The sequence below is a fragment of the Pseudomonas spelaei genome (assembly GCF_009724245.1).
Classification (GTDB): domain Bacteria; phylum Pseudomonadota; class Gammaproteobacteria; order Pseudomonadales; family Pseudomonadaceae; genus Aquipseudomonas; species Aquipseudomonas spelaei.
In genome coordinates this window covers 1-55,899 of the sequence record NZ_WNNK01000020.1, presented here as the reverse complement: position 1 = coordinate 55,899, position 55,899 = coordinate 1, and the positions used below count along the sequence as shown (strand labels likewise).

61 protein-coding genes and 4 tRNA genes (1 of these 65 only partly in view) are annotated in these 55,899 nt (G+C 57.1%); 11 read left to right on the top strand and 54 right to left on the bottom strand.

What is annotated here, in order from left to right; all coding sequences use genetic code 11:
- From GNF76_RS21470 to GNF76_RS21450, 5 genes are all read left to right on the top strand, one after another.
- Window positions 1-318 carry the 3' portion of a DUF2796 domain-containing protein gene (locus GNF76_RS21470; RefSeq protein ID WP_155585092.1) on the top strand. Its footprint begins 294 nt before the window's first position, so the window shows 318 of its 612 coding nt (coding positions 295-612); its start codon lies beyond the left edge, outside the window; the stop codon is at window positions 316-318.
- A gap of 147 nt (window positions 319-465) precedes the next feature.
- Window positions 466-1,176, top strand: coding sequence for an ABC transporter ATP-binding protein (locus GNF76_RS21465; RefSeq protein WP_155585091.1), 711 nt, complete (start codon window positions 466-468; stop codon window positions 1,174-1,176).
- 1 nt (window position 1,177) lies between these two features.
- Window positions 1,178-2,443: an ABC transporter permease gene (locus GNF76_RS21460; protein WP_155585090.1), complete on the top strand. Its 1,266-nt coding sequence runs from the start codon at window positions 1,178-1,180 to the stop codon at window positions 2,441-2,443.
- Window positions 2,444-2,454: 11 nt separating this feature from the next.
- Complete coding sequence (locus GNF76_RS21455) at window positions 2,455-2,976, top strand: DUF3299 domain-containing protein (RefSeq protein ID WP_155585089.1); 522 nt, start codon at window positions 2,455-2,457, stop codon at window positions 2,974-2,976.
- A 96-nt stretch (window positions 2,977-3,072) separates the two neighbouring features.
- Window positions 3,073-3,771 (top strand): OmpW/AlkL family protein, encoded by a 699-nt coding sequence (locus tag GNF76_RS21450; RefSeq protein ID WP_155585088.1) that lies wholly within the window; start codon window positions 3,073-3,075, stop codon window positions 3,769-3,771.
- A gap of 168 nt (window positions 3,772-3,939) precedes the next feature.
- On the opposite strand, the gene GNF76_RS21445 is transcribed toward GNF76_RS21450, so the two are convergent.
- Window positions 3,940-4,824, bottom strand: a complete 885-nt coding sequence (locus GNF76_RS21445; protein WP_155585087.1) for a sugar nucleotide-binding protein — start codon at window positions 4,822-4,824, stop codon at window positions 3,940-3,942.
- A gap of 167 nt (window positions 4,825-4,991) precedes the next feature.
- Between GNF76_RS21445 and GNF76_RS21440 the strand changes: the two genes are divergently transcribed.
- Together GNF76_RS21440 and GNF76_RS21435 are read left to right on the top strand one after the other, a co-directional pair.
- Window positions 4,992-9,272 (top strand): DEAD/DEAH box helicase, encoded by a 4,281-nt coding sequence (locus GNF76_RS21440; RefSeq protein ID WP_155585086.1) that lies wholly within the window; start codon window positions 4,992-4,994, stop codon window positions 9,270-9,272.
- Window positions 9,273-9,679: 407 nt separating this feature from the next.
- Entirely contained in the window at window positions 9,680-10,882 is a 1,203-nt protein-coding gene (locus GNF76_RS21435) for an MFS transporter (RefSeq protein ID WP_155585085.1), read from the top strand.
- A gap of 17 nt (window positions 10,883-10,899) precedes the next feature.
- Here GNF76_RS21435 and GNF76_RS21430 read toward each other — a convergent pair whose 3' ends face one another.
- Entirely contained in the window at window positions 10,900-11,892 is a 993-nt protein-coding gene (locus tag GNF76_RS21430; RefSeq protein ID WP_155585084.1) for a GlxA family transcriptional regulator, read from the bottom strand.
- Between the two features lie 96 nt (window positions 11,893-11,988).
- On the opposite strand from GNF76_RS21430, the gene GNF76_RS21425 reads away from it, so the two are divergent.
- The gene (locus tag GNF76_RS21425; RefSeq protein WP_155585083.1) at window positions 11,989-12,549 is read left to right on the top strand and encodes a cysteine hydrolase family protein; all 561 of its coding nucleotides are present in this window, start codon (window positions 11,989-11,991) and stop codon (window positions 12,547-12,549) included.
- 22 nt (window positions 12,550-12,571) lie between these two features.
- Here the strand turns inward: GNF76_RS21425 and tam are convergent, their stop codons facing one another.
- Window positions 12,572-13,336, bottom strand: coding sequence for a trans-aconitate 2-methyltransferase (gene tam / locus GNF76_RS21420; protein WP_155585082.1), 765 nt, complete (start codon window positions 13,334-13,336; stop codon window positions 12,572-12,574).
- 104 nt (window positions 13,337-13,440) lie between these two features.
- Between tam and GNF76_RS21415 the strand changes: the two genes are divergently transcribed.
- Window positions 13,441-14,349, top strand: coding sequence for a LysR family transcriptional regulator (locus GNF76_RS21415; RefSeq protein WP_155585081.1), 909 nt, complete (start codon window positions 13,441-13,443; stop codon window positions 14,347-14,349).
- 167 nt (window positions 14,350-14,516) lie between these two features.
- Complete coding sequence (locus GNF76_RS21410) at window positions 14,517-15,341, top strand: alpha/beta fold hydrolase (protein WP_155585080.1); 825 nt, start codon at window positions 14,517-14,519, stop codon at window positions 15,339-15,341.
- An 86-nt stretch (window positions 15,342-15,427) separates the two neighbouring features.
- Here GNF76_RS21410 and GNF76_RS21405 read toward each other — a convergent pair whose 3' ends face one another.
- Together GNF76_RS21405 and GNF76_RS21400 are read right to left on the bottom strand one after the other, a co-directional pair.
- Window positions 15,428-15,943, bottom strand: a complete 516-nt coding sequence (locus GNF76_RS21405) for a single-stranded DNA-binding protein (protein WP_017849542.1) — start codon at window positions 15,941-15,943, stop codon at window positions 15,428-15,430.
- 9 nt (window positions 15,944-15,952) lie between these two features.
- On the bottom strand, window positions 15,953-17,347 hold the full coding sequence (locus GNF76_RS21400; protein ID WP_155585079.1) for an MFS transporter: 1,395 nt from the start codon (window positions 17,345-17,347) through the stop codon (window positions 15,953-15,955).
- Window positions 17,348-17,525: 178 nt separating this feature from the next.
- On the opposite strand from GNF76_RS21400, the gene uvrA reads away from it, so the two are divergent.
- The gene (gene uvrA, locus GNF76_RS21395; RefSeq protein WP_155585078.1) at window positions 17,526-20,360 is read left to right on the top strand and encodes an excinuclease ABC subunit UvrA; all 2,835 of its coding nucleotides are present in this window, start codon (window positions 17,526-17,528) and stop codon (window positions 20,358-20,360) included.
- 67 nt (window positions 20,361-20,427) lie between these two features.
- Here uvrA and bfr read toward each other — a convergent pair whose 3' ends face one another.
- The 49 genes from bfr to birA form a co-directional block, all read right to left on the bottom strand.
- Window positions 20,428-20,892, bottom strand: a complete 465-nt coding sequence (gene bfr, locus GNF76_RS21390) for a bacterioferritin (RefSeq protein WP_071485373.1) — start codon at window positions 20,890-20,892, stop codon at window positions 20,428-20,430.
- Between the two features lie 155 nt (window positions 20,893-21,047).
- The gene (locus GNF76_RS21385; RefSeq protein ID WP_155585077.1) at window positions 21,048-22,496 is read right to left on the bottom strand and encodes a catalase; all 1,449 of its coding nucleotides are present in this window, start codon (window positions 22,494-22,496) and stop codon (window positions 21,048-21,050) included.
- 217 nt (window positions 22,497-22,713) lie between these two features.
- Window positions 22,714-23,100, bottom strand: a complete 387-nt coding sequence (rplQ, locus tag GNF76_RS21380; RefSeq protein ID WP_003176402.1) for a 50S ribosomal protein L17 — start codon at window positions 23,098-23,100, stop codon at window positions 22,714-22,716.
- Between the two features lie 41 nt (window positions 23,101-23,141).
- The gene (locus GNF76_RS21375; protein WP_003176403.1) at window positions 23,142-24,143 is read right to left on the bottom strand and encodes a DNA-directed RNA polymerase subunit alpha; all 1,002 of its coding nucleotides are present in this window, start codon (window positions 24,141-24,143) and stop codon (window positions 23,142-23,144) included.
- 22 nt (window positions 24,144-24,165) lie between these two features.
- Window positions 24,166-24,786, bottom strand: a complete 621-nt coding sequence (gene rpsD / locus GNF76_RS21370; RefSeq protein ID WP_003210056.1) for a 30S ribosomal protein S4 — start codon at window positions 24,784-24,786, stop codon at window positions 24,166-24,168.
- Window positions 24,787-24,804: 18 nt separating this feature from the next.
- Window positions 24,805-25,194 (bottom strand): 30S ribosomal protein S11, encoded by a 390-nt coding sequence (rpsK, locus tag GNF76_RS21365; RefSeq protein WP_002555466.1) that lies wholly within the window; start codon window positions 25,192-25,194, stop codon window positions 24,805-24,807.
- 30 nt (window positions 25,195-25,224) lie between these two features.
- Window positions 25,225-25,581 carry a 30S ribosomal protein S13 gene (gene rpsM, locus GNF76_RS21360; protein WP_155585076.1) on the bottom strand — a complete coding sequence of 119 codons (357 nt, stop codon included), beginning with the start codon at window positions 25,579-25,581 and terminating at the stop codon, window positions 25,225-25,227.
- Between the two features lie 129 nt (window positions 25,582-25,710).
- The gene (rpmJ, locus tag GNF76_RS21355; protein ID WP_002555468.1) at window positions 25,711-25,827 is read right to left on the bottom strand and encodes a 50S ribosomal protein L36; all 117 of its coding nucleotides are present in this window, start codon (window positions 25,825-25,827) and stop codon (window positions 25,711-25,713) included.
- A gap of 27 nt (window positions 25,828-25,854) precedes the next feature.
- Complete coding sequence (gene secY, locus GNF76_RS21350) at window positions 25,855-27,183, bottom strand: preprotein translocase subunit SecY (protein WP_003210064.1); 1,329 nt, start codon at window positions 27,181-27,183, stop codon at window positions 25,855-25,857.
- Window positions 27,184-27,621, bottom strand: a complete 438-nt coding sequence (gene rplO / locus GNF76_RS21345) for a 50S ribosomal protein L15 (RefSeq protein WP_003210066.1) — start codon at window positions 27,619-27,621, stop codon at window positions 27,184-27,186.
- Between the two features lie 3 nt (window positions 27,622-27,624).
- The gene (gene rpmD, locus GNF76_RS21340; RefSeq protein WP_003186033.1) at window positions 27,625-27,801 is read right to left on the bottom strand and encodes a 50S ribosomal protein L30; all 177 of its coding nucleotides are present in this window, start codon (window positions 27,799-27,801) and stop codon (window positions 27,625-27,627) included.
- 2 nt (window positions 27,802-27,803) lie between these two features.
- A complete protein-coding gene (gene rpsE / locus GNF76_RS21335; RefSeq protein ID WP_003186035.1) occupies window positions 27,804-28,304 on the bottom strand; it encodes a 30S ribosomal protein S5 in 501 nt (166 codons plus the stop codon).
- 3 nt (window positions 28,305-28,307) lie between these two features.
- The gene (rplR, locus tag GNF76_RS21330) at window positions 28,308-28,658 is read right to left on the bottom strand and encodes a 50S ribosomal protein L18 (protein WP_003186037.1); all 351 of its coding nucleotides are present in this window, start codon (window positions 28,656-28,658) and stop codon (window positions 28,308-28,310) included.
- 10 nt (window positions 28,659-28,668) lie between these two features.
- Window positions 28,669-29,202, bottom strand: coding sequence for a 50S ribosomal protein L6 (gene rplF, locus GNF76_RS21325; protein ID WP_155585075.1), 534 nt, complete (start codon window positions 29,200-29,202; stop codon window positions 28,669-28,671).
- Window positions 29,203-29,214: 12 nt separating this feature from the next.
- Window positions 29,215-29,607, bottom strand: a complete 393-nt coding sequence (gene rpsH / locus GNF76_RS21320; RefSeq protein WP_003186040.1) for a 30S ribosomal protein S8 — start codon at window positions 29,605-29,607, stop codon at window positions 29,215-29,217.
- A 208-nt stretch (window positions 29,608-29,815) separates the two neighbouring features.
- The gene (gene rpsN, locus GNF76_RS21315; protein WP_003176414.1) at window positions 29,816-30,121 is read right to left on the bottom strand and encodes a 30S ribosomal protein S14; all 306 of its coding nucleotides are present in this window, start codon (window positions 30,119-30,121) and stop codon (window positions 29,816-29,818) included.
- A 13-nt stretch (window positions 30,122-30,134) separates the two neighbouring features.
- Window positions 30,135-30,674, bottom strand: a complete 540-nt coding sequence (rplE, locus tag GNF76_RS21310) for a 50S ribosomal protein L5 (RefSeq protein ID WP_003176415.1) — start codon at window positions 30,672-30,674, stop codon at window positions 30,135-30,137.
- A 20-nt stretch (window positions 30,675-30,694) separates the two neighbouring features.
- Window positions 30,695-31,009 (bottom strand): 50S ribosomal protein L24, encoded by a 315-nt coding sequence (rplX, locus tag GNF76_RS21305; protein WP_003176416.1) that lies wholly within the window; start codon window positions 31,007-31,009, stop codon window positions 30,695-30,697.
- An 11-nt stretch (window positions 31,010-31,020) separates the two neighbouring features.
- A complete protein-coding gene (rplN, locus tag GNF76_RS21300; protein ID WP_002555479.1) occupies window positions 31,021-31,389 on the bottom strand; it encodes a 50S ribosomal protein L14 in 369 nt (122 codons plus the stop codon).
- Between the two features lie 23 nt (window positions 31,390-31,412).
- Window positions 31,413-31,679: a 30S ribosomal protein S17 gene (rpsQ, locus tag GNF76_RS21295; RefSeq protein WP_003176419.1), complete on the bottom strand. Its 267-nt coding sequence runs from the start codon at window positions 31,677-31,679 to the stop codon at window positions 31,413-31,415.
- Window positions 31,680-31,681: 2 nt separating this feature from the next.
- On the bottom strand, window positions 31,682-31,873 hold the full coding sequence (gene rpmC, locus GNF76_RS21290; RefSeq protein ID WP_002555481.1) for a 50S ribosomal protein L29: 192 nt from the start codon (window positions 31,871-31,873) through the stop codon (window positions 31,682-31,684).
- The gene (gene rplP / locus GNF76_RS21285; RefSeq protein ID WP_003232424.1) at window positions 31,873-32,286 is read right to left on the bottom strand and encodes a 50S ribosomal protein L16; all 414 of its coding nucleotides are present in this window, start codon (window positions 32,284-32,286) and stop codon (window positions 31,873-31,875) included. The genes rpmC and rplP overlap by 1 nt, the downstream gene beginning before the upstream one ends.
- 12 nt (window positions 32,287-32,298) lie before the next feature.
- Entirely contained in the window at window positions 32,299-32,985 is a 687-nt protein-coding gene (gene rpsC / locus GNF76_RS21280; protein WP_003176422.1) for a 30S ribosomal protein S3, read from the bottom strand.
- A 13-nt stretch (window positions 32,986-32,998) separates the two neighbouring features.
- Window positions 32,999-33,331: a 50S ribosomal protein L22 gene (rplV, locus tag GNF76_RS21275; protein WP_003103908.1), complete on the bottom strand. Its 333-nt coding sequence runs from the start codon at window positions 33,329-33,331 to the stop codon at window positions 32,999-33,001.
- Between the two features lie 11 nt (window positions 33,332-33,342).
- Window positions 33,343-33,618 (bottom strand): 30S ribosomal protein S19, encoded by a 276-nt coding sequence (gene rpsS, locus GNF76_RS21270; protein ID WP_003232420.1) that lies wholly within the window; start codon window positions 33,616-33,618, stop codon window positions 33,343-33,345.
- Window positions 33,619-33,634: 16 nt separating this feature from the next.
- Window positions 33,635-34,459 (bottom strand): 50S ribosomal protein L2, encoded by an 825-nt coding sequence (rplB, locus tag GNF76_RS21265; RefSeq protein WP_003210080.1) that lies wholly within the window; start codon window positions 34,457-34,459, stop codon window positions 33,635-33,637.
- 14 nt (window positions 34,460-34,473) lie between these two features.
- Entirely contained in the window at window positions 34,474-34,773 is a 300-nt protein-coding gene (rplW, locus tag GNF76_RS21260) for a 50S ribosomal protein L23 (RefSeq protein WP_002555488.1), read from the bottom strand.
- A complete protein-coding gene (gene rplD / locus GNF76_RS21255; protein WP_057438746.1) occupies window positions 34,770-35,372 on the bottom strand; it encodes a 50S ribosomal protein L4 in 603 nt (200 codons plus the stop codon). Before rplD ends, rplW begins: the two co-directional genes overlap by 4 nt.
- Window positions 35,373-35,384: 12 nt before the next feature.
- A complete protein-coding gene (rplC, locus tag GNF76_RS21250; RefSeq protein WP_003186059.1) occupies window positions 35,385-36,020 on the bottom strand; it encodes a 50S ribosomal protein L3 in 636 nt (211 codons plus the stop codon).
- Between the two features lie 81 nt (window positions 36,021-36,101).
- Complete coding sequence (gene rpsJ / locus GNF76_RS21245; protein ID WP_003186070.1) at window positions 36,102-36,413, bottom strand: 30S ribosomal protein S10; 312 nt, start codon at window positions 36,411-36,413, stop codon at window positions 36,102-36,104.
- 141 nt (window positions 36,414-36,554) lie between these two features.
- On the bottom strand, window positions 36,555-37,748 hold the full coding sequence (gene tuf, locus GNF76_RS21240) for an elongation factor Tu (RefSeq protein WP_178122344.1): 1,194 nt from the start codon (window positions 37,746-37,748) through the stop codon (window positions 36,555-36,557).
- A 30-nt stretch (window positions 37,749-37,778) separates the two neighbouring features.
- Window positions 37,779-39,884 carry an elongation factor G gene (gene fusA, locus GNF76_RS21235; RefSeq protein ID WP_057724826.1) on the bottom strand — a complete coding sequence of 702 codons (2,106 nt, stop codon included), beginning with the start codon at window positions 39,882-39,884 and terminating at the stop codon, window positions 37,779-37,781.
- Window positions 39,885-39,914: 30 nt separating this feature from the next.
- Complete coding sequence (gene rpsG / locus GNF76_RS21230) at window positions 39,915-40,385, bottom strand: 30S ribosomal protein S7 (RefSeq protein ID WP_002555493.1); 471 nt, start codon at window positions 40,383-40,385, stop codon at window positions 39,915-39,917.
- Window positions 40,386-40,503: 118 nt separating this feature from the next.
- Window positions 40,504-40,875 (bottom strand): 30S ribosomal protein S12, encoded by a 372-nt coding sequence (gene rpsL / locus GNF76_RS21225; RefSeq protein ID WP_002555494.1) that lies wholly within the window; start codon window positions 40,873-40,875, stop codon window positions 40,504-40,506.
- 215 nt (window positions 40,876-41,090) lie between these two features.
- Entirely contained in the window at window positions 41,091-45,290 is a 4,200-nt protein-coding gene (gene rpoC / locus GNF76_RS21220; RefSeq protein ID WP_155585074.1) for a DNA-directed RNA polymerase subunit beta', read from the bottom strand.
- Window positions 45,291-45,354: 64 nt separating this feature from the next.
- Window positions 45,355-49,428, bottom strand: coding sequence for a DNA-directed RNA polymerase subunit beta (gene rpoB, locus GNF76_RS21215; RefSeq protein ID WP_155585073.1), 4,074 nt, complete (start codon window positions 49,426-49,428; stop codon window positions 45,355-45,357).
- 220 nt (window positions 49,429-49,648) lie between these two features.
- Window positions 49,649-50,014, bottom strand: a complete 366-nt coding sequence (gene rplL / locus GNF76_RS21210; protein WP_155585072.1) for a 50S ribosomal protein L7/L12 — start codon at window positions 50,012-50,014, stop codon at window positions 49,649-49,651.
- Window positions 50,015-50,092: 78 nt separating this feature from the next.
- Window positions 50,093-50,593: a 50S ribosomal protein L10 gene (gene rplJ, locus GNF76_RS21205; RefSeq protein ID WP_084379721.1), complete on the bottom strand. Its 501-nt coding sequence runs from the start codon at window positions 50,591-50,593 to the stop codon at window positions 50,093-50,095.
- 198 nt (window positions 50,594-50,791) lie between these two features.
- Window positions 50,792-51,487: a 50S ribosomal protein L1 gene (gene rplA, locus GNF76_RS21200; protein ID WP_003176434.1), complete on the bottom strand. Its 696-nt coding sequence runs from the start codon at window positions 51,485-51,487 to the stop codon at window positions 50,792-50,794.
- A complete protein-coding gene (gene rplK, locus GNF76_RS21195) occupies window positions 51,487-51,918 on the bottom strand; it encodes a 50S ribosomal protein L11 (RefSeq protein ID WP_003210097.1) in 432 nt (143 codons plus the stop codon). Before rplK ends, rplA begins: the two co-directional genes overlap by 1 nt.
- Before the next feature lie 117 nt (window positions 51,919-52,035).
- The gene (gene nusG, locus GNF76_RS21190; RefSeq protein WP_003176436.1) at window positions 52,036-52,569 is read right to left on the bottom strand and encodes a transcription termination/antitermination protein NusG; all 534 of its coding nucleotides are present in this window, start codon (window positions 52,567-52,569) and stop codon (window positions 52,036-52,038) included.
- 9 nt (window positions 52,570-52,578) lie between these two features.
- The gene (gene secE, locus GNF76_RS21185; protein ID WP_155585071.1) at window positions 52,579-52,947 is read right to left on the bottom strand and encodes a preprotein translocase subunit SecE; all 369 of its coding nucleotides are present in this window, start codon (window positions 52,945-52,947) and stop codon (window positions 52,579-52,581) included.
- 45 nt (window positions 52,948-52,992) lie between these two features.
- A tRNA-Trp gene (locus tag GNF76_RS21180) sits at window positions 52,993-53,068 on the bottom strand.
- A 164-nt stretch (window positions 53,069-53,232) separates the two neighbouring features.
- A tRNA-Thr gene (locus GNF76_RS21175) sits at window positions 53,233-53,308 on the bottom strand.
- 26 nt (window positions 53,309-53,334) lie between these two features.
- Window positions 53,335-53,408 (bottom strand) — tRNA-Gly (locus GNF76_RS21170).
- Window positions 53,409-53,431: 23 nt separating this feature from the next.
- Window positions 53,432-53,516 (bottom strand) — tRNA-Tyr (locus tag GNF76_RS21165).
- A gap of 142 nt (window positions 53,517-53,658) precedes the next feature.
- Window positions 53,659-54,105, bottom strand: a complete 447-nt coding sequence (locus GNF76_RS21160; protein WP_155585070.1) for a hypothetical protein — start codon at window positions 54,103-54,105, stop codon at window positions 53,659-53,661.
- A 7-nt stretch (window positions 54,106-54,112) separates the two neighbouring features.
- Complete coding sequence (locus GNF76_RS21155) at window positions 54,113-54,862, bottom strand: pantothenate kinase (protein WP_155585069.1); 750 nt, start codon at window positions 54,860-54,862, stop codon at window positions 54,113-54,115.
- A complete protein-coding gene (birA, locus tag GNF76_RS21150) occupies window positions 54,852-55,811 on the bottom strand; it encodes a bifunctional biotin--[acetyl-CoA-carboxylase] ligase/biotin operon repressor BirA (protein ID WP_155585068.1) in 960 nt (319 codons plus the stop codon). The genes GNF76_RS21155 and birA overlap by 11 nt, the downstream gene beginning before the upstream one ends.
- Window positions 55,812-55,899: the final 88 nt, after the last annotated feature.

The window sequence follows — 55,899 nt, the reverse complement described above, 5'->3', positions numbered from 1 at the left end:
GCCGGCTGTGTGGTTAGCACCCAGGAACTGAACAGCCCGTTGTTCGGCGACAAGCCTGAAGCCGATCATGACGACGACGATGCCGACCACGCCACCGATGGCAAAGGCGCCGCCGCCCACGAGCATCATCATGACCACAGCGAAATCCACGCCCACTACCAATTCACCTGCGCCACCCCGACCGCGCTGAGCAACCTCGACCTGACTCAAGTGTTCAAGACATTCCCCGCCACTCAGAAAATTCAGGTACAACTCATTGGCCCGAGCGGCCAGCAGGGTGTGGAAGCGACAGCCGCAGCCGCCACCCTCAAGTTCTGAGGCTTGCGCAATCTGTAGCCGCTGCCGAAGGCTGCGATAAGGCCCGAAGGGCCTTCACGGTTTTCAATACCCTGCGACCGGTTCCCGGTCGATCGCAGCCTGGCGGCAGCGGCTACAACGCACCACTTTTTTGTGAATTGGCCTGACATGACCCAAGCACTTATCGAACTGTCCGACCTGGGCTTCAACTGGCCCGGTCACCCTCAACTGCTGGACATCCCGGCGTTTCGCCTGGAGCCAGGCGAAACCCTGTTTCTCAAAGGCCCCAGTGGCAGTGGCAAGACCACCTTGCTGGGCCTGCTGGGTGGCGTGCAGAAGCCCAGTCGCGGCAGTATTCGCCTGCTGGGCCAGGAGCTGACCGAGCTTTCGGCCGGCGCCCGTGACCGTTTTCGCGTCGACCACACCGGCTACATCTTCCAGCAGTTCAACCTGCTGCCGTTTCTCTCGGTGCGCGAGAATGTCGAACTGCCCTGCCACTTCTCCAAGCTGCGAGCCCAACGGGCAATCCAGCGTCACGGCAGCGTCGATCAGGCCGCCGCAACCTTGCTCGCCCACCTGGGCCTGAAGGACCAGAACCTGTTGGAACGCCGAGCCGATTCCCTCTCCATTGGCCAGCAACAACGTGTAGCCGCCGCGCGGGCACTGATCGGCCAGCCGGAACTGGTGATCGCCGACGAGCCCACTTCAGCGTTGGACTACGATGCTCGGGAAGCCTTCATTCAGCTGTTGTTCGCCGAATGCCGCGAAGCCGGCGCGAGCCTGTTGTTTGTCAGTCATGACCAAAGCCTGGCGCCGCTGTTCGACCGCAACCTGTCGCTGGCCGAACTCAATCGTGCCGCCACGCCCGTAGAGGTTTGAGATGTATTTGTTTCGTCTAGCCATGGCCAGCCTGGCTAACCGCCGCTTCACTGCGATCCTCACCGCCTTCGCCATCGCCCTTTCGGTGTGCCTGCTGCTGGCAGTGGAACGGGTGCGTACCGAAGCCCGCGCCAGCTTCGCCAGCACCATCAGTGGCACCGACCTGATCGTGGGCGCGCGCTCCGGTTCGGTCAATCTGCTGCTGTATTCAGTGTTCCGCATCGGCAACGCCACCAACAATATTCGTTGGGACAGCTACGAGCACTTCGCCGCCAGCCCGCAGGTGAAATGGGCGATCCCGATTTCCCTCGGCGACTCCCACCGCGGCTACCGGGTGATGGGCACCAATGAGTCCTACTTCGAGCATTACCAATACGGCCGCAAACAGAACCTGGAACTGGCCAGCGGCCGCGCCTTCGCCACCGACCCTTTCGAGGTGGTGCTCGGCGCCGAAGTGGCCGATGCACTGCACTACAAACTCGGCGACAAGCTGGTATTGGCCCATGGCGTGGCGGTGGTCAGCCTGGTCAAACACGATGACAAACCGTTCACCGTGGTTGGCATCCTCAAGCGCACCGGCACACCGGTGGACCGCACACTGCATATCAGCCTTGGCGGCATGGAAGCGATTCACATCGACTGGCACAACGGCGTGCCGGCGCAAGGCAAGGGACGGATCAGTGCTGATCAGGCGCGCAACATGGACCTCACGCCGCAAGCCATCACCGCGTTCATGCTGGGCCTGAACAACAAGATCTCGACCTTTGCCCTGCAACGGGAGATCAATGAATTCCGTGGTGAGCCGATGCTGGCGATTCTGCCGGGCGTGGCGCTGCAGGAGCTGTGGAGCATGATGGGCACCGCCGAAAAAGCGCTGTTCGTGATCTCATTGTTTGTGGTGCTGACCGGTTTGATTGGCATGCTCACGGCGATTCTCACCAGCCTCAACGAACGTCGTCGGGAAATGGCAATCCTGCGTTCAGTGGGTGCACGCCCCTGGCATATTGCGACCCTGCTGATTTTTGAAGCCTTCGCTCTGGCATTCTCTGGTGTGGTTGCGGGCGTCGGATTGTTGTACGTCTGCATCGCGGCATCGCGCGGTTATCTACAGGCCAACTACGGCCTGGATTTACCGCTGTCCTGGCCGAGCGAATATGAATGGACGCTGTTGGCCGGTATCCTCGTTGCCGCCCTGTTGATGGGCAGCGTGCCGGCCTGGCGCGCCTACCGACAATCACTGGCCGACGGCCTGTCCATACGTTTATGAGGAAGGCTTCGATGCGTCGTGCCCTGCTTGCGCTGTTACTGCTGGTGGCCCTGCCCGCCTGGGCTGCCGAGCAGCCCAGGGACCTGTCGTGGCAGGAGATGATTCCGCCGGATGCGCCGCCGGAAATCCCCAATATGAAACCGCTGCATAACTTGTCGGGCATGGCCGACGCGCTGTCCGTGGAGGCCGCACCGGCAGCCAAGCAGGACCTGCCCAACGCGCCGGTGGTGCAGAGCTTGAACGGCAAGCACATCCGCCTGCCGGGCTATATCGTTCCCCTGGAAGTCAGCGAAGAAGGCCGCACCACGGAGTTTCTGCTGGTGCCGTATTTCGGCGCCTGTATCCACGTGCCGCCACCGCCGTCGAACCAGATCGTGCATGTCAAAAGCGAAGTGGGCGTGAAGCTCGACGAGCTCTATCAACCGTATTGGATTGAAGGCCAGATGCAGGTAAAACCGTCCACGAGCGAGCTGGCGGACGCCGGGTATCAGATGGATGCCGAGAAGATTTACGTGTACGAACTGCAGGAATAGCGCGTGATCGCCGTTTCATTGAGCTGAGTCAAAGGCTCGAACGGAACGATCTTTACCATTGGACGTATCCCTTTTAATACGTCCTTTGGAGCTCCCATGAACAAGTCCCTGCTCAGTGCGTCTCTCGTCGCACTTGCCCTCGTCGCCCCTGTTGCCCACGCCCACGAAGCCGGGGACATCCTGATCCGTGCCGGTGCAATCACCGTCAACCCGAAGGCCGACAGCGGCAGCGTAAAGGTTGATCAGGGCCCATTGGCGGGCACCAACCTGGGCGGCAAGGCGACCATGAGCAGCGACACTCAACTGGGCCTCAACTTTGCCTACATGTTCACCAGCCACTGGGGTATCGAACTGCTGGCGGCCACACCGTTCGAGCATGACGTGAAACTCAAGAACACCGCGCTGGGCGCCGCCAACGGTAAGCTCGGTACACTCAAACACCTGCCGCCGACCCTGAGCGTCGTGTACTACCCGCTGGACAGCAAGTCGGCGTTCCAACCGTATGTGGGCGCGGGTATCAACTACACCTGGATCTACGACGAACACGTCGGCAGCCGCGCCGAGCAAGCCGGCTTCAGCAACTTCAAGGCCGAGAACTCCTGGGGCTGGGCCGCACAGATCGGTGCCGACTACATGATCACCGACAAGTGGATGATCAACGGTCAGATTCGCTACATCGACATCAGCACCAAAGCCACCGTCGACAACAACGCCCTGGCCGCCGGTACTCGGGCCAAGGTCAATGTGGATGTTGATCCGATGGTTTACATGGTTGGTATTGGCTACAAGTTCTAAGCACGACTTAAGTAACACCGCCTAACGAAATGTGGGAGCGAGGCTTGTGTGGGAGCTGGCTTGCCTGCGATGCAAACACCTCGGTGTACCTGTTACACCGAGGAGATGCTATCGCAGGCAAGCCAGCTCCCACACAGGCCAGCTCCCACATTTCGTTTTGGGTTGTATTCAACCGTGTCGGTAGAACCGATCCAGCAACGCAGGCAATCCCGCCCGCCACGCCCGAGGCTTGATGCCGAAGGTGTGCAGAATTTTCTTGCAGGCCAGTACCGCATGCTGCGGTTCTTCAGCGGCGTCGGGCCGCGCGGCGTGCGCCTGGGCGGTCGGTGATTCAATCGCCAGCACATGGAAGTTGCGTGCTTCAGTCAGAATCGCCTGGCCCAGGGCTAGTGGCGTGGTCGCCTCGTGGCCGGCGTAGTGGTAGGTCCCCCACAACGGCGCGGCGCAATCGAGTTGCTTGAGCACGGATATGATGACCCGAGCGGCATCGTCCACCGGCGTCGGATTGCCACGGCGGTCGTCGGCCATCAGTAATTCGTCGGGTTTCTCGGCACGGGCCAGGAAGCGCCCGAGAGTGCCGTCGACGCTGTCATCCAGCAGCCAGCCAAAGCGCAGCAGCACATGCTGCGGGCAGGTGGCGCGCACGCTCTGCTCGATGCGCCACAACGCCTGACCGCGCAGGCCCAAGGGCACGGGTTCGTCTTTTTCGCTGTAGGCGGTGGCGCGGGAGCCATCGAACACCCGGTAGCTGGACGGTTGCACCAGGGTGATGTTGTGGTGTTGGCAGAGTTCGGCCAGACGCTCGATCGCGAACTCCTGCCCAGCCAGCCGCGCTTCGCTGACCGTCTCCGCCTGAAACCAGTCGAAGTAATAGGCGAGGTTGATCAAGGCATCGGGACGGGTGTCGTCGAGCAATTGGGTGAGGCTTGCGGCATCCCAGCCGTCTTGGGGCGGTTTAGGTGCGAGGAATCCGATGTCTTCCTCCGCACCGAGGCGAATCAGCGCCTGCCCGAGGGCATTCCCGCCGCCCAGTAACATAAGGCGCATTCGCATAGATTGAGCAGGCCCGGTCTGTTTGGAACGATGGTTATTATCGACAGGCGTGTGAGCCGTGCCGTTGGCATTTGCCAGAATCGTTGCATTTTGCGGGTTTGTAGCGCAACCGTCACTTAGAAAGTGCGGGGTTGCAACTTGCCCCGGCCGGACGCATAAATTGTCCCATGAACCTTCCTGAATCCACGGACACGGTATTGAAGGGCTTCCACCCCGCCGTCAGTGCCTGGTTCCGTAGCACATTCCCCTCGGTGACCCGCGCCCAGGCCCAGGCGTGGCCATTAATTCGCCAGCGTTGCTCGACCCTGATCGCCGCGCCCACCGGTTCGGGCAAGACCCTGACGGCCTTCCTCGCCGTGTTGGACGATCTGGTGCATCAAGGCCTGGCCAATGGAGGCCAGTTGCCAGAGCAGACCCAAGTGGTCTACGTCTCGCCCCTCAAGGCGCTGTCCAACGATATCCAGATCAACCTGCAAAACCCGCTGGCCGGCATCACCGAGCACCTGCAACGCCTGGGCCTGCCGCCACTGGAGATCCGCACCGCCGTGCGCACCGGCGATACCCCGCAAAAAGACCGCGCGCTGATGCGCAAAAAGTCGCCGCATATCCTGGTGACCACTCCGGAATCGCTCTACGTGCTGCTGGGTTCGGACTCGGGCCGCCAGATGCTCGCCAGCACCCGCACGGTCATCGTCGATGAAATCCACGCTATCGCTGCCAGCAAGCGCGGCAGTCATCTGGCCCTCAGCCTGGAGCGTTTGCAGGGACTGTGCGGCGAGCCGCTGACCCGCATCGGTCTGTCGGCTACACAAAAGCCCATCGAAGCCGTGTCGCGTTTTCTGGTGGGCACCGACCGCCCCTGCGAAATAGTCGACATCGGCCACGCCCGACCTCGAGATTTGGACATCGAAGTACCGCCCGTGCCGCTGTCGGCGGTGATGGCCAATGATGTATGGGATTTGGTCTACGACCGCCTCGCCGAACTGGCCCGCGCCCACCGCACCACGCTGATTTTCGTCAACACCCGGCGCCTGGCCGAACGCCTGGCCCGGCACCTGAGCGAACGCCTGGGCAAGGAGGCCGTGGCCGCCCACCACGGCAGCCTGGCCAAGGAGTTACGCCTGGACGCCGAACAACGGCTTAAAAGCGGCGCGCTGCAAGTGCTGATCGCCACCGCGTCGCTGGAACTGGGGATTGATATCGGTGAAGTCGACCTGGTATGCCAGATCGGTTCGCCCGGCTCCATCAATGGTTTTTTGCAACGGGTCGGTCGCTCCGGGCACCAGGTCGGCGGCACACCCAAGGGCCGCTTGTTCGCCACTACCCGCGATGATCTGATCGAATGCACCGCCCTGCTCGACTGCGTACGCCGAGGTGAACTGGACACCTTGCTGATCCCCGTCGCCCCCTTGGACGTGCTGGCCCAGCAGATCATCGCCGAAGTCAGCTGCCAGGAATGGCAGGAGCAAGCGCTGCTCGCTTTGATCCAGCGCGCTGCGCCCTATGCCGAGTTGGACGATGGTCATTACCAGGCGCTGCTGCGCATGCTCGCCGAAGGCTACAACGGACGCCAAGGCATCCGCAGCGCCTACTTGCATCGCGACGCCCTGACCCGCACCCTGCGCGGTCGCCGGGGCGCCAAGCTGACGGCCGTGACCAGCGGCGGCACCATCCCCGACAACGCCGACTACAGCGTGCTGCTGGAACCGCAAAGCCTGAACATCGGCAGCGTGCATGAAGACTTCGCCGTGGAGAGCATCGCCGGGGATATCTTCCAACTGGGCAATACCTCGTATCGCATCCTGCGGGTGGAAACCGGCAAGGTACGGGTCGAGGACGCCCACGGACAGCCGCCGACCATTCCGTTCTGGCTCGGTGAAGCACCGGGGCGCAGCACCGAGTTGTCGTTTGCCGTGGCGCGGCTGCATGGGCAACTGGATGAGCTGCTGGCCGCCACACCCGGTGATCTGCAACCGGCCCTCGACTGGCTGACGGACACCCTAGGGCTGAACCTGGCCAGCGCCGAACAACTGGTGGACTACCTGGCGCGAGCGCGGCTGGCGTTGAGTGCCTTGCCGTCCCAGGACACGCTGATCATGGAGCGGTTTTTCGACGAGTCCGGCGGCACCCAACTGATCATCCACACGCCGTTCGGCAGCCGCATCAACCGCGCCTGGGGCCTGGCTCTGCGCAAGCGCTTTTGCCGCACGTTCAACTTCGAGTTGCAAGCCGCCGCCAGCGAGGACGCTATCGTGCTGTCGCTGTCTACCAGCCACAGCTTTGAACTGGATGATGTGTGGCGCTACCTGCACAGCAACAGCGCCGAACACATCCTGATTCAGGCCTTGCTGGAGGCGCCATTGTTTGGCGTGCGCTGGCGCTGGAATGCCGGAGTGGCCCTGGCGTTGCCGCGTTACAGCGGCGGGCGCAAGGTAGCGCCGCAGATCCAGCGGATGAAAAGTGAAGACCTGATCGCCAGCGTTTTCCCCGACCAGATTGCCTGCCTGGAGAACCTCGCCGGCGAGCGGGAAATACCCGATCACCCACTGGTAGAGCAAACCCTCGATGACTGCCTGCACGAAGCCATGGACAGCAAAGGCTGGCTGGCCCTGCTGCGCCGTATGGAGCGTGGCGAGATTCGTCTGATCAGCCGAGACCTGCCGGCCCCCTCGCCGCTGGCGGCGGAAATTCTCAGCGCTCGCCCCTACACCTTTCTCGATGATGCTCCACTTGAAGAGCGCCGCACCCAGGCCGTGCTCAATCGGCGCTGGAGCGACCCACACAGCACTGATGACCTCGGCGCGCTGGATGCCGACGCCATCGCCGGGGTACGCGAAGAAGCCTGGCCGGCGCCCAATGGTTTGGATGAGATGCATGAGGCCTTGATGAGCCTGGCGTGCATCGCCGACGCCGAGGTCACCCCACAATGGAGCGAATGGCTGCAGTACCTGGCCGACAGCGGACGCGCCAGTCGTTTGCAGATCCGCGCCGGGCAAGCGGTGTGGGTCGCGTTGGAGCGTTTGAGTTGTTTACAGGCGATCTACCCGAACGATCTGCCGTTGTTACCCGGTTTCGATGAGCCCTGGGCCTTTGACGAAGCCATGGTGGAAGTGCTGCGGGCACGGCTCGGCGGATTTGGCCCGTTGACCCTGATCGAAATCGCCACGCCCTTGGCATTGCCAGTGCCTGCGGTGACCCAGGCCTTGGCGCAACTGGAGCGCGAAGGCTATGTGCTGCGCGGGCAGTTCAGCCCGGGCGCGCGCGAAGAACAATGGTGCGAGCGGCATCTGCTGGCGCGGATTCATCGCTACACGGTCAAGCGCCTGCGCCGGGAAATCGAGCCGGTGGCGTTGCAGGACTTCATGCGTTTTCTGTTCGATTGGCAGCACCTGTCCGAGGGCACGCGGGGCCAGGGCAGCGCGGTGTTGGCGCAGGTCGTCAGCCAGTTCGAGGGGTACCCCGCCGCCACGTCGGCGTGGGACAGTGATTTGCTCAGTGCGCGGATCAAGGACTACTCGCCAAGCTGGCTGGACGAGTTGTGTCGCAGCGGCAAGCTGGTGTGGATTCGTCTCAGCGCCAAGGCCAGCACCATTGCACTGCGCAGTACGCCGGTGGTGCTGCTGCCTCGTAGCCAAGTGGCGTTGTGGAGTGGGTTGACCGAGGCAGCTGACAGCCTGGAGTTATCGCCCAAGGCGCAGAAAGTCCATCAAGCCTTGCGTGACCACGGCGCATTGTTTTTCGATGAACTGATCCACGAAGCCCACCTATTACGCAGTGAGCTGGAAACCGCTTTGCAGGAACTGGTAGGCGCCGGGTTAGTGAACGCCGACAGCTTCGCCGGGCTGCGCGCGCTGACCACACCGGCGAGTAAACGCCAGGCCCGCAGCAGTCGACGTGGGCGCGGGGCGTTTATCGGCGGGATGGACGATGCCGGGCGTTGGGCGCTGGTGCGGCGAGCACCGGTAACCGACGGTACACGTCCGGCGGCGCACTCGGCCGAGACCCTGGAGCATGTGGCGATGACACTGCTGCGTCGCTACGGCGTGGTGTTCTGGCGCCTGCTGGAGCGCGAGGCGGATTGGTTGCCCAGTTGGCGGGAATTGCTGCGCACCTTCCATCGGCTGGAGGCGCGGGGCGAGATTCGCGGTGGACGGTTTGTCAGTGGCCTAGCGGGTGAGCAGTTCGCCCTGCCGGAAGCAATCCCACTGCTGCGCGAAGTTCGACGCCGCCCCCATGACGGCAGTTTGATTGCGGTGTGTGGGGCCGATCCGCTGAATCTGGTGGGCACGCTGCTGCCGGGCGCCAAGGTGCCGGCGCTGAGCGGTAATCGGTTGGTGTACCGCGATGGCTTACTGGCGGCGGTAGAGATTGCCGGCAAACAGCAGGTGTTGCTGGAGCTGGATCAACAAGCGGCGGGGTGGGTGCGGGAAAAACTGATCAGGCACTGACGCTTGAGTTGCCTGTACTGGCGCTATTGCAGCAGTAGGTATCTACACAATTGCGCAGGTGCCTGACTTTCTGTAGCCGCTGCCGAGGCACGAGGCTGCGATGCGGGCCGCAGGACCGCCTTGGGGCCTCTTCGCGGCCCATCGCAGCCTCGTACCTCGGCAGCGGCTACAGGGTTTTCGCAGGATTCAAAAGATGTGTAGATACCTATGCCGCGATGAGGCCGGCCAGGTGACACAAAATCTACAGCGCCAGCGCTCGACCTAACGATGCCGGAATCGTGCAGGGCACCAGATTAATCCTCGATACGTGCGTTCCAGGCAAATATCAAATGCCAATACCTGGCTTTTTCTACACAAACCCAACCTCGACACTGCGCTCCTGATTGAAACCCACCGGAGTTGCAGCCATGCCCATTGCCTTGCTGGCGCTGACCCTCAGCGCTTTTGCCATCGGGACGACCGAGTTCGTCATCGTTGGCCTGTTACCCACCATCGGTGCCGACCTTGGGGTCAACCTGCCATCCGCCGGCCTGCTGGTCAGCCTCTACGCCTTGGGCGTTGCCATCGGCGCCCCGGTGCTCACCGCTCTGACCGGCAAAGTGCCGCGCAAGTTGCTGCTGTTGTCGCTGATGGTGTTGTTCACCCTCGGCAACTTGCTGGCCTGGCAGGCACCGAGTTATGAATCCCTGGTGCTGGCTCGGATCGTCACCGGCCTGGCCCATGGGGTGTTTTTCTCCATCGGATCGACCATCGCCACTAGCCTTGTGCCCAAGGAAAAAGCCGCCAGCGCGATTGCGATCATGTTCACCGGCCTCACCGTGGCCCTGGTCACCGGCGTACCTCTGGGGACGTTTATCGGCCAGCACTTCGGCTGGCGCGAAACCTTCCTCGCCGTTTCGGTCCTGGGTGTGATCGCGTTTATCGGTAGCCTGATCTATGTGCCGAATAACATCGCTCACAGCAAACCGGCGTCGTTACTCCAACAGCTGCAAGTGCTGAAACAGCCGCGTTTGCTGCTGGTGTATGCGATGACCGCCATCGGCTACGGCGGCTCGTTTATCGCGTTTACCTACCTGGCACCGATCCTTCAGGACATCTCGGGCTTCAGCGCCGGCACCGTCAGCCTGGTGTTGCTGGTCTACGGTATCTCGGTGGCTGCCGGGAATATCTGGGGCGGCAAGCTGGCCGACAAGCGCGGCCCCATCAGCGCGCTGAAAATCATCTTCGCCCTGCTCGCCGCCGTGCTGTTCATCCTGACCCTGACCGCCGGCAACCCATGGCTGGCCCTCGCCACGGTACTGGTCTGGGGCGCGGTCGCCTTTGGCAACGTGCCGGGCTTGCAGGTGTATGTGGTGCGTCAGGCCGAACATCACACGCCGAACGCGGTGGACGTGGCGTCCGGCCTGAACATCGCTGCCTTCAACCTCGGAATCGCCGGCGGCGCCTGGGCCGGTGGGCTGATTGTCGCTCACATGGGTTTGATCCACACCGCGTGGATAGGTGGCTCGGTGGTGCTGGTGGCGTTGGCGCTGACTGCCTGGAGCGGTCGCCTGGATCGGTTGGGCCCAGTGTATGCCGAGAGCTCGACTCGGGTGGTGGCCGGGCACTGATTCCGGAGCCCTCTGCGTCAGACCTGTGCCTTGGCGGGGTTCACACCAAAGCGGCTGCGGTAATCACTGGGCGCAAGCCCAGTGATTTTCTTGAAGATTGCGCGAAAAGCTTTGGGGTCCTGATAACCCACGGTCCAGGCAATGTGATCAATGGTGTCGTTGGTAAACTCCAACCGCTGCCGCGCCTTACCGACCCGCAGATGCTGACAGTATTCGGTGGGTTTCAACCCGGTGGCGCTGCGAAAGCGCCGCAGAAAAGTACGCTCCTCAAGGCCCGCGATCTGGGCCATCGCCGCCAATGAAACATCCACCGCACCGCTGGCCTGCAGCCAGTGCTGAACCTTGAGGATCGCGGCATCGCCGTGGCTGAGGATCGGCGCGAAATTACTCCCACATTCGCTCGCGCTGTCGCTGTGTTCGATCACGAGAAAACGCGCGGTGCTGGCGGCGATGCTCGGACCAAGCAGACGGTCCACTACGCGCAAACCCAGCTCGGACCAGGCCATGAGCCCGGCGGTGGTGATCAGGTCGCCGTCGTCGACGATCGGCTTGTCAGCTTCCAACTTGATCGCCGGGTAGCGGGCGCTGAAGGAGGTGGCCGACGTCCAATGGGTGGTGGCGCTGCGACCGTCCAGCAAGCCGCTTTCAGCCAACAGGATTGAACCGACACACACACCGCCCAGCACCGTACCGGCGCGGTGCAATCGACGAAGCCAGTCAAGCAGAGCCTCGGATGCCTGGCCTTCGGAAAAGCCGGCAATGGAGGGAGGAATCAGCAGGGCTACGAGGGGCTGCTCAGTGCCAGGCAGGCTGTCGAACACCCGGTTCGGGGCCTCGTCGGCATCGGCCCGCCAATGGCTGAGACGCAGTACCGGTAGTTGCCCCGACTGATGCTCCGCGGCGATGCGATTGGCCACACCGAACAGATCAGTCAAACCATGCACAGCAGCCATCTGCGCCCCGCTGTAGATCAGGATGCCCAGCTCGACGACTGTACGCTGTAACACCATTGTCAGTTTTCCCCCTGCTATTGTCGGTGCCGCCAATCCCCAGACCGCGCGCCAGCCACGATACTGGACACCTCAATTATTCACGAGGGAACAATCATGACCCAGCAAGCGCTCATCCTAGTCGATATCCAGAATGACTACTTCCCCCAGGGTAAATGGCCCCTTAATGGTGTGGACGCAGCGGCAGATAAAGCGGTTCAGGTGCTGCAGGCCTTTCGCCAAGCCGGCGACTCGGTTATCCACATTCGCCACGAGTTCACCGCCGACGATGCCCCCTTCTTTGCCCCTGGTTCCGAAGGTGCACACTTGCACCCTAAAGTGCTTAACCAAGACGACGAGCCGGTGGTGCTCAAGCACTTCGTCAATGCGTTTCGCGAAACCAACCTGCGGATGCTGCTGGAACAGCGCAGCGTGACTCACTTGGTGGTGGTCGGCAGCATGAGCCATATGTGCGTCGACGGTGTCGTCCGTGCAGCAGCGGATATGGGATATACCGTCACCGTGATCCACGACGCCTGCGCCACGCGGGACCTGGAGTTCAATGGCACTACCGTGCCGGCGGCCCAGGTACATGCAGCGTTTATGTCATCACTGGGGTTTGCTTATGCCAGCGTGGTGTCGGCAGACGAATTCTTGAAGACTCAAGTGGCGGCGTGACCGCCACTTGATCGGCTGATGACTATCGTGTGGCGATGATGAACAGGCGCGGAAACGGCAACAGTACCGTGCCATCGGCCAAGGCTGGATATGCCTGGCTGATCCGCGCCAGGTAGGCTTCAAGGAAGGCTGCCTTCTCGGTGTCATCCAGTGGCGCCAGGAACGGCCGCAGTGCCGAGCCCTTGAACCACTCAACCACTGCGGCATGACCGCCGGCCAATGGGTGATGGTAAGTGGTACGCCATACATCGACGGTGCTGCAATGCTTGCTCAGCATTTCGTAATACACGCTCGCCGTATGGCGCTCATTGTGTTTGACCGCACCGATCTTGCTTGCCCATGGGCCATGCGCCGCGACTTCCCGGGCCAATCTGTGGGCAGGCTCATCGAGGTTGTCCGGGGTCTGCACCGCCAGGGTTCCGCCGGACGTCAGCTGATGCACCAGATGCGGGTAGAGCGTGGCGTGATCCGGCAACCATTGCAGCGACGCATTGGCCAGGATCACATCGAATGTCTGTGTCGGGTGCCAGGCACCGATGTCGGCCAGCTCGAAATTCAGCGCCGGCAAACGTTCCCGGGCGTTGGCCACCATGTCGTCGGAGCTGTCCATGCCCGTCACCGTGGCGTGCGGGAAGCGCTCGGCCAAGACTTCAGTGGAATTGCCGGGGCCACACCCCAGATCGACGGCGGTACGTACATCCGCATCCGGAATCGCCGCGACCAGATCCCGGACGGGGCGCGTACGCTGCTGTTCAAACATCGAATACTGCTTGGCTGACCAGGTCATCACGGCATTCCTTCTTCTTTGAGGGGTTGGAGACAGCCTAAATCTTGTGAGCCATGAGAACAAATGCCAGGATTGAGTAACTCCCATACCTGAGAAGTATTCCAATGCTGGAACTTCGACAACTCAAAGCCTTCGTGGCCATCGCTGAAGAAGGCTATATCACCCGTGCCGCCGAGCGCCTGGGCATGCAACAGCCGCCCTTGACCCGTCTGCTGCAAAGCCTGGAAGCCGAATTGGGCGTGATGCTGATGGAGCGCCTGCCACGAGGCGTGCGCCCCACCACGGCCGGCCTTGCGTTGCTGGATGAGGCCCGGGGAATTCTGGCCCAGGTCGATGGTGTAGCGGAGGTAGTGCGCCGGGCGGCTCGCGGTGAACGGGGCCGGCTGGCCATCGGCTTTACCAGTTCCGCAGCGTTGCATCCCTTTGTTCCCAGCGTGTTGCGTCTGTTTCGGGAAACCTTCGTGGGTGTTTCGGTGGTACTGGAAGAGGCCGGTACCGGCGAACTGCTGGATGCGCTGCTCCATGAAAAACTCGATGCGGCGTTTATTCGTTCACCGCTGAGTGGTGCTCAAGCCTTGCAGGATGAACCGATCCTGGTGGAGCCGATGCTGCTGGCGTTGCCCACCGATCATCCGCTGGCCATGGATCCCACAACGCCGCTGCCGTTGGCAAACTTGGCGACAGAGGCTTTTGTGCTGTATCGCCGTCGTGTGGGACTGGGTTTGTATGACGCGATTCTCGTGGCCTGCCGCGAGGCGGGGTTCAGCCCGCAGGTGGTTCAGGAGGCACCACGCATGACGGCCACCTTAAGCCTGGTGGCGGCGGGACTTGGAGTGTCGATCGTGCCTTCGTCCATGCAACGGCTTCGTGGCGATGGCATTGTTTATCGGGAGCTTTCGGAGTGTCGCAGCCTGGTTGCGCCGCTGCATCTGGCTACGCGCATTGGCGATACTTCATCAGTACTGGATCAGTTTCGCAAGTTGGTGACGACGACAGCCTCTACAGAGGCTTAGCACCTCGCCTACAGCTTGCGCCAAACCGAGCTAAAGTCAGTTTGGGTCAGCAGCAGAGCAGTCTATCTGCTGATCCATGATGCATGTGCCAGCGCAGTGTCCACGGACGATTTTCTGGCCATCCGCCACGAAAACTCACCCGTACTCACGTCAATGGGAGATGCCTCATGCCTTTTCTGAAAACACGCGAAGGAAACGACCTTTACTACAAGGACTGGGGCACTGGCCAGCCGGTGGTGTTCTGCCATGGTTGGCCGTTGAACAGCGACAGCTGGGAATCCCAGATGCTGCACTTCGCCAACAACGGTTTTCGTGCCATAGCACACGACCGCCGAGGCCATGGCCGGTCTAGCCAACCCTGGGACGGCAATGACATGGACCACTACGCCGACGACCTGGCCGAGTTGATCGAGCATTTGGACCTGACGGACGCGATTCTCTTCGGTTTCTCCACCGGAGGAGGTGAAGTCGCACGCTATATTGCCCGCCATGGCACAGCACGAGTGGCCAAGACAGGGCTGATCTGCGCGGTGACACCCCTGATGCTGAAAACCGATAGCAACCCCGAAGGAACGCCTATTGAGGTCTTCAACGGGATGCGTGCAGACTCGATTGCCAATCGCTCCCAGCTCTATCTGGATCTGGCCAGCGGCCCCTTCTTTGGTTTTAACCGTCAAGGTACCGTCCCGTCACAAGGCCTGATCAATTCATTCTGGATGCAGGGTGTGATGGGAGGCCATAAAAACACCTTTGATAGCATCAGGGCATTCTCGGAAACCGACTTTCGAGAGGATTTGAAGCACTTCAATATACCCACCCTCATCCTCCACGGCGGTGACGATCAAATCGTACCTATCCGCGCCTCAGCCCTCGAGAGCAAACGCTTGATCCCTCACGCAGAATTGCTGATATATACAGGGGCTCCCCATGGGTTAACGGATACACATAAACAACGGGTCAACGCTGATATGCTGCGCTTTGCACAGCTTTAAGTACTGAGCAGTCGTAAAAAGCCCGCGCGGCCTTGTCGGCGGCGCGGGCTTTTTTCTGCCTGCAGCTTAGGATTAAAGACTGCTAGTTAGAACGGGATATCGTCATCAAAGCTGTCGAAGTCTGCTGCCGGCTGCGGCGCGGCCTGCTGTGGCGCTGGACGCGACTCACGCTGTGGCTGCTGGCTTGGCTGCGGACGGGACTGCTGTGGACGCGGCGCCGAGTTGGACATGCCGCCCTGGCCCTGTTGGTCGCCCTGTGGACGGCCGCCCAGCAGTTGCATCGTGCCTTGCATGTCGACCACGATTTCGGTGGTGTAACGCTTGATACCGTCTTTTTCCCACTCGCGGGTTTGCAGTTTGCCTTCGATGTAGACCTGCGAACCTTTGCGCAGGTACTCACCGGCGATCTCGGCAACCTTGCCGAACATCGACACACGGTGCCATTCGGTTTTCTCGACCTTCTGGCCGGTTTGCTTGTCGGTCCACTGTTCGCTGGTCGCCAGACTCAGGTTGGTCACGGCGTTACCGTTAGGCAAGTAGCGAACTTCGGGATCCTGGCCGCAAGTACCGACCAATATGACTTTGTTAACCCCACGGGCCATAACGTTCTCCTAGGCTGGGCGCGCTGTCGGCACTGGATTGACCAGTTGCTCGAGCGTCGCGCGATCCAATAATTCGGTGTCCAATTTGATGTAAATGGCGGCTTCTTCAGCCACCACGACTGCATCCGTTACCCCAACGACGGCCTTCAGGCGCTCTACCAGACCAGCTTCACGAATCGCTTCGGGCGATAGCGGCAAGCGCAGACTCGTAACGTAGGGAGGTTCGCGCATGGTAACAGCAAAGGCTAGCCAAAGTGCAGCCAGCCCCGCGCATCCAAGGAACACAACCGACAAACCGCCATGCTGGAACATCCAGCCGCCCATGATCCCGCCCAGCGCCGAACCGAGGAACTGGCTGGTGGAATACACCCCCATCGCCGTGCCCTTGCCGCCGGCCGGTGAAACTTTACTGATCAGCGAAGGCAACGAAGCCTCCAGCAGGTTGAACGCGGTGAAAAACACCACCGTGCCGATTACCAGTGCCCGCAGGCTGTCGCCGAACTGCCAGAAGAATAGCTCAGTGAGCATCAGTGTCGCGACGGCGCCCAGCAGAACTCGTTTCATTTTGCGTTTCTTTTCGCCATAGATGATGAACGGGATCATGGCGAAGAACGAAATCAGCAACGCAGTGAGGTACACCCACCAGTGCTGTTCCTTGGGCAACCCGGCTTTTTGCACCAGGGCCAGGGGCAAGGCAACGAAGCTGCACATCAGCATCGCGTGCAATACGAAGATACCTAAATCCAGGCGCAACAAGTCCGGATGCTTGAGGGTTGGCAACAAGGCTTGGCGCGCCACGCCCGACTCACGGTGCTGCAACGGCCCGGTGGAGTGCGGCACCATAAAGGCAACGACCAGGATGCCGAATAGCGCCATGCCGCCGGTGGCCAGGAACAAGCCGTGCAAGCCAAACGCGCGAGTCAGTAGCGGGCCTACCACCATCGCCACGGCGAATGACAGGCCGATGGTCATGCCGATCATTGCCATGGCCTTGGTACGGTGCTGTTCGCGGGTCAGGTCGGAAAGCAGTGCCATGACCGCCGCAGAAATCGCCCCGGCGCCTTGCAGGACTCGTCCTGCGATCACGCCCCAGATCGAATCGGCATTGGCAGCCAACACACTGCCGAGGGCGAAGACGATCAGCCCCAGGTAAATAACCGGGCGGCGGCCAATGCGGTCGGAAATGATCCCGAACGGGATCTGGAAAATCGCCTGGGTCAGGCCATAGGCACCAATCGCCAGGCCGATCAGTGCGGGGGTCGCTCCTGCGAGATCCATTCCATAGGTCGCCAGGACCGGCAACACCATAAACATGCCTAGCATACGGAACGCGAACACCAGGGCCAGACCGCTTGCCGCGCGGGTCTCGCTGCCACTCATGCGTTCGCTGTGGGGATCGTGCATGGAAAAACCTCGTGTGAACCGGCGGCGATTCTACCAGTCCCATCGATTGAGAGGGTATATGCGGCGCTTTGCCGCGCAGCTTTCATCTAAGGCTGCACCCGGCCACTTGACAGTGTATATTCATCCAGTCTTTAGCCGTATACTCCTGCATTATTTACGCCCGCCGTGCGAGGCCATCTTGGACAAGATCCTGATTCGTGGGGCTCGAACCCACAACCTGAAGAACATCGACCTGACCCTGCCCCGGGACAAGCTGATCGTCATCACCGGCTTGTCCGGGTCCGGCAAGTCGTCCCTGGCCTTTGACACGTTGTATGCCGAAGGCCAGCGTCGTTATGTGGAGTCGCTGTCGGCCTACGCCCGGCAATTTCTGTCGATGATGGAAAAGCCCGACGTCGACACCATTGAAGGCCTGTCGCCGGCGATTTCCATCGAGCAGAAATCGACGTCCCACAACCCGCGCTCTACCGTGGGCACCATTACCGAGATCTACGACTACCTGCGCCTGCTGTACGCCCGCGTCGGTATTCCTCGCTGCCCGGATCACGACATTCCGCTGGAAGCCCAGACCGTCAGCCAGATGGTCGACCTGGTGCTGGCCCAGCCGGAAGGCGCCAAGCTGATGCTGCTGGCCCCGGTGATTCGCGAGCGCAAGGGCGAGCACCTTTCCGTCTTTGAAGAACTGCGCGCCCAGGGTTTCGTCCGCGCACGGATCAACGGCAAGCTCTACGAGTTGGACGAAGCGCCCAAGCTCGACAAGCAGAAGAAGCACTCCATTGACGTGGTAGTCGACCGTTTCAAGGTGCGCGCCGACCTGCAACAACGCCTGGCGGAGTCGTTCGAGACCGCATTGAAGCTGGCAGACGGCATCGCCCTGGTGGCGCCTATGGACGACGAGCCCGGCGAAGAAATCATCTTCTCCGCACGCTTCGCCTGCCCGATCTGTGGCCATGCCATCAGCGAGCTGGAACCCAAGCTGTTCTCCTTCAACAACCCGGCCGGCGCCTGCCCGACCTGCGATGGCCTGGGTGTGAAGCAGTTCTTCGATATCAAGCGTCTGGTCAATGGCGACCTGACACTGGCAGAAGGCGCGATACGAGGCTGGGACAGGCGCAACGTCTATTACTTCCAGATGCTCGGTTCCTTGGCGTCGCACTATAAGTTCAGCCTGGAAGTGCCGTTCAACGAGCTACCGGCCGAGCAACAAAAAGTCATCCTGCACGGCAGCGGCTCGCAGAACGTCGACTTCAAATACCTGAACGATCGTGGCGATATCGTCAAACGCTCCCACCCGTTCGAAGGCATCGTGCCGAACCTGGAACGTCGCTACCGCGAAACCGAGTCGGCCAGCGTGCGTGAAGAACTGGCCAAGTTCCTCAGTACCCAGCCATGCCCGGATTGCCGTGGCACTCGTCTGCGTCGCGAAGCGCGTCATGTCTGGGTGGGTGAGAAAACGCTGCCGGCGGTGACCAACCTGCCGATTGGCGATGCCTGCGAATACTTTGGCACGTTGAAACTGACTGGGCGCCGAGGGGAAATTGCCGACAAGATCCTCAAGGAAATCCGTGAGCGCCTGCAGTTCCTGGTCAACGTCGGCCTCGACTATCTGTCGCTGGACCGCAGCGCGGACACCCTTTCCGGTGGCGAGGCGCAGCGGATTCGCCTGGCCAGCCAGATAGGCGCCGGCCTGGTCGGGGTGTTGTACATCCTTGATGAGCCGTCCATTGGCCTGCATCAACGGGACAACGACCGCCTGCTCGGCACACTGAAGCACCTGCGGGACATCGGCAACACGGTGATCGTGGTCGAGCACGATGAAGACGCGATTCGCCTGGCGGACTACGTGGTCGACATCGGCCCGGGCGCGGGCGTGCACGGTGGACATATTGTTGCTGAGGGCACACCGGCTGAAGTCATGGCGCATCCTGATTCGCTGACCGGCAAATACTTGTCGGGACGCGTAAAGATCGCAGTGCCGGCCAAGCGAACTCCGCGCAACAAGAAGATGGCGCTGCACCTCAAGGGCGCGCGTGGCAACAATCTGCGCAACGTTGACCTGGAGATTCCGCTGGGACTGCTGACCTGTGTGACCGGTGTATCCGGCTCCGGCAAGTCGACACTGATCAACAACACACTGTTTCCCCTCAGCGCCACCGCGTTGAACGGTGCAACCACCCTGGAAGCTGCCGCCCACGACAGCATCAAGGGCCTGGAGCACCTGGACAAGGTGGTCGACATCGACCAGAGCCCGATTGGCCGCACGCCACGCTCCAACCCGGCGACCTATACCGGGCTGTTCACGCCGATTCGTGAGTTGTTCGCTGGCGTGCCGGAGTCTCGCTCCCGTGGCTACGGCCCTGGACGGTTCTCCTTCAACGTCAAGGGCGGGCGCTGCGAGGCTTGTCAGGGCGATGGCTTGATCAAGGTAGAGATGCACTTTCTGCCGGATATCTACGTGCCATGCGACGTGTGCAAGAGCAAGCGCTACAACCGTGAAACCCTTGAGATCAAGTACAAGGGCAAGAGCATCCACGAAACCCTCGAGATGACCATCGAGGAGGCGCGAGTGTTCTTCGATGCAGTCCCGGCACTGGCGCGCAAGCTGCAAACGTTGATGGATGTCGGCCTGTCGTACATCAAGCTCGGGCAATCGGCGACGACGCTCTCCGGCGGTGAAGCGCAGCGGGTGAAACTGTCTCGCGAGCTGTCCAAGCGCGACACCGGCAAGACCCTGTATATCCTCGATGAACCGACCACCGGCCTGCACTTCGCCGATATCCAGCAATTACTGGACGTTCTGCATCGCTTGCGTGACCACGGCAACACCGTAGTGGTGATCGAGCACAACCTGGACGTGATCAAGACTGCCGACTGGTTGGTGGATCTTGGGCCGGAAGGCGGCTCCAAAGGCGGGCAAATCATTGCCGTGGGTACGCCGGAGCAAGTGTCAGAGATGCCGCAGTCTCACACCGGTTACTACTTGAAACCGTTGCTGGCTCGCGACAAGGCCTGATTTTTCGGCGCCATGAAAAAGCCCCTGTCACTTTGCGGTGACAGGGGCTTTTTTGTAGCCGGCGGAATCAGAACTGCGATTGCAGGTAATTCTCCAGGCCGATCAGCTTGATCAGACCCAACTGCTTTTCAAGCCAGTAAGTGTGATCTTCTTCGGTGTCGGCCAACTGTACGCGCAGAATTTCGCGCGTGACGTAGTCGTTGTGCTGCTCGCAGAGCTCGATGCCCTTGCAGAGCGCAGCACGAACCTTGTATTCGAGGCGCAAGTCGCTGGCGAGCATCTCAGGCACCGTGGTGCCGGTATCCAGGTCGTCGGGACGCATACGTGGCGTGCCTTCGAGCATCAGGATACGGCGCATCAGTGCGTCGGCGTGCTGCGCCTCTTCTTCCATTTCGTGATTGATACGCTCATAGAGCTCGGTAAAGCCCCAATCCTCGTACATCCGCGAGTGAATGAAATATTGATCACGAGCTGCCAGTTCGCCCGTCAGCAACGTGTTGAGGTAATCGATTACGTCGGGGTGACCTTGCATCGCCCTACATCTCCCTGCTTTAAAGACTGTAGTTTGAACCATGATGACTCGGAGGTCACGGGACCAACGGCAGAAAAGTGAAGATTTTCTGAGAAAAGTGGTTTAAATAACGCAAAAACCGCCCAAATGAGGGCGGTTCTGCTTATCACTTAGAGTTAGTTAAGCGATACACCCAGTGCCTTTGCAATCCCTTCTCCATAAGCAGGGTCTGCCTTGACGAAGTGCTGCAACTGGCGCTGAACCACATCGCTGGAAACACCGGCCATAGCGCCGGCGATGTTGTTGATCAGCAGGGTTTTCTGCTCATCGTTCATCAGACGGAACAGTGCACCCGCGTGGCTGTAGTAGTCGGTATCTTCACGGTGATCATAGCGATCAGCCGCGCCACTCAACGCCAATGGAGGCTCGGAGAACTGCGGAGCTTCCTTCGGTGCATCTGCATAGCTGTTGGGCTCGTAGTTAGGAGCAGCACCGCCATTACTGCCAAACGCCATGGAGCCATCACGCTGGTAGTTGTTGACCGGGCTGCGTGACGCATTCACCGGCAGGTGCTGGTGGTTGGTGCCGATACGGTAGCGGTGAGCATCCGCGTAGGCAAACACACGGCCTTGCAGCATGCGATCCGGGGACAGACCAACACCTGGAACCATGTTGCTTGGACCGAAGGCTGCTTGCTCAACTTCCGCAAAGTAGTTCAGCGGGTTACGGTTCAGCTCCAACTCACCCACTTCGATCAGCGGGAACTCTTTCTGCGACCATGTCTTGGTCACGTCGAAGGGATTCTCGAAATGAGCGTTGGCCTGAGCTTCGGTCATGATCTGGATGCAGACGCGCCATTTCGGGAAGTCACCGCGCTCGATGGCGCCAAACAGGTCGCGCTGAGCGTAATCAGGATCGGTACCGGCCAGGCGCGCAGCATCAGCAGGCGCCAGGTTCTTGATGCCCTGCTTGGTTTTGTAGTGCCACTTCACCCAGTGCCTTTCGCCCTTGGCGTTGATCAGGCTGTAGGTGTGGCTGCCGAAACCATGCATATGGCGGTAGCCGTCTGGAATGCCTCGGTCCGAAAACAGGATCGTGACCTGGTGCAGAGCTTCTGGAGAGTGCGACCAGAAATCCCACATCATCTGCGCGCTTTTCAGGTTGCTTTGCGGCAGGCGTTTTTGGGTGTGGATAAAGTCAGGGAACTTCAGCGGATCACGGATGAAGAACACAGGGGTGTTGTTACCAACGATGTCCCAATTGCCTTCTTCGGTGTAGAACTTCAAGGCGAAGCCCCGTGGGTCGCGCTCAGTATCCGCCGAACCACGTTCGCCACCCACGGTGGAGAAACGCAGAAAGGTCGGCGTCTGCTTGCCCACCGACTCGAACAACTTGGCGCTGGTGTACTGAGTAATGTCTTTAGAGACAGTGAACGTACCGTAAGCACCCGAGCCTTTGGCATGCACACGACGCTCAGGGATGTTTTCACGGTTGAAGTGGGCGAGCTTCTCGATCAGGTGAAAATCGTCGAGCAGCAACGGGCCGCGTGGGCCTGCGGAACGGGAGTTCTGGTTATCAGCAACGGGAGCGCCGCTGGCGGTGGTAAGCGTTTTATTCTGGCTCATGCTCAATCTTCCTCAGTCAGTCTTGGAACTGCCGGCTAATCGGCTGAGAGGGAGTATTGACCAGGAAGATGACACCATCAAATTCATTAAATTGTGAACTTCGATAGATATTATCTAACGAACTCCTCGGGCGGATAGCTAAAGCCTGGAGTTTTACTTATCGAGCGCGCACAAAAAACCGGGCACTAGGCCCGGTTCTTCGTTTCAGACTGACGTCTTACTCGGCGGATACAGCTTCGCCAGCAGTAGCACGATCAACCAACTCGACGTACGCCATAGGCGCGTTGTCGCCAGCGCGGAAACCGCACTTGAGGATGCGCAGGTAGCCACCCTCACGGGTAGCGTAACGCTTGCCCAGGTCGTTGAAGAGCTTACCAACGATAGCTTTCGAACGAGTACGGTCGAAAGCCAGACGGCGGTTAGCCAGGCTGTCTGTCTTGGCCAAAGTGATCAGCGGCTCAGCAACGCGACGCAGTTCTTTAGCTTTCGGCAGTGTAGTTTTGATCAGCTCGTGCTCGAACAGCGACACCGCCATGTTTTGAAACATGGCCTTGCGGTGCGAGCTGGTACGGCTCAGGTGACGACCACTTTTACGATGACGCATGGTTCATTCCTTACCAAACTCACGTTCGGTGATTACGACGATCAGGCAGTCGCCTTGTCGTCCTTCTTAAGACTTGCAGGCGGCCAGTTGTCGAGGCGCATGCCGAGGGACAGACCGCGGGAGGCCAGAACGTCCTTGATTTCAGTCAAGGATTTCTTGCCCAGGTTCGGAGTCTTCAACAGTTCTACTTCGGTACGCTGAATCAGGTCACCGATGTAGTAAATGTTTTCCGCCTTAAGGCAGTTAGCCGAACGTACAGTCAGTTCCAGATCGTCAACCGGGCGAAGCAGGATCGGATCGATCTCGTCTTCCTGCTCGATTACCACTGGTTCGCTGTCACCTTTGAGGTCGACGAACGCAGCCAACTGCTGTTGCAGAATGGTTGCAGCGCGGCGAATAGCCTCTTCAGGATCCAGAGTACCGTTGGTTTCCAGATCAATAACCAGCTTGTCCAGGTTAGTACGCTGCTCGACACGGGCGTTTTCCACCACGTATGCGATACGGCGAACCGGGCTGAACGAAGAGTCAAGCTGCAAGCGACCAATGCTGCGGCTTTCGTCTTCATCGCTCTGACGCGAGTCGGCCGGTTCATAACCACGACCACGAGCTACGGTGAGCTTCATGTTCAGGGCGCCGTTAGACGCCAGGTTAGCGATTACGTGATCGGGGTTAACGATCTCGACATCATGATCCAGCTGAATATCGGCAGCGGTAACCACCCCCGAACCCTTCTTCGACAAGGTCAGCGTAACTTCGTCACGGCCGTGCAGCTTGATAGCCAGACCTTTAAGGTTCAACAGGATTTCAATTACGTCTTCCTGTACACCTTCGATGGCGCTGTACTCGTGGAGCACACCGTCAATCTCGGCCTCGACTACTGCACAGCCGGGCATTGAGGACAACAGGATGCGGCGCAGCGCGTTGCCCAGGGTGTGGCCAAAACCACGCTCGAGAGGCTCGAGTGTGATCTTGGCGCGGGTTGGACTGACAACCTGCACATCAATGTGGCGGGGTGTCAGGAACTCATTTACCGAAATCTGCATGGATGCACCTATTTTCTAGCCCTTACTTGGAGTAGAGCTCGACAATCAGGCTTTCGTTGATGTCGGCGGACAGATCACTGCGAGCAGGAACGTTCTTGAAAACGCCCGACTTCTTCTCAGTGTCTACTTCTACCCATTCTACGCGGCCACGTTGGGCACACAGATCGAGAGCTTGGACAATGCGAAGTTGGTTTTTTGCTTTCTCGCGAATCGCGACCACGTCACCAGCACGAACCTGGTAAGACGGGACGTTAACGGTTTGGCCGTTTACGCTGACGGATTTGTGCGATACCAGCTGACGGGATTCGGCACGAGTCGAACCAAAGCCCATACGGTATACAACGTTGTCCAGACGGCATTCGAGCAGTTGCAGCAGGTTTTCACCGGTTGCACCTTTCTTGCCAGCAGCTTCTTTGTAGTAGCCGCTGAATTGACGCTCGAGAACGCCGTAGATACGACGGACCTTCTGCTTTTCACGCAGTTGGGTGCCGTAATCGGACTGGCGACCGCGGCGTTGGCCGTGGATACCAGGTGCTGCTTCGATGTTGCACTTCGATTCGATCGCGCGCACGCCGCTCTTCAGAAAGAGATCGGTGCCTTCGCGACGAGCGAGTTTGCATTTTGGACCAATGTAACGAGCCATTCTTTACAATCTCCTGGATTACACGCGGCGCTTCTTCGGCGGACGGCACCCGTTGTGCGGGATTGGCGTCACGTCGGTGATGCTGGCGATCTTATAGCCACAGCCGTTCAAAGCACGAACAGCAGACTCACGACCTGGACCTGGACCCTTGACGTTAACGTCGAGGTTTTTCAGGCCATATTCCAGCGCAGCTTGACCAGCACGTTCAGCAGCTACTTGAGCAGCAAACGGGGTGGACTTGCGGGAACCGCGGAAACCCGAACCACCGGAGGTAGCCCAAGAAAGCGCGTTACCTTGACGGTCGGTGATGGTCACGATTGTGTTGTTAAAAGATGCATGGATGTGGGCGATGCCATCAACCACTGTCTTTTTAACTTTTTTACGAGGACGAGCAGCAGGTTTTGCCATGATTAATTTCCTGTCGATTCGCGTGGGCGATTACTTGCGGATCGGCTTACGCGGACCTTTACGGGTACGCGCGTTAGTCTTGGTACGCTGACCGCGCACTGGAAGACCACGACGATGACGCAGACCACGGTAGCAACCGAGGTCCATCAAACGCTTGATTTTCATGTTGATTTCGCGACGCAGGTCACCTTCAGTGGTGAACTTCGCCACTTCGCCACGCAACAGCTCAATCTGCTCGTCGCTCAGATCTTTGATCTTTGCGGCTGGGTTGACCCCAGTGACTGCACAAATCTTCTGCGCAGTAGTGCGACCAACACCATAGATGTAGGTCAGCGAGATAACAGTGTGCTTGTTATCTGGAATGTTAACGCCTGCAATACGGGCCATTCAGTGGGACTCCAATTGACAGCTACCTACGCCCCGGAAGCCAAGAAATAGGGCGCGAGATAATATCGCTGTAATAACAAATAATCAACCCGGCAGCGCACTAGCTGCCGGGCTTCAAGCGGATCACACTCAGCCTTGGCGCTGTTTGTGACGCGGTTCCGCGCTGCAAATTACTCGAACAACACCTTCGCGGCGAATAATCTTGCAGTTACGGCACAGCTTTTTCACCGATGCACGAACTTTCATCACCAACTCCTCGAACCTTATGGGTACTCAGCGCAACATGCCGCTGCCGTAACCCTTCAGGTTGGCTTTCTTCATCAGGGATTCGTACTGGTGCGAAACGAGGTGCGATTGTACTTGGGACATGAAGTCCATCACAACCACGACCACGATCAGCAACGAGGTCCCGCCAAGGTAGAACGGAACGTTTGCTGCAACCACCAGGAACTGGGGCAGCAAGCACACGGCCGTCATATATAGAGCACCGAACATGGTCAAGCGAGTCAGAACGCCATCAATGTAGCGCGCAGACTGCTCACCTGGACGGATGCCCGGAATAAAGGCACCGGACTTCTTCAGGTTTTCCGCTACGTCTTTCGGATTGAACATCAACGCCGTATAGAAGAAGCAGAAGAAAATAATCCCTGCACTAAACAGCAGAATATTCAACGGCTGACCAGGAGCGATCGACTGCGAGATGTCCTGCAACCAGCCCATACCTTCAGACTGACCAAACCAGGCACCCAACGAAGCCGGAAACAGCAAAATGCTGCTCGCGAAGATAGCAGGAATAACCCCGGCCATATTCACTTTCAGCGGCAAGTGGCTGGTCTGCGCAGCAAAAACCTTACGGCCCTGCTGACGCTTGGCGTAGTGAACAGCAATGCGACGCTGACCACGCTCAATGAACACCACAAAACCGATAATCGCTACTGCCAGCAAACCGATGGCAACCAGGGCGAAGATATTGATATCACCCTGACGCGCAGACTCGAAAGACTGCCCAATCGCTCTCGGAAGACCGGCGACGATACCTGCGAAAATCAACATCGAGATACCGTTACCAACACCACGCTCAGTAATCTGCTCACCCAGCCACATCATGAACATCGCACCAGCCACAAACGTGGATACCGCGACGAAATGGAAGCCAAAGTCACCAGTGAACGCAACACCCTGCCCTGCCAGACCAACGGACATGCCGATAGCTTGGACCAGGGCGAGGATGACAGTGCCGTAGCGGGTGTACTGGCTTATCTTACGACGGCCAGCTTCACCTTCCTTCTTCAACTGCTCCAGCTGCGGGCTGACGGCGGTCATCAGTTGCATGATGATCGATGCCGAAATGTACGGCATGATCCCCAGTGCAAAAATGCTCATCCGTTCCAGCGCGCCGCCGGAAAACATGTTGAACAAGCTAAGAATGGTCCCCTCATTCTGTCGAAACAGGTCTGCGAGTCGGTCCGGGTTGATACCTGGAACCGGGATGTGTGCGCCTATTCGGTAGACGATAATCGCCAGGAACAGAAAACGCAGACGAGCCCAAAGTTCAGACATACCGCCTTTGCCGAGCGCTGAGAGAGCACCTTGCTTAGCCATTTATTCCTCGAACTTGCCGCCAGCTGCTTCGATAGCCGAACGCGCACCTTTGGTGGCGCCGATTCCCTTGCCGATAGTGACAGCGCGAGTCACTTCACCGGACAGCATGATTTTCACACGCTGTACGTTGACGTTGATCACGTTGGCATCTTTCAGGGTCTGCACGGTAACGATGTCGCCTTCCACTTTAGCCAGCTCGGACAGACGCACTTCTGCGCGGTCCATGGCCTTCAGGGAAACGAAACCGAACTTCGGCAGGCGACGGTGCAGCGGCTGTTGACCGCCTTCAAAGCCTGGAGCAATGGTGCCACCGGAGCGGGAGGACTGACCTTTGTGACCACGGCCACCAGTCTTGCCCAAACCACTACCGATACCACGGCCCGGACGATGCTTTTCGCGACGGGAACCCGGCGCTGGACTCAGATCATTGAGTTTCATCGATTAACCCTCGACACGCAGCATGTAGTAAGCCTTGTTGATCATCCCGCGATTCTCGGGAGTATCAAGTACTTCTACAGTGTGACCGATGCGACGCAGACCCAGACCCTTAACGCACAATTTGTGGTTAGGGATGCGGCCGGTCATGCTTTTGATCAGCGTTACTTTAACGGTAGCCATGATCAGAAGATCTCCTTGACGCTTTTGCCACGCTTGGCGGCAATGGATTCAGGAGACTGCATAGCCTTCAAACCTTTAAAAGTGGCGTGAACCACGTTTACCGGGTTAGTCGAGCCGTAGCACTTGGCCAGAACGTTCTGAACGCCAGCAACTTCGAGGACAGCACGCATAGCGCCGCCAGCGATGATACCGGTACCTTCAGAAGCAGGCTGCATGTACACCTTCGAAGCGCCATGGGCGGACTTCATTGCGTACTGCAGAGTGGTGCCGTTCAGATCAACTTGGATCATGTTGCGACGAGCAGCTTCCATTGCCTTCTGGATCGCAGCAGGCACTTCACGTGACTTGCCACGGCCGAAGCCAACACGCCCTTTACCATCACCTACCACGGTCAACGCGGTGAAAGTGAAGATACGGCCGCCTTTAACGGTTTTGGCTACGCGGTTAACTTGAACCAGCTTCTCAATGTAGCCTTCGTCGCGCTTTTGGTCGTTATTTGACATAACTTAGAACTCCAGCCCAGCTTCACGAGCAGCATCAGCCAGCGCTTTCACGCGACCGTGGTACTTGAAGCCAGAGCGGTCGAAAGCCACTTGCGAGACGCCAGCGGCCTTAGCACGCGTAGCGACCAGCTGGCCAACCTTAGTGGCCGCGTCAATGTTGCCAGTGGCACCATCACGCAGTTCTTTATCCAAAGTCGAGGCGCTTGCCAGGACTTTGTTGCCGTCGGCCGAGATGACCTGGGCGTAGATGTGCTGCGACGAGCGGAACACGCAGAGACGCACGACTTCGAGTTCGTGCATTTTCAGGCGTGCTTTGCGAGCGCGACGCAGTCGAGTAACTTTTTTGTCGGTCATTTGCTATGCCCTACTTCTTCTTGGCTTCTTTACGACGGACGACTTCGTCCGCGTAGCGCACACCTTTGCCTTTGTACGGCTCTGGTGGACGGAAGTCGCGGATCTCAGCGGCCACCTGACCTACCAGCTGCTTATCAATACCCTTGATCAGGATATCGGTTTGGCTAGGGGTCTCAGCGGTGATGCCTTCCGGCAGTTCGTAATCCACTGGGTGCGAGAAGCCAAGGGCCAGGTTCAAAACCGTGCCTTTTGCTTGCGCTTTGTAACCAACACCGACCAGCTGGAGCTTACGCTCGAAGCCTTGGCTTACGCCTTGGACCATGTTGTTTACCAACGCACGAGTGGTACCGGCCATTGCGCGAGTTTGTTGATCGCCATTGCGAGCAGCGAAACGCAGCTCACCAGCTTCTTCAACGATCTCAACGGACGAATGGATGTTCAGTTCCAGAGTGCCCTTGGCACCCTTCACCGAAAGCTGGCCACCTGCGAATTTGACTTCGACACCGGCTGGCAGCTTAACGGGGTTCTTAGCGACGCGTGACATGCTTATCCCCCCTTAGAACACTGTGCAAAGAACTTCGCCGCCGACACCGGCAGCGCGCGCAGCACGATCCGTCATCACACCTTTGTTGGTGGAGACGATAGACACACCGAGACCGCCACGAACTTTTGGCAGATCATCGACGGACTTGTACTGACGCAGGCCTGGACGGCTAACGCGCTTCACTTCCTCGATGACCGGACGGCCTTCGAAGTACTTCAGCTCGATGGACAGCAGTGGTTTGATTTCGCTGCTGATCTGATAACCCGCAATGTAGCCTTCGTCTTTCAGGACTTTGGCAACAGCTACCTTCAACGTGGAAGATGGCATGCTTACGACGGACTTTTCAGCCATCTGGGCATTACGGATACGAGTTAGCATGTCCGCTAACGGGTCCTGCATACTCATGGCTAGACGCTCCTAATACAAAAAAATTAGCCTTGCGGCCATTACGTGTCGCCGAGAATCTCCGAGCATAAAATACACGGGCTCAGGCGAGCCGCGTATTTTAGACACACTCCGGAAATGAAACAAGCCCCAAAAGGGGCTTGTTCCAGATTCTAGGCCACCGGCGGTCAGTATCTTGCGATCCTGACCACCGAGACTTCGAAAGTACTTACCAGCTGGCTTTAACCAGACCTGGTACGTCACCACGCATTGCCGCTTCACGCAGTTTGTTACGGCCGAGGCCGAACTTGCGGTAAACGCCGTGTGGACGACCGGTCAGGCGGCAGCGGTTACGCATGCGCGAAGCGCTTGCGTCACGTGGCTGCTTCTGCAGAGCAACTGTAGCTTCCCAACGTGCTTCTGGACTTGCGTTCAGATCAACGATGATAGCTTTCAGTGCTGCACGCTTCTTGGCGTACTTGGCAACCGTGAGCTGACGCTTCAGCTCGCGGTTTTTCATGCTCATCTTGGCCATTTTCCTACTCCAATCAGTTGCGGAACGGGAATTTGAAAGCACGCAGCAATGCGCGACCTTCATCATCGTTCTTGGCAGTGGTGGTCAGGGTAATGTCCAGACCGCGGAGAGCATCGATCTTGTCGTAGTCGATTTCCGGGAAGATGATCTGCTCTTTAACGCCCATGCTGTAGTTACCACGACCATCGAAGGACTTGGCATTCAGGCCGCGGAAGTCGCGAACCCGAGGCAGGGAGATCGACAGCAGACGATCCAGGAACTCGTACATACGCTCACGGCGCAGAGTCACTTTGACGCCGATCGGCCAACCTTCACGGACTTTAAAGCCAGCGATGGATTTCCGAGCGTAAGTCACAACGACTTTTTGACCGGTGATCTTTTCCAGGTCAGCAACAGCGTGCTCGATGACTTTTTTATCACCGACCGCTTCGCCCAGACCCATGTTCAGGGTGATTTTGGTAACGCGTGGAACTTCCATCACGTTCGAAAGCTTAAGTTCTTCCTTAAGCTTCGGTGCGATTTCTTTCCAGTAAATCTCTTTTAGTCGTGCCATGGTCTTCTACCTAGCAGTGTTCAAGCATCAACCGCTTTTTGGGTCGACTTGAAGACACGAATTTTCTTGCCATCTTCTACTTTGAAACCAACGCGATCAGCCTTGTTGGTTTCGCCGTTGAAAATGGCGACGTTAGAAGCGTCCAGTGGAGCTTCTTTTTCGACGATACCGCCTTGTACGCCCGACATCGGGTTAGGCTTGGTATGGCGCTTAACCAGGTTCAGACCACCAATAACCAGACGGTTATTTGCGAGAACCTTAAGCACCTTACCGCGCTTACCTTTGTCTTTGCCGGCGATCACGATGATCTCGTCGTCACGACGAATCTTTTGCATGTCGGATCTCCTTACAGCACTTCTGGGGCGAGCGAGACGATCTTCATGAACTTCTCAGTACGAAGTTCACGGGTCACTGGCCCAAAGATACGGGTGCCGATCGGCTCTTGCTTGTTGTTCAGAAGAACAGCAGCGTTGCCATCAAAGCGGATAATGGAGCCATCTGCACGGCGCACGCCGTGACGAGTGCGGACTACTACAGCAGTCATCACTTGGCCTTTTTTCACTTTACCGCGAGGAATTGCTTCCTTCACGGTAACTTTGATGATGTCACCGATACCAGCGTAACGACGATGGGAGCCACCCAGCACCTTGATGCACATAACACGGCGAGCGCCGCTGTTATCGGCCACATCGAGCATGGATTGAGTCTGAATCATATAATTTCTCCGACCCCTAGTCCTTAGACTTCCACAGCGCGTTCGAGAACATCAACCAGTGCCCAAGACTTGGTCTTGGCCAGCGGACGAGTTTCACGAATAGTGACTTTGTCGCCGATGTGGCACTGATTGGTTTCGTCGTGCGCGTGCAGCTTAGTCGAACGCTTAACGTATTTACCGTAGATCGGGTGCTTAACGCGACGCTCGATCAAAACGGTGATGGTTTTGTCCATCTTGTCGCTGACAACACGGCCAGTCAGCGTACGGACAGTCTTTTCGGCTTCAGCCATGATCACTTACCTGCCTGCTGGTTGAGCACAGTCTTCACGCGAGCAATGTCACGCTTAACTTGCGAGAGCAGATGAGACTGCCCCAACTGGCCAGTTGCTTTCTGCATACGCAGATTGAACTGGTCGCGCAGCAGGCCGAGCAGTTGCTCGTTCAGCTGCTGTGCGGATTTTTCACGAAGTTCATTCGCTTTCATCACATCACCGTCCGTTTAACAAAGGCGGTGGCGAGCGGCAGCTTTGCAGCAGCCAGGGCAAAAGCCTCACGCGCCAGCTCTTCAGTTACACCCTCGATTTCATACAGGACTTTGCCTGGCTGAATCTGGGCTACCCAGTATTCCACGTTACCCTTACCTTTACCCATCCGAACTTCGAGGGGCTTTTTGGAGATCGGCTTGTCCGGGAATACACGGATCCAGATCTTGCCGCCACGTTTTACGTGACGGGTCAGAGCACGACGCGCTGACTCGATCTGACGAGCGGTGAGACGACCACGAGCTACAGACTTCAGCGCGAACTCGCCGAAGCTGACTTTGCTACCGCGCTGAGCCAGACCACGGTTGTGGCCTGTCATCTGCTTGCGGAACTTCGTACGCTTTGGTTGCAACATTTGGCGTACCCCTTACTTAGCAGCTTTTTTACGAGGCGCTGGTGCTTGTGGTTTCAGTTCTTCTTGGCGACCACCAATTACTTCGCCTTTGAAGATCCAAACCTTTACACCGATCACACCGTAAGTGGTGTGAGCTTCGTAGTTGGCATAGTCGATGTCGGCACGCAGGGTGTGCAGTGGCACACGACCTTCGCGATACCATTCAGTACGTGCGATTTCAGCACCGCCGAGACGACCGCTCACTTGGATTTTGATGCCTTTGGCACCAATGCGCATGGCGTTCTGTACAGCGCGCTTCATAGCGCGACGGAACATTACGCGACGCTCCAGCTGCTGAGCTACGCTCTGCGCAACCAGCATACCGTCGAGCTCCGGCTTGCGGATCTCTTCGATATTGATGTGCACAGGCACACCCATTTGCTTGGTCAGGTCCTGACGCAGTTTCTCAACATCTTCACCTTTCTTCCCGATAACGATACCTGGACGAGCGGTGTGGATGGTGATACGTGCAGTTTGGGCCGGACGATGGATATCGATACGGCTTACGGACGCGCTTTTTAATTTGTCTTGGAGATACTCACGCACCTTCAGATCAGCGAACAAATAGTCCGCATAAGTCCGACCGTCTGCGTACCAGACGGAGGTGTGCTCCTTGACGATTCCCAGGCGAATGCCAATGGGATGTACTTTCTGACCCATCTCTTCGACTCCGTTACTTGTCAGCAACCTTGACAGTGATATGGCAAGACCGCTTGACGATGCGATCAGCACGGCCTTTGGCACGCGGCATGATACGCTTCAGCGAACGCCCTTCGTTGACGAAAACGGTGCTGACCTTCAGGTCATCAACGTCTGCGCCTTCGTTATGCTCGGCGTTGGCTACGGCCGACTCCAGCACTTTCTTCATGATCTCGGCGGCTTTCTTACTGCTGAAAGCCAACAGGTTGAGCGCTTCGCCCACCTTCTTCCCGCGGATCTGGTCGGCGACCAAGCGGGCTTTCTGGGCGGAGATTCGAGCGCCCGACAACTTAGCGGCTACTTCCATTTCCTAACCCCTTAACGCTTGGCTTTCTTGTCTGCCACGTGCCCACGATAAGTGCGGGTACCGGCAAACTCGCCTAGTTTGTGGCCGACCATGTCTTCGTTCACGAGAACTGGGACGTGCAAGCGACCGTTGTGTACAGCGATGGTCAAACCGACCATTTGTGGCAGGATCATCGAACGACGCGACCAGGTTTTCACCGGCTTGCGATCGTTCTTTTCCGCCGCCACTTCGATCTTCTTCAGTAGGTGAAGATCAATAAAAGGACCTTTTTTCAGAGAACGTGGCACTGTCGTATCCCTCTATTTACTTGCGACGACGGACGATCATTTTGTCGGTACGCTTATTACCACGAGTCTTCGCGCCCTTAGTCGGGAAGCCCCATGGCGATACCGGATGACGACCACCAGAGGTACGACCTTCACCACCACCATGTGGGTGGTCAACCGGGTTCATGGCAACACCACGAACGGTTGGGCGAACGCCACGCCAGCGTTTGGCACCAGCTTTACCCAGCGAACGCAGGCTGTGCTCGGAGTTCGAGACTTCGCCCAGGGTCGCACGGCATTCAGCCAATACTTTACGCATCTCACCAGAGCGCAGACGCAGGGTCACGTAGACACCTTCACGAGCGATCAGCTGAGCCGAAGCACCAGCGGAACGAGCGATTTGCGCGCCTTTACCTGGCTTCAATTCGATGCCGTGTACGGTGCTACCAACTGGAATGTTGCGCAGTTGCAGAGCGTTGCCCGGCTTGATCGGCGCCAAAGCACCTGCGATCAGCTGGTCACCAGCACTCACGCCTTTAGGCGCGATGATGTAGCGACGCTCGCCATCTGCGTACAGCAGCAGAGCGATGTGAGCAGTACGGTTTGGATCGTATTCGATACGCTCGACAGTGGCAGCGATGCCATCTTTGTCGTTACGACGGAAGTCGACCAGACGATAATGCTGCTTATGGCCACCACCGATGTGACGAGTGGTAATACGACCATTGTTGTTACGACCACCAGTCTTCGATTTCTTCTCGAGCAGCGGTGCGTGAGGAGCGCCTTTATGCAGCTCCTGGTTGACCACCTTGACCACAAAACGGCGGCCAGGGGAAGTCGGTTTGCATTTAACGATTGCCATGATGCACCCCTTCCTTACTCAGCACTGCTGCTGAAATCGAGATCTTGGCCTGGCTGAAGGGAGATAACCGCCTTCTTCCAGTCATTACGCTTGCCCAGACCGCGAGCAGTGCGCTTGCTCTTACCCAGAACATTCAGGGTAGTAACACGCTCAACTTTCACGCTGAACAGGCTTTCGACGGCCTTCTTGATTTCCAGCTTGGTTGCGTCAGTTGCAACCTTGAAAACGAACTGGCCTTTCTTGTCAGCCAGAACCGTAGCCTTTTCGGAAACGTGCGGGCCAAGCAGAACTTTAAATACGCGTTCCTGGTTCATCCCAGCAGCTCCTCGAATTTCTTCACGGCCGACACGGTGATCAACACCTTGTCGTATGCGATCAGACTAACTGGATCGGAACCTTGCACATCACGGACATCAACGTGTGGCAGGTTGCGAGCAGCCAGGTACAGGTTCTGATCAACAGCTTCGGACACGATCAGGACATCAGTCAGTCCCATGCCATTCAGCTTGTTCAGCAGATCTTTGGTTTTCGGCGCTTCAACAGCGAAGTCCTGAACCACGACCAGACGATCAGTACGCACGAGTTCAGCAAGGATGGAGCGCAGTGCTGCGCGGTACATCTTCTTGTTGAGCTTCTGAGAGTGATCCTGTGGACGAGCCGCGAAAGTGGTACCGCCGCCACGCCAGATTGGGCTACGGATAGTACCGGCACGAGCACGGCCAGTACCTTTCTGACGCCAAGGGCGCTTACCGCCACCACGAACGTCGGAACGGGTCTTTTGCTGCTTGCTACCTTGACGGCCGCCGGCCATGTAGGCCACGACTGCTTGGTGAACCAGCGTCTCGTTGAACTCGCCGCCAAACGTCAGTTCGGAAACTTCGATCGCTTGAGCGTCATTTACATTTAATTGCATGTCAGCTTCCCCTTAACCGCGAGCCTTGGCCGCCGGACGTACAACCAGGTTGCCGCCAGTAGCGCCAGGAACAGCACCCTTGACCAACAACAGATTGCGTTCAGCGTCGACGCGCACTACTTCGAGGGACTGCACGGTCACGCGCTCAGCGCCCATATGACCGGACATTTTTTTGCCCTTGAATACACGACCAGGAGTCTGGCACTGGCCAATAGAGCCCGGGACGCGGTGGGAAACGGAGTTACCGTGAGTGTTGTCTTGGCCACGGAAATTCCAACGCTTGATCGTACCCTGGAAGCCTTTACCTTTGGACTGACCGGTTACATCAACCAGTTGGCCAGCGGCGAAGATTTCAGCGTTGATCAGATCGCCGGCCTGGTACTCGCCTTCTTCAAGGCGGAATTCCATTACGGTACGACCAGCTGCAACGTTTGCTTTTGCGAAGTGACCTGCTTGAGCAGCAGTCACGCGCGAAGCACGACGCTCGCCGACAGTGACTTGCACTGCACGATAGCCATCGGTTTCTTCAGTTTTAAACTGGGTGACGCGATTCGGTTCGATCTCAATGACCGTGACCGGAATGGAGACACCTTCTTCGGTGAAAATACGGGTCATACCGCATTTACGACCGACTACACCAATAGTCATGTTGTAAACCTCATGAGTGTACGGGGCTTTCACCCGCTATGGCCGCCCATTTCAGAGCGTTACACGACTAAGACCCAAGTCTTAGCCGAGGCTGATCTGTACTTCCACACCGGCCGCCAGATCAAGCTTCATAAGTGCATCAACGGTTTTATCCGTTGGCTGGACGATGTCCAGTACGCGCTTATGAGTACGGATCTCGTACTGGTCACGCGCGTCTTTGTTGACGTGCGGGGAGACCAGAACGGTGAACCGCTCTTTACGGGTAGGCAGTGGAATTGGACCACGCACTTGAGCACCAGTACGTTTCGCGGTTTCCACGATTTCCTGGGTGGATTGGTCGATCAGGCGATGGTCAAAAGCCTTCAACCTGATACGGATTTGCTGATTTTGCATTGGATTTCAGACTCCGGCTGCTATTCCCACCGGACGCAATGCGCCCGTTAAAAGGAGGCGCAATTCTATAGACGCCCCAGATAGGTGTCAACCCAATAAAAAAGCCCCCGCTAGGCGGGGGCTTTTTCAAGTCATCACTTATTAAGCGATGATTTTGGCTACGACGCCAGCGCCGACGGTACGACCGCCTTCACGAATAGCGAAACGCAGACCATCTTCCATTGCGATGGTTTTGATCAGGGTGACAACCATTTTGATGTTGTCGCCTGGCATTACCATTTCAACGCCTTCCGGCAGTTCGCAGTTACCGGTCACGTCAGTGGTCCGGAAGTAGAACTGTGGACGGTAGCCTTTGAAGAACGGAGTATGACGACCGCCTTCTTCTTTGCTCAACACGTACACTTCAGCTTCGAAGGTAGTGTGCGGCTTGACCGAACCTGGCTTAACCAGAACCTGGCCACGCTCAACGTCGTCACGCTTGGTACCACGCAGCAGAACGCCGCAGTTCTCGCCTGCACGACCTTCGTCGAGCAGTTTACGGAACATTTCAACACCGGTGCAGGTGGTGACAGTAGTGTCACGCAGACCAACGATTTCCAGCGGATCCTGAACCTTGACGATACCGCGCTCGATACGACCAGTTACAACAGTACCGCGACCGGAGATCGAGAATACGTCTTCGATTGGCATCAGGAACGGCTTGTCGATAACACGAACTGGGTCTGGGATGTAGCTGTCCAGAGTCTCAACCAGTTTACGAACGGACGTGGTGCCCATTTCGTTATCGTCTTTACCTTCCAGAGCCATACGAGCAGAACCGATGATGATCGGAGTGTCGTCACCTGGGAAGTCGTAAGTGCTCAGCAGATCGCGCACTTCCATCTCAACCAGTTCCAGCAGCTCAGCGTCGTCTACCAGGTCAGCCTTGTTCAGGTAAACCACGATGTACGGAACGCCAACCTGACGGGACAGCAGGATGTGCTCACGGGTTTGTGGCATCGGACCATCAGCGGCCGAACAAACCAGGATAGCGCCGTCCATCTGGGCAGCACCGGTGATCATGTTCTTCACATAGTCGGCGTGACCTGGGCAGTCAACGTGAGCGTAGTGACGAATGTGCGAGTTGTATTCAACGTGCGCAGTGTTGATGGTGATACCACGAGCTTTTTCTTCTGGCGCGCTGTCGATCTTGTCGAAGTCAACGATAGCCGAACCGAAAATTTCGGAGCAAACACGAGTCAGAGCAGCAGTCAGCGTAGTTTTACCATGGTCAACGTGACCGATAGTGCCAACGTTGACGTGCGGTAGGGAACGATCAAATTTTTCTTTAGCCACGACAATTAACTCCTTGCCTAAAGGACTGAATCAGCCTTGTTTTTTGGATACAGTTTCAGCGATATGCGCCGGAGCTGTGTTGTATTTTTTGAATTCCATAGAGTAGCTTGCGCGACCCTGAGACATGGAACGAACGTCGGTCGCATAACCGAACATCTCGCCCAACGGAACCTCAGCACGAATTACTTTGCCGGAAACCGTATCTTCCATACCCAAGATCATGCCGCGACGACGGTTAAGGTCGCCCATCACGTCACCCATGTAGTCTTCAGGCGTAACAACTTCTACTGCCATGATTGGCTCAAGCAACTCACCACCGCCCTTCTGGGCCAGTTGCTTGGTTGCCATGGAAGCAGCCACCTTAAACGCCATCTCGTTGGAGTCGACGTCGTGGTAAGAACCGTCAAAAACGGTCGCCTTCAGGCCGATGAGCGGATAGCCGGCAACAACACCGTTCTTCATCTGCTCTTCGATACCCTTCTGGATAGCCGGGATGTATTCCTTAGGAACAACACCGCCCACTACTTCGTTCACGAATTGCAGACCTTCCTGACCTTCATCAGCAGGAGCAAAACGGATCCAGCAATGGCCGAACTGGCCACGACCGCCGGATTGACGAACGAATTTGCCTTCGATTTCACAGTTCTTCGTGATGCGCTCACGATAGGAAACCTGAGGCTTACCGATGTTGGCTTCGACGTTGAACTCACGGCGCATCCGGTCAACCAGGATGTCCAGGTGAAGCTCGCCCATGCCGGAGATGATCGTTTGACCAGTCTCTTCATCAGTCTTGACGCGGAAAGATGGATCTTCCTGAGCAAGCTTGCCCAGAGCGATACCCATTTTTTCCTGGTCATCCTTGGTCTTAGGCTCAACGGCAACCGAAATAACCGGCTCCGGGAAGTCCATGCGAACCAGGATGATTGGCTTGTCAGCGTTGCACAAGGTTTCACCAGTGGTGACGTCCTTCATGCCGATCAAGGCCGCGATGTCGCCAGCGCGTACTTCCTTGATTTCTTCACGGGCGTTTGCGTGCATTTGCACCATACGACCCACGCGCTCTTTCTTGCCTTTAACCGAGTTGATCACGCCGTCGCCGGAGTTCAACACGCCCGAGTAAACACGGACGAAGGTCAAGGTACCCACGAATGGGTCAGTGGCAATTTTAAATGCCAGAGCGGAGAACGGTTCTGCGTCGTCTGCATGACGCTCCAGCTCGATAGTCTCGTCATCCGGGTCAGTACCCTTGATGGCAGGAATATCCACTGGTGCCGGCAGGTAGTCGATCACAGCATCGAGAACCAGGGGAACGCCCTTGTTCTTGAACGAAGAACCACAAACAGCCAAGACGATCTCACCAGCGATAGTACGCTGACGCAGAGCAGCCTTGATTTCCGCGTTGGTGAGTTCTTCACCTTCGAGGTACTTGTTCATCAGCTCTTCGTTGGCTTCAGCCGCAGCTTCAACCATGTTGTTGCGCCACTCGTCAGCCAGCTCCTGCAACTCTGCAGGGATAGGCTTACGAACAGGAACCATACCTTTGTCAGCATCGTTCCAGTAAACAGCTTCCATGGTCAGCAGATCGATCTGCCCCTGGAAGTTGTCTTCGGAACCGATAGCCAACTGGATCGGCACCGGAGTGTGACCCAGGCGCTGTTTGATCTGACCGATCACGCGCAGGAAGTTCGCACCAGCACGGTCCATCTTGTTGACGTAAACAAGACGTGGAACGCCGTATTTGTTGGCTTGACGCCATACGGTTTCCGACTGAGGCTCAACACCCGAGGTACCACAGAACACAACGACAGCGCCGTCGAGTACACGCAGGGAACGCTCAACTTCAATGGTGAAGTCTACGTGGCCCGGGGTATCGATTACGTTGAAGCGGTGCTCATCCTTGTACTGCTTCTCGGAACCTTTCCAGAAGGCGGTAATAGCAGCAGAAGTAATGGTAATACCACGCTCCTGCTCCTGAACCATCCAGTCTGTGGTCGCGGCGCCGTCATGCACCTCGCCCATCTTGTGACTTTTGCCGGTGTAAAAAAGGACGCGCTCGGTGGTGGTGGTTTTACCAGCATCCACGTGAGCGACGATACCGATGTTACGGTAGCGACTAATCGGAGTAGTACGAGCCATAAAGCCCTCGCAAAATTAGTGAAGCTAGAATTAGAAGCGGTAGTGCGAGAAAGCTTTGTTAGCTTCAGCCATACGGTGCACGTCTTCACGCTTCTTAACAGCAGCACCTTTACCTTCAGCAGCGTCCAACAGTTCGCCAGCCAAACGCAGAGCCATAGACTTCTCGCCGCGCTTACGGGCGAAGTCTACCAACCAGCGCATTGCCAGGGCGTTACGACGGGACGGGCGAACTTCAACCGGAACCTGGTAAGTAGCACCGCCTACACGGCGCGACTTCACTTCGACCAGCGGAGCGATGGCGTCGAGAGCTTTCTCGAAGATTTCCAGGGGGTCGCTGTTCTTGCGTTCTTTAACCTTTTCCAGCGCGCCATAAACGATACGCTCGGCAACGGCTTTCTTGCCGCTTTCCATCACGTGGTTCATGAACTTGGCCAGAATTTGGCTTCCGTATTTTGGATCGTCAAGCACTTCGCGCTTGGCTGCTACGCGTCTTCTTGGCATGGATAAGCCCTCAAACGGTCTTCAGGTTCGTTCGGAATTAGTGCCCTTTCGGGACGCCTCCGACCTTACTCTTATCGACTCAGAAAATAAGATGATTCAGTTTTACAAAAAGCCGCTACTACTTAGGCTTCTTGGTACCGTACTTCGAACGACCCTGGTTACGACCTTTAACGCCGGAAGTATCCAAGGAGCCGCGTACGGTGTGGTAACGAACACCTGGCAAGTCTTTTACACGACCGCCACGGATCAGTACCACGCTGTGTTCTTGCAGGTTGTGACCTTCACCACCGATGTACGAGGAAACCTCGAAACCGTTGGTCAGGCGCACACGGCATACTTTACGCAGTGCCGAGTTAGGTTTTTTCGGCGTAGTGGTATACACGCGAGTGCATACGCCACGACGTTGCGGGCAGTTCTGCAGCGCAGGTACGTCGGATTTCTCGACGATACGCTTACGCGGCTGACGTACCAGCTGGTTGATAGTTGCCATCTACTAGCTCCACTGTTGTCTTGCGACGCTATTGTCTTGCAAGAAAAGCAAAATGGCAGGAACGAATTCCCGCCAAATTTAGGGGTACAAGAGTCTAAAGAGGATCTTGCCCCCAGTCAAGGCAAGGCCCCGACCTCCCCCTCCATCGAACCGGGACAAAACTGTCTCGATCCGACGAACGGGGCTGCCAGGGCCCAGTCTTATTATCGCAGAACTCAGTTACCGCTTGAGTTCAGCGCTTCGGTCAGTGCAGCTTCCACTTCACTGGCGCTTACGCGCAGCGGCTTGTCAAGTTCACGGCGGCGCTTACGCTCGCTGTGATAGGCCAAACCGGTACCGGCTGGGATCAAACGACCCACAACCACGTTTTCTTTCAGGCCACGCAGGTAATCGCGCTTGCCGGTTACCGCTGCTTCGGTCAGTACACGAGTGGTCTCCTGGAAGGAGGCCGCCGAGATGAACGACTCAGTGGACAACGACGCCTTGGTGATACCGAGCAGTACACGAGTGAACTTGGAAACGAATTTCTCGTCGTTCGCCAGGCGCTCGTTCTCTACCAGTACGTGAGTCAGTTCCATCTGGTCGCCCTTGATGAAACTGGAGTCGCCGGATTCAGCGATTTCAACTTTACGCAACATCTGACGCAGGATGGTCTCGATGTGCTTATCGTTGATCTTCACGCCTTGCAGACGGTAAACGTCCTGGATCTCGTTAACGATGTACTTGGCCAGCGCACTCACACCCAGCAGACGCAGGATGTCGTGTGGATCGCTCGGGCCGTCAGAGATAACTTCGCCGCGGTTTACCTGTTCGCCTTCGAAGACGTTCAGGTGACGCCACTTCGGAATCAGCTCTTCATACGGATCGCTACCGTCGTTCGGGGTAATGACCAGACGGCGCTTGCCCTTGGTCTCTTTACCGAACGCGATGGTGCCGCTGACTTCAGCCAGAATCGACGCTTCTTTAGGACGACGAGCTTCGAACAAGTCGGCAACACGCGGCAGACCACCGGTGATGTCACGGGTCTTCGAAGTTTCTTGCGGGATACGAGCGATAACATCACCGATCGCGATCTTCGCACCATCCGCAACACCGACCAGGGCGTTGGCTGGCAGGAAGTACTGAGCGATAACGTCAGTGCCTGGCAGCAACAGATCCTTGCCGTTGTCATCAACCATCTTCACAGCAGGACGGATATCTTTGCCTGCAGCTGGACGGTCTTTGGCGTCGAGTACTTCAATGTTGGTCATACCGGTCAATTCGTCAGTCTGACGCTTGATCGTGATGCCTTCTTCCATGCCCACGTAGGTCACGGTACCTTTCATTTCGGTAACGATTGGGTGAGTGTGCGGATCCCACTTGGCCACGATTGCGCCAGCGTCGACCTTGTCACCTTCTTTAACCGAAATTACAGCACCGTACGGCAGCTTGTAGCGCTCACGCTCACGACCGTAGTCATCAGCGATGGCCAGCTCACCGGAACGAGATACAGCAACCAGGCAGCCATCCACTCGCTCAACGTGCTTCAGGTTGTGCAGACGGACGGTACCGCCATTCTTCACCTGAACGCTATCAGCTGCGGAGGTCCGGCTTGCCGCACCACCGATGTGGAACGTACGCATCGTCAGCTGGGTACCCGGCTCACCGATGGACTGGGCAGCGATAACGCCGACCGCTTCACCGATGTTCACCTGGTGACCACGAGCCAAGTCACGACCGTAGCACTTGGCGCAGATGCCGTAGCGGGTTTCGCAGCTGATCGGCGAGCGAACAATCACTTCGTCGATGCTGTTGAGTTCGATGAACTCGACCCACTTCTCATCTACCAGGGTACCGGCAGGAACGATAATTTCCTCGGTGCCTGGCTTGAATACGTCACGGGCGATCACTCGACCCAGTACGCGCTCACCCAATGGCTCTACAACGTCACCGCCTTCAATGTGCGGAGTCATCAGCAGGCCATGCTCGGTGCCGCAGTCGATCTCGGTCACAACCAAGTCTTGTGCAACGTCTACCAGACGACGAGTCAGGTAACCGGAGTTAGCGGTCTTCAACGCGGTATCCGCCAGACCTTTACGAGCACCGTGCGTGGAGATGAAGTACTGAAGTACGCTCAAACCTTCACGGAAGTTCGCAGTAATCGGCGTTTCGATGATGGAACCGTCCGGCTTGGCCATCAGGCCACGCATACCGGCGAGCTGACGGATCTGCGCAGCAGAACCCCGTGCGCCCGAGTCGGCCATCATGTACATCGAGTTGAAGGATTCCTGGTCAACTTCGTCGCCATGACGGTCGATGACTTTCTCTTTCGAGAGGTTGGCCATCATCGCCTTGGAAACTTCGTCGTTGGCCTTGGACCAAAGGTCGATCACTTTGTTGTACTTCTCGCCCTGTGTTACCAGGCCCGAGGCGTACTGGCTTTCGATCTCTTTCACTTCGTCAGTAGCGGCACTGATGATGCGAGCTTTTTCATCCGGGATAACGAAGTCGTTAACACCGATGGAAACGCCGGAAATAGTCGAATAGGCAAAACCGGTGTACATCAACTGGTCAGCGAAGATCACGGTCTCTTTCAGACCAACCACGCGGTAGCACTGGTTGATCAGCTTGGAGATCGCCTTTTTCTTCATCGGCAAATTGACAACGTCGTACGACAGACCTTTTGGCACAACCTGGTACAACAGCGCACGGCCGACAGTAGTGTCGACGATACGGGTGTTGCTCACGCTGCCGCCGTCACGGTCGTTGACGGTTTCGTTGATCCGCACTTTGACCTTGGCGTGCAGCGCGGCTTCGCCGGCACGGAACACACGGTCAACTTCCTGCAGATCCGCGAACACACGACCTTCGCCCTTGGCGTTGATCGCTTCACGAGTCATGTAGTACAGACCCAATACAACGTCCTGCGACGGAACGATGATTGGCTCACCGTTGGCTGGCGACAGAATGTTGTTGGTCGACATCATCAACGCACGCGCTTCCAACTGGGCTTCCAGTGTCAGCGGTACGTGCACGGCCATTTGGTCGCCGTCGAAGTCGGCGTTGTACGCAGCACAGACCAGCGGGTGCAGCTGGATAGCCTTACCTTCGATCAGTACCGGTTCAAACGCCTGGATACCCAGACGGTGAAGGGTCGGTGCACGGTTGAGGAGAACCGGGTGTTCACGGATCACTTCAGCGAGAACGTCCCAAACCTCTGGCAATTCGCGCTCGACCATTTTCTTGGCAGCTTTAATGGTGGTAGCGAGACCACGCATTTCCAGCTTGCCGAAAATGAACGGCTTGAACAGCTCAAGGGCCATCTTCTTCGGCAGACCGCACTGGTGCAGACGCAGGGTCGGGCCTACGGTAATTACCGAACGACCAGAGTAGTCAACACGCTTACCGAGCAAGTTCTGACGGAAACGACCTTGCTTACCCTTGATCATGTCAGCCAGGGATTTCAGAGGACGCTTGTTGGAACCGGTGATAGCGCGGCCACGACGACCGTTGTCGAGCAAGGCGTCGACCGCTTCTTGCAACATACGCTTTTCGTTGCGCACGATGATGTCCGGAGCGGACAGATCGAGCAGGCGCTTCAAGCGGTTGTTACGGTTGATCACGCGACGGTACAGGTCGTTGAGGTCGGAAGTCGCAAAACGACCACCGTCCAACGGTACCAGCGGACGCAGGTCTGGCGGCAGAACCGGCAGAACGGTCAGCACCATCCACTCTGGCAAGTTGCCGGAACCCTGGAAGGCTTCCATCAACTTCAGACGCTTGGACAGCTTCTTGATCTTGGTTTCGGAATTGGTTTGCGGAATTTCTTCACGCAGACGGCCAATCTCGTGTTCCAGGTCGATAGCGTGCAGCAGTTCGCGGACAGCTTCAGCACCCATGCGGGCATCGAAATCGTCGCCGAACTCTTCCAGCGCTTCGAAGTACTGCTCGTCGTTCAGCAGCTGACCTTTTTCAAGGGTGGTCATGCCCGGATCGATAACGACATAGCTCTCGAAGTAGAGAACGCGTTCGATATCACGCAGGGTCATGTCCATCAGCAAGCCGATACGGGACGGCAGCGATTTCAGGAACCAGATGTGGGCAACCGGTGAAGCCAGTTCGATGTGCGCCATGCGCTCACGACGAACCTTGGCCAGTGCGACTTCAACGCCGCACTTCTCGCAGATCACACCACGGTGCTTCAAGCGCTTGTACTTACCGCACAGGCACTCGTAATCCTTTACCGGGCCAAAGATCTTGGCGCAGAACAAGCCGTCACGTTCTGGTTTGAACGTACGGTAGTTGATGGTTTCCGGCTTTTTAACTTCACCGAACGACCACGAACGGATCATCTCAGGCGATGCCAACCCAATACGGATGGCGTCGAACTCTTCGACTTGACCCTGGTTTTTCAGCAAATTCAGTAGGTCTTTCAAGGCCTTTCCTCCTGGCGGAGCAGAGAGCGGGCTAAGCAGCCCCGCTCTCGATTCGCGTCACGTGTTATTCGGTTTCCAGATCGATATCGATGCCGAGGGAACGAATTTCTTTGATCAACACGTTGAAGGACTCGGGCATGCCCGGCTCCATACGGTGATCGCCGTCCACGATGTTTTTGTACATCTTGGTCCGGCCGTTCACATCGTCCGACTTCACTGTGAGCATTTCTTGCAGAGTGTAAGCAGCACCGTATGCTTCCAGTGCCCAGACCTCCATCTCCCCGAAACGCTGACCACCGAACTGAGCCTTACCACCCAGCGGCTGCTGGGTAACCAGGCTGTACGAACCGGTAGAACGAGCGTGCATCTTGTCGTCTACCAAGTGGTTCAGCTTCAGCATGTACATGTAGCCAACAGTAACCGGGCGCTCAAACTTGTTGCCGGTACGGCCGTCGAACAGCTGCATCTGGCCGCTTTCTGGCAGGTCTGCCAGTTTCAGCATCGCCTTGATTTCGCTTTCCTTGGCACCGTCGAACACCGGGGTAGCCATTGGAACGCCGCCGCGCAGGTTCTTCGCCAGATCCAGGATTTCCTGGTCGGTGAAGGTGTCCAGCTCTTCGTTGCGACCGCCGATCTCGTTGTAGATCTCGTGCAGGAACTTGCGCAGGTCAGCGACCTTGCGCTGCTCTTCGATCATACGGTTGATCTTCTCGCCCAGACCTTTGGCCGCGAGGCCCAGGTGGGTTTCAAGGATCTGACCAACGTTCATACGCGAAGGTACGCCCAACGGGTTGAGGACGACGTCGACCGGGGTGCCATTGGCATCGTGCGGCATGTCTTCAACCGGCATGATCACGGAGACCACACCCTTGTTACCGTGACGACCGGCCATCTTGTCGCCCGGCTGGATGCGGCGACGGATTGCCAGGTAAACCTTGACGATTTTCAGCACGCCTGGAGCCAGGTCATCGCCCTGCTGCAGTTTGCGCTTCTTGTCTTCGAACTTGTCGTCCAGCAGACGGCGACGATCAACGATATAGGCCTGAGCCTTCTCGAGCTGCTCGTTCAGAGCATCTTCAGCCATGCGCAGTTTGAACCACTGACCATGCTCAAGACCGTCGAGTACTTCGTCGGTGATGTCCTGACCTTTCTTCAAGCCAGCGCCGCCTTCGGCCTTGTGGCCTACCAGGGCGGAACGCAGACGTTCGAAGGTCGCGCCTTCAACGATACGGAACTCTTCGTTCAGGTCCTTGCGGATCTCGTCGAGTTGAGTCTTCTCGATAGACAGTGCACGAGCATCACGCTCAACGCCGTCACGGGTGAAGACCTGTACGTCGATGACAGTACCCTTGGTACCGGTAGGTACGCGCAGGGACGTGTCTTTAACGTCGCTGGCTTTTTCACCGAAGATGGCACGCAACAGCTTCTCTTCCGGAGTCAGTTGGGTCTCGCCTTTCGGGGTGACCTTACCAACCAGGATGTCGCCTGCGCCAACTTCAGCACCTACGTAAACGATACCGGCTTCGTCCAGCTTGTTCAGTGCAGCTTCACCCACGTTCGGGATGTCTGCAGTGATTTCCTCTGGCCCAAGCTTGGTGTCACGTGCCACACAGGTCAGTTCCTGAATGTGGATCGTGGTGAAGCGATCTTCCTGAACCACACGCTCGGACAGGCAGATGGAGTCTTCGAAGTTGTAACCGTTCCAGGCCATGAACGCGATGCGCATGTTCTGACCCAGTGCCAGCTCACCCATATCGGTGGAAGGACCATCAGCCATGATGTCGCTGCGCTGAACCCGATCACCCTTGCTCACCAGCGGACGCTGGTTGATGCAGGTGTTCTGGTTGGAGCGGGTGTACTTGGTCAGGTTGTAGATGTCGACACCGGCTTCGCCAGTTTCAACTTCGTCATCGGCAACACGAACCACGATACGGCTGGCATCAACGGAGTCGATCACGCCGCCACGACGAGCCACGACGCAAACGCCGGAGTCACGGGCTACGTTACGCTCCATGCCGGTACCTACCAGCGGCTTGTCAGCACGCAGGGTCGGTACAGCTTGACGCTGCATGTTGGAACCCATCAACGCACGGTTGGCGTCATCGTGTTCCAGGAACGGGATCAGCGACGCAGCAACCGAAACTACCTGTTTCGGCGATACGTCCATCAAGGTGACGTCTTCCGGCGCCTTGACGGTGAACTCGTTCAAGTGACGAACAGCAACCAGCTCGTCGATCAGCATTTTCTTGTCGTTCATCGTGGCCGAAGCCTGAGCGATCACGTGATCAGCTTCTTCGATGGCGGACAGGAACACGATCTCGTCGGTGACCAGTGCGTCTTTCACCACACGGTACGGGCTCTCGAGGAAACCGTACTGGTTGGTGCGCGCATAAGCGGCCAGGGAGTTGATCAGGCCGATGTTCGGACCTTCCGGCGTTTCAATCGGGCATACACGACCGTAGTGAGTCGGGTGTACGTCACGCACTTCAAAGCCTGCACGCTCACGGGTCAGACCGCCCGGGCCCAGTGCAGAAACACGGCGCTTGTGGGTGATCTCGGAGAGCGGGTTGTTCTGGTCCATGAACTGCGAGAGCTGGCTGGAACCAAAGAACTCTTTCACCGCCGCAGCCACTGGCTTGGCGTTGATCAGGTCTTGCGGCATCAGGCCTTCGCTTTCGGCCATCGACAGACGCTCTTTGACCGCACGCTCAACACGTACCAGGCCAACGCGGAACTGGTTCTCGGCCATTTCGCCTACGCAGCGAACACGACGGTTACCCAGGTGGTCGATGTCATCGACGATGCCTTTGCCGTTACGGATGTCGACCAGAGTCTTCAGAACCGCAACGATGTCTTCCTTGCACAACACGCCCGAACCTTCGATCTCGGTACGACCGATACGACGGTTGAACTTCATCCGGCCGACCGCAGACAGGTCGTAGCGCTCAGGGCTGAAGAACAGGTTGTTGAACAGGGTCTCGGCAGCGTCTTTGGTTGGCGGCTCGCCAGGACGCATCATGCGATAGATCTCGACCAGCGCTTCCAATTGGTTGCTGGTGGAGTCGATCTTCAGAGTGTCGGAGACGAACGGACCGCAGTCGATGTCGTTGGTGTACAGGGTCTCGATGCGAACAACCTGAGACTTGGCGATTTTTGCCAGGATTTCAGTGTTCAGCTCGGTGTTGCATTCAGCCAGGATTTCGCCGGTGGCCGGGTGCACGATGACCTTGGCAGTGGTGCGACCCAGGACGTAGTCCAGTGGCACATCCAGCGTCTTGATACCGGCTTTTTCGATCTGGTTGATGTGGCGCGCAGTAATACGGCGGCCCGCTTCAACGATGACCTTGCCCTTTTCGTCCTGGATGTCCAGAACGGCAATCTCACCACGCAGGCGCTGAGGCACCAGTTCCAGGCTGAGGGTTTCGCCACTCAGGTGGAAAACGTTAGTGGTGTAGAAGGCATCCAGCACTTGCTCGGTGGTATAGCCGAGCGCGCGCAGCAGTACCGAGGCCGGCAGCTTGCGACGACGGTCGATACGTACGAACACGCAGTCTTTCGGGTCGAACTCGAAGTCCAACCACGAACCGCGGTACGGAATGATCCGCGCGGAGTACAGGAGTTTGCCGGAGCTGTGCGTCTTGCCGCGGTCGTGGTCGAAGAACACGCCCGGGGAACGGTGCAGCTGGGAAACGATAACACGCTCGGTACCGTTGATAACGAAGGTACCGTTCTCAGTCATCAGGGGGATTTCACCCATGTAGACTTCTTGCTCTTTGATGTCCTTGATCGCTTTGTTCGACGATTCTTTGTCGAAAATGATCAGGCGGACTTTTACCCGCAAAGGTACGGCGTACGTAACACCGCGCAACACGCATTCTTTGACATCAAATGCCGGTTCGCCCAGGCGATAACCGACGTACTCCAGCGCAGCATTGCCGGAGTAGCTGATGATCGGGAAAACGGATTTGAAGGCCGCATGCAGGCCCACGTCGCGGAACTGATCTTTGGTCGCTCCCGCCTGCAAGAATTCACGATACGAATCCAGCTGGATAGCCAGAAGGTACGGGACATCCATGACGTCCGGCAACTTGCTAAAGTCCTTGCGGATACGTTTTTTCTCAGTATATGAGTAAGCCATCAGCGTTCCCCAGCTTGGTCACCTGCTTGTTTGGCCCCTCCCGACGGGAGCAGCCAGAAAATCTCGCAAACCCCATGGTTTGCACCACCGCATCGGGTGGCTACAGCGCGTTAATGGCGGCGACCGAGTCGACAGCCAAGAACGGAAAAAGGCCGGTGGCAAGAGCCACCAGCCATCAGCCTTCAGCTTAACGCTTGGGCTGGAGACGCAAGGTCGATGCTTACTTCAGCTCGACTTTAGCGCCTGCTTCTTCCAGCACTGCTTTAGCTTTGTCAGCTGCGTCTTTCGACACTGCTTCCAGAACCTGGGCAGGGGCGCCGTCAACTACAGCCTTGGCTTCTTTCAGGCCCAGACCGGTCAGTTCACGTACTGCCTTGATCACGTTTACTTTCTTCTCGCCAGCTTCCAGCAGCATGACGTTGAATTCGGTTTGCTCTTCAGCAACAGCAGCAACAGCGGCTGGGCCAGCGGAAGCAGCGGCAGCGGAAACACCGAATTTTTCTTCGAAAGCTTTGATCAGCTCAACAACCTGCAGAACCGACATTTCAGCTACGGCGTTGAGGATATCGTCTTGGGAGATAGACATTGCTGTAATTCCTGAATTGGGGGACGGCCTACGCGGCCATCGAAATAAACAAAAATACGCGAGAGGAGATGCTCAGCCTTAGGCTGCGGCAGCTTCTTTTTGCTCGCGAACTGCGGCCAGAGTACGAGCCAACTTGCTGGTAGCGCCTTGAATCACGCTCATCAGCTGAGAAATAGCTTCGTTACGGGTCGGCAGTGTTGCCAGTACGTCGATTTGGTTAGCTGCGAGGAACTTGCCCTCGAACGCAGCTGCCTTGATCTCGAACTTATCCTGACCCTTGGCGAACTCTTTGAACAAACGGGCAGCAGCGCCAGGATGTTCGTTGGAGAATGCAACCAGGGTCGGGCCAGTGAACACGTCGTTGAGCACATCATATTGAGTGCCAGCAACGGCGCGCTTGAGCAGGGTGTTACGTACAACACGTACGTATACGCCAGCTTCACGAGCCTCTTTACGGAGTCCGGTCATAGCGCCTACTGTCACACCACGGGCATCAGCCACGACAGCGGACAGAGCAGCTTTGGCAGCCTCGTTGACTTCAGCGACGATGGCCTTCTTGTCTTCGAGATTAATTGCCACGGGTTTAACTCCTGCTTGTTACCGTTTCATCTGGCCGAAGCCGGATGTCGTTTTGGTGTCTGATTCGGTAAGGAACCGGGAGCACCATCTGCGTAGGCTTGTGGTTTAAGGCTTGCGCCGCCTACGGTCTTGGATAGCCCCCGCCAGGCAGGGACCCCAATCTTTCAATTGGCGCAATTACTTGCACCAATTTGTGTCTTATACGTCCAGCGAGCCTTGGTCGATGACCAGACCTGGGCCCATAGTGGTGCTCAGGGTAACGCGCTTGACGTAGATACCTTTCGAGGAAGCAGGCTTGATACGCTTCAGATCAGCGATCAGGGCTTCAACGTTTTCCTTCAGCTTGACGGCATCGAAGCCGACTTTGCCAACGGAGGTGTGAATGATGCCGTTTTTGTCGGTGCGATAACGAACCTGACCAGCCTTGGCGTTTTTAACCGCGGTAGCTACGTCTGGAGTTACGGTGCCGACTTTCGGGTTAGGCATCAGACCACGTGGACCGAGGATCTGACCCAACTGACCTACAACGCGCATTGCATCCGGGGAAGCAATAACGACGTCATAGTTCAGGTCGCCGCCTTTCATTTCGGCAGCCAGGTCATCCATGCCAACGCGATCGGCGCCGGCGGCCAGAGCAGCTTCAGCTGCCGGGCCTTGGGTGAAGACAGCAACACGTACAGTCTTGCCAGTACCGTGTGGCAGCACAGTAGCGCTACGAACGACCTGGTCGGATTTACGTGGGTCAACACCCAGGTTTACAGCAACGTCAACAGACTCGCTGAACTTGACAGTCGACAGCTCGGTCAGCAGAGCAGCAGCGTCTACAAAATTGTAGGACTTGCCCGCTTCGATTTTGCCGGCGATAGCCTTTTGGCGCTTGGTCAGCTTAGCCATTACACACCCTCCACGTTAAGGCCCATGCTACGAGCAGAACCGGCGATGGTACGCACGGCTGCATCCATATCAGCTGCAGTCAGATCCGCGTTTTTGGTTTTCGCGATTTCTTCCAGCTGAGCACGAGTTACGGTGCCAACCTTAACGGTGTTCGGACGAGCGGAACCGCTAGTCAGACCAGCAGCTTTCTTCAACAGAACCGAAGCCGGGGTCGACTTGGTTTCGAAGGTGAAGCTGCGGTCGCTATATACAGTGATGATCACTGGAGTCGGCAGACCTGGCTCAATACCCTGAGTACGGGCGTTGAAGGCCTTGCAGAATTCCATGATGTTCACGCCGTGCTGACCCAGAGCTGGACCGACGGGTGGGCTTGGGTTGGCCTGAGCGGCCTTCACTTGCAGCTTGATGTAAGCGGTAATCTTCTTGGCCATGAGGCACTCCAATTACGGGTTCGAACGCCTCGAAAGGCTCCCCGGTTACTTGCGCGTTTATCCCAGTGACGACAAAACCCCACAGCCTAGGGCTGCGGGGTTGGGATGCTTGCTCAGCTAGACTTTTTCGACCTGGCTGAACTCTAGCTCTACCGGAGTAGAGCGACCGAAAATAAGCACTGCCACTTGGATCCGGCTCTTTTCGTAGTTAACTTCTTCGACCGTGCCATTAAAATCAGCAAACGGGCCGTCGGTGACACGAACAACCTCACCTGGCTCGAACAACGTCTTCGGCTTAGGCTTATCACTACCATCAGCAACACGACGCAGAATTGCTTCTGCCTCTTTGTCGGTGATTGGTGCAGGCTTATCAGCGGTACCGCCAATGAAACCCATGACGCGAGGAGTGTCCTTGACCAAGTGCCAAGTACCCTCATTCATGTCCATCTGAACCAGCACATAGCCAGGGAAGAACTTGCGCTCGCTTTTGCGCTTCTGGCCATTACGCATTTCCACCACTTCTTCAGTGGGGACCAGAATTTCGCCGAAGCCATCTTCCATGCCTGCCAGCTTTACGCGCTCTAGCAAAGAGCGCATGACGTGCTTCTCGTAACCCGAGTAAGCATGCACAACGTACCAACGCTTAGCCACGGGACACCCTTAGCCAACAATCAAGGAAACAAGCCAGCCGAGCAGGGAATCAAGACCCCACAACAGCAACGCCATAACCAGAACAACAGCCACCACAATCAACGTGGTCTGCGTGGTTTCTTGGCGAGTCGGCCAAACGACTTTACGTATCTCGGTGCGAGCTTCCTTCACCAGGACTGCAAACGACTTGCCTTTAGCAGTCTGCAGGCCAACAAAGGCAGCAACAGCAGCAAGGGCGAGCAATGCGAGGACGCGGTACAGGATCGGCGACGCAGAGTAGTACTGGTTTCCGACAACACCTACAACCACAATAGCGACTACTACAAGCCACTTGAGCAGATCGAAGCGAGAGCCTTGAACTTCAGCCTTAGGAGTCATCTATGAAGATCCTGTGAAAAGAAAGCCAGACACACCAAGTGAATCTGGCAGGTCAGGAGGGAATCGAACCCCCAACCTACGGTTTTGGAGACCGTCGCTCTGCCAATTGAGCTACTGACCTAAAACAAAATCAGGCCGACAATTATGCCGATCCGAAAAAGACTTTACAACAACAAACCCCAGAAGACCTGAAACCTACCCAAAACAAAATCACGATAGAGAGCAGAATCAATCAAAGGTAGCTGTTAAAACAAAGGCAGATATTTTCATATCTGCCTTGTTATATGGAGCTCTTGAGCGGATTTGAACCGCTGACCTCACCCTTACCAAGGGTGTGCTCTACCAACTGAGCTACAAGAGCGAAACAACCTGCACAACCTGCAAACTTGGAGCGGGTAGCGGGAATCGAACCCGCATCATCAGCTTGGAAGGCTGAGGTTCTACCACTAAACTATACCCGCGGAGCTTGCAGCTCACGCTAAAATGGTGGAGGGGGAAGGATTCGAACCTTCGAAGTCGTAGACGTCAGATTTACAGTCTGATCCCTTTGGCCGCTCGGGAACCCCTCCTAAGCGAGCCGGCATTCTACATCACGCCGGCCTTCTGTCAAGCATTTTCTCATTAAAAACCTGAGGTTAGCTGCGTTGACCTTCGCCTCACCTTGTCGACCTCAGAGGTCTTCACTGCGAAGCGGGCGCCATTCTATGCAAACTATTCGACAGTTGCAATGCCTTCGCACAGCATTATTTTATGTTTTAACTCATTGAATTCCTTGGCAAGGTTTTCAAAGGGCAGGTCATCGGCCAGACGCCGGCTTTCAGGCGCAACCCGCAGCCAGTATCCATTGGCATCGGGAAGGTTTAGCGATTGCAGCTTGACCTTGATATCCAGACTCGTAAGCCGCTGCTCTACCGACTGAGCCTCCTTCTGATCGGTAAATCCACCGATATAAAGACAAGTATTTTGCACCTCAGGGGCTTTTGCTCTATCTCGTCGCACCATCGCATCAGCGGATTCGCTCAGCAAGCGAATATCCTGCTGTGAGTCGCGATACAAGGCCAATGGCGTTACATCCTTGGCCCGCAACGGAGCCTCCTGCTGATGCCAGACGTAATAGAACGCATTGAGGACCAGCAACAGCAAAAACAGCCAACGCATAAAAACCTCAAGACAAGGGACACGCCATCGCCAAACCGACAAAAACCAGATCCGGAACAAGTCGCGCTCCAGGCACAGCATCAGAGATCAGCTCAGCATCTCCACCCGTAAGAAACACGGAGAAATCACTTCCCCAGTAACTTCTCGCCAATTCGAGCTGAGTCAAGACGAACCCCCTCAACATTAGCGTGCAGCCGCGCTCAACCGCTTCCACAGTAGTACGACCAGGCACCAAGCACTCCAAGGCACGTTCGGCAGAAACATCGTCGTAGCGGATCTTGCGAGTGTGCGTGCGCAGCTGGTTGCGCATCAATGGCATACCAGGACAAATAAAGCCCCCTAGATGCTCACCATCAGCGGCGATGAAGTCGGCTGTCGCCGCCGTACCAAAATCGAGCACAAGGCAAGCACCCGACGCCAGTTGAAAGCCACCCAACATCGCCAGCCAGCGATCAAGCCCTAGGCGTTCGAAATCCTCGTAACCATTGCGCACCCCAGCCATCTGACGAGAGGAAGCAGCACACACCACGGCAACACCAAAGGTATCGACCAATGCCGCCACCAACTCGCTTGTCTCCTCAGAGGCTCGCACACTTACCAGCCGGCAATGCTTCAGCGTAAGGCTCGCAAGCGCCAACAAACTCTCGATCAGCGCAATATCAGAGCCGACGACCCCTTCCGCAAAAACGTGCGCCTTATCCAACTCAAGCACTCGCCACTTGATAAAGCTATTCCCACAGTCGAGCTCAAGAATCATCACGCAACCTCAGACTTAGCTCGCCACCGCTGTATATTTTTTCGACGCCGTTCACGTTCAAACGCAACGCACCTTGACCATCAATACCCAACACCACTCCATCGATCTGACTGACACCTGCAATCAGCGACACAGGCTTGCCCTGCCACAGATGGTTCTGCTCCCACTCCGCCTGAATAGCAGAGAAACCTGATGCCTGATGACGATCAAGATAGGCTTGCAACTGCGCCCCTATACGCGCGACCAGGTAGTTACGATCAACTGCATGACCGGTCTCTAACTGCGCCGAAGTCCACTGCTGATCGACCTCTACTGTCTTCTGCATGTTCACGTTAATCCCAATACCAAGGACAACGTGACAGACGTCCGCCGGGTCACCAACCAGCTCCAGGAGGATGCCGGCGATCTTTTTTTGACCTACCAGGACGTCGTTTGGCCATTTCAAGCCAACGCCCTTAACTCCGGCCTCTCGTAAGGCCTGCATAACCGCGACCCCCACAACCAGACTAAGGCCCTCTAATCGCCTTAACCCCCCATCGATTCTCAACACAAGACTGTAATAGACATTTTGAGCGAAAGGACTAGCCCACTTGCGTCCTCGCCGACCCCGACCAGCAGTCTGCTGCTCCGAAAGAACAAGGAAAGGTGCAACCCGCCCCATCTCGACAAGCCGCAATGCCTCTGCATTGGTGGAGTCAATTGACTCGGAAATATAGACAGGCCAAGCAGGAGTCGGAGCATTTGCCGAAATATCATCAGCATTCAACAACACCAAGGGCGCAGCCAATTGATAACCCCGTCCACGGACTTTATGTATGGGTAGATTCAACTCCGCCTCAAGATGCTGAAGCTGCTTCCATACAGCACTGCGACTGACGCCCAGGGCCGCACCTAGCGCTTCACCAGAATGGAAGCGACCATCTTTTAGAAGTTTCAACAACGTCAGCATGCAGGTCTCGCCTCACAATGAGGCACGCATGATAGCTATGCGCAGGGCCATTGCATAGAAAGCAGGGACTTTAGGCAGGCAGACACCT

Excerpts from the sequence above, each read along its gene's own strand:
- GNF76_RS21405 (WP_017849542.1), bottom strand. The coding sequence starts at position 15,943 with ATGGCCCGTGGGGTTAACAAAGTCATATTGGTCGGTACTTGCGGCCAG.
- GNF76_RS21455 (WP_155585089.1), top strand. The coding sequence starts at position 2,455 with ATGCGTCGTGCCCTGCTTGCGCTGTTACTGCTGGTGGCCCTGCCCGCC.
- rplK (WP_003210097.1), bottom strand. The coding sequence starts at position 51,918 with ATGGCCAAGAAGATTACCGCTTACATCAAGCTGCAAGTGAAGGCCGCT.
- rplC (WP_003186059.1), bottom strand. The coding sequence starts at position 36,020 with ATGACTATTGGTGTAGTCGGTCGTAAATGCGGTATGACCCGTATTTTC.
- rpmD (WP_003186033.1), bottom strand. The coding sequence starts at position 27,801 with ATGGCTACCGTTAAAGTAACGCTGATCAAAAGCATGACCGGCCGCATC.
- rplE (WP_003176415.1), bottom strand. The coding sequence starts at position 30,674 with ATGGCACGACTAAAAGAGATTTACTGGAAAGAAATCGCACCGAAGCTT.
- rplQ (WP_003176402.1), bottom strand. The coding sequence starts at position 23,100 with ATGCGTCATCGTAAAAGTGGTCGTCACCTGAGCCGTACCAGCTCGCAC.
- GNF76_RS21375 (WP_003176403.1), bottom strand. The coding sequence starts at position 24,143 with ATGCAGATTTCGGTAAATGAGTTCCTGACACCCCGCCACATTGATGTG.
- GNF76_RS21160 (WP_155585070.1), bottom strand. The coding sequence starts at position 54,105 with ATGCGTTGGCTGTTTTTGCTGTTGCTGGTCCTCAATGCGTTCTATTAC.
- GNF76_RS21400 (WP_155585079.1), bottom strand. The coding sequence starts at position 17,347 with ATGCACGATCCCCACAGCGAACGCATGAGTGGCAGCGAGACCCGCGCG.
- rpsD (WP_003210056.1), bottom strand. The coding sequence starts at position 24,786 with ATGGCTCGTTACATTGGTCCAAAATGCAAACTCGCTCGTCGCGAAGGC.
- rplV (WP_003103908.1), bottom strand. The coding sequence starts at position 33,331 with ATGGAAGTAGCCGCTAAGTTGTCGGGCGCTCGAATCTCCGCCCAGAAA.
- rplR (WP_003186037.1), bottom strand. The coding sequence starts at position 28,658 with ATGACCGACAAAAAAGTTACTCGACTGCGTCGCGCTCGCAAAGCACGC.
- GNF76_RS21155 (WP_155585069.1), bottom strand. The coding sequence starts at position 54,862 with ATGATTCTTGAGCTCGACTGTGGGAATAGCTTTATCAAGTGGCGAGTG.
- rpsK (WP_002555466.1), bottom strand. The coding sequence starts at position 25,194 with ATGGCAAAACCTGCTGCTCGTCCTCGTAAAAAAGTTAAAAAGACAGTG.
- rpsL (WP_002555494.1), bottom strand. The coding sequence starts at position 40,875 with ATGGCAACTATCAACCAGCTGGTACGTCAGCCGCGTAAGCGTATCGTC.
- rpsN (WP_003176414.1), bottom strand. The coding sequence starts at position 30,121 with ATGGCCAAGATGAGCATGAAAAACCGCGAGCTGAAGCGTCAGCTCACG.
- rpmJ (WP_002555468.1), bottom strand. The coding sequence starts at position 25,827 with ATGAAAGTTCGTGCATCGGTGAAAAAGCTGTGCCGTAACTGCAAGATT.
- rpsE (WP_003186035.1), bottom strand. The coding sequence starts at position 28,304 with ATGTCAAATAACGACCAAAAGCGCGACGAAGGCTACATTGAGAAGCTG.
- rplX (WP_003176416.1), bottom strand. The coding sequence starts at position 31,009 with ATGCAAAAGATTCGTCGTGACGACGAGATCATCGTGATCGCCGGCAAA.
- GNF76_RS21410 (WP_155585080.1), top strand. The coding sequence starts at position 14,517 with ATGCCTTTTCTGAAAACACGCGAAGGAAACGACCTTTACTACAAGGAC.
- bfr (WP_071485373.1), bottom strand. The coding sequence starts at position 20,892 with ATGCAAGGTCACCCCGACGTAATCGATTACCTCAACACGTTGCTGACG.
- rpmC (WP_002555481.1), bottom strand. The coding sequence starts at position 31,873 with ATGAAAGCGAATGAACTTCGTGAAAAATCCGCACAGCAGCTGAACGAG.
- fusA (WP_057724826.1), bottom strand. The coding sequence starts at position 39,884 with ATGGCTCGTACTACTCCGATTAGTCGCTACCGTAACATCGGTATCGTC.
- rplW (WP_002555488.1), bottom strand. The coding sequence starts at position 34,773 with ATGAACCAGGAACGCGTATTTAAAGTTCTGCTTGGCCCGCACGTTTCC.
- GNF76_RS21465 (WP_155585091.1), top strand. The coding sequence starts at position 466 with ATGACCCAAGCACTTATCGAACTGTCCGACCTGGGCTTCAACTGGCCC.
- secY (WP_003210064.1), bottom strand. The coding sequence starts at position 27,183 with ATGGCTAAGCAAGGTGCTCTCTCAGCGCTCGGCAAAGGCGGTATGTCT.
- GNF76_RS21430 (WP_155585084.1), bottom strand. The coding sequence starts at position 11,892 with ATGGTGTTACAGCGTACAGTCGTCGAGCTGGGCATCCTGATCTACAGC.
- tam (WP_155585082.1), bottom strand. The coding sequence starts at position 13,336 with ATGACCTGGTCAGCCAAGCAGTATTCGATGTTTGAACAGCAGCGTACG.
- GNF76_RS21440 (WP_155585086.1), top strand. The coding sequence starts at position 4,992 with ATGAACCTTCCTGAATCCACGGACACGGTATTGAAGGGCTTCCACCCC.
- rplD (WP_057438746.1), bottom strand. The coding sequence starts at position 35,372 with ATGCAATTAAATGTAAATGACGCTCAAGCGATCGAAGTTTCCGAACTG.
- GNF76_RS21460 (WP_155585090.1), top strand. The coding sequence starts at position 1,178 with ATGTATTTGTTTCGTCTAGCCATGGCCAGCCTGGCTAACCGCCGCTTC.
- secE (WP_155585071.1), bottom strand. The coding sequence starts at position 52,947 with ATGACTCCTAAGGCTGAAGTTCAAGGCTCTCGCTTCGATCTGCTCAAG.
- rplL (WP_155585072.1), bottom strand. The coding sequence starts at position 50,014 with ATGTCTATCTCCCAAGACGATATCCTCAACGCCGTAGCTGAAATGTCG.
- rplB (WP_003210080.1), bottom strand. The coding sequence starts at position 34,459 with ATGGCAATCGTTAAATGCAAACCGACTTCCCCTGGCCGCCGTTTTGTG.
- rplN (WP_002555479.1), bottom strand. The coding sequence starts at position 31,389 with ATGATTCAGACTCAATCCATGCTCGATGTGGCCGATAACAGCGGCGCT.
- rplP (WP_003232424.1), bottom strand. The coding sequence starts at position 32,286 with ATGTTGCAACCAAAGCGTACGAAGTTCCGCAAGCAGATGACAGGCCAC.
- rpsJ (WP_003186070.1), bottom strand. The coding sequence starts at position 36,413 with ATGCAAAATCAGCAAATCCGTATCAGGTTGAAGGCTTTTGACCATCGC.
- rpoB (WP_155585073.1), bottom strand. The coding sequence starts at position 49,428 with ATGGCTTACTCATATACTGAGAAAAAACGTATCCGCAAGGACTTTAGC.
- rpsM (WP_155585076.1), bottom strand. The coding sequence starts at position 25,581 with ATGGCCCGTATTGCAGGCGTTAACATTCCAGATAACAAGCACACTGTT.
- rplA (WP_003176434.1), bottom strand. The coding sequence starts at position 51,487 with ATGGCTAAGCTGACCAAGCGCCAAAAGGCTATCGCCGGCAAAATCGAA.
- GNF76_RS21435 (WP_155585085.1), top strand. The coding sequence starts at position 9,680 with ATGCCCATTGCCTTGCTGGCGCTGACCCTCAGCGCTTTTGCCATCGGG.
- rplO (WP_003210066.1), bottom strand. The coding sequence starts at position 27,621 with ATGAAACTCAATGATCTGAGTCCAGCGCCGGGTTCCCGTCGCGAAAAG.
- GNF76_RS21450 (WP_155585088.1), top strand. The coding sequence starts at position 3,073 with ATGAACAAGTCCCTGCTCAGTGCGTCTCTCGTCGCACTTGCCCTCGTC.
- rpsG (WP_002555493.1), bottom strand. The coding sequence starts at position 40,385 with ATGCCAAGAAGACGCGTAGCAGCCAAGCGCGAAGTGCTTGACGATCCA.
- rplF (WP_155585075.1), bottom strand. The coding sequence starts at position 29,202 with ATGTCACGCGTCGCTAAGAACCCCGTTAAGCTGCCAGCCGGTGTCGAA.
- GNF76_RS21415 (WP_155585081.1), top strand. The coding sequence starts at position 13,441 with ATGCTGGAACTTCGACAACTCAAAGCCTTCGTGGCCATCGCTGAAGAA.
- GNF76_RS21385 (WP_155585077.1), bottom strand. The coding sequence starts at position 22,496 with ATGAGCCAGAATAAAACGCTTACCACCGCCAGCGGCGCTCCCGTTGCT.
- rpsC (WP_003176422.1), bottom strand. The coding sequence starts at position 32,985 with ATGGGTCAGAAAGTACATCCCATTGGCATTCGCCTGGGAATCGTCAAG.
- rpsQ (WP_003176419.1), bottom strand. The coding sequence starts at position 31,679 with ATGGCTGAAGCCGAAAAGACTGTCCGTACGCTGACTGGCCGTGTTGTC.
- GNF76_RS21425 (WP_155585083.1), top strand. The coding sequence starts at position 11,989 with ATGACCCAGCAAGCGCTCATCCTAGTCGATATCCAGAATGACTACTTC.
- birA (WP_155585068.1), bottom strand. The coding sequence starts at position 55,811 with ATGCTGACGTTGTTGAAACTTCTAAAAGATGGTCGCTTCCATTCTGGT.
- rpsH (WP_003186040.1), bottom strand. The coding sequence starts at position 29,607 with ATGAGTATGCAGGACCCGTTAGCGGACATGCTAACTCGTATCCGTAAT.
- GNF76_RS21445 (WP_155585087.1), bottom strand. The coding sequence starts at position 4,824 with ATGCGAATGCGCCTTATGTTACTGGGCGGCGGGAATGCCCTCGGGCAG.